This is a genomic window from Haladaptatus paucihalophilus DX253, assembly GCF_000376445.1.
In the GTDB taxonomy this organism is placed as follows: Archaea; Halobacteriota; Halobacteria; order Halobacteriales; family Haladaptataceae; genus Haladaptatus; species Haladaptatus paucihalophilus.
Genome location: NZ_AQXI01000001.1, coordinates 497,445 through 553,863, shown reverse-complemented (window position 1 = coordinate 553,863; position 56,419 = coordinate 497,445). Strand labels below are relative to the sequence as shown.

The 56,419-nt window shown below is 61.5% G+C and carries 55 protein-coding genes (2 of these 55 only partly in view); 33 read left to right on the top strand and 22 right to left on the bottom strand.

All coding sequences use genetic code 11. The features are described from left to right. Both pyrI and pyrB read right to left on the bottom strand, forming a co-directional pair. Positions 1 to 11, bottom strand: partial view of an aspartate carbamoyltransferase regulatory subunit gene (pyrI, locus tag B208_RS0103080; protein WP_007982879.1) — the 5' end (the start) only. 451 nt of this gene lie to the left of the window's left edge; only the first 11 of its 462 coding nucleotides appear in the window; it begins with the start codon at positions 9 to 11; its stop codon lies beyond the left edge, outside the window. Next, positions 8 to 919 (bottom strand): aspartate carbamoyltransferase, encoded by a 912-nt coding sequence (gene pyrB, locus B208_RS0103075; protein ID WP_007982880.1) that lies wholly within the window; start codon positions 917 to 919, stop codon positions 8 to 10. Before pyrB ends, pyrI begins: the two co-directional genes overlap by 4 nt. Before the next feature lie 82 nt (positions 920 to 1,001). Between pyrB and B208_RS0103070 the strand changes: the two genes are divergently transcribed. Continuing rightward, a complete protein-coding gene (locus tag B208_RS0103070) occupies positions 1,002 to 1,640 on the top strand; it encodes a nucleotide-binding protein (protein ID WP_007982881.1) in 639 nt (212 codons plus the stop codon). A 23-nt stretch (positions 1,641 to 1,663) separates the two neighbouring features. Further along, a complete protein-coding gene (locus B208_RS0103065; RefSeq protein WP_007982882.1) occupies positions 1,664 to 2,287 on the top strand; it encodes an RAD55 family ATPase in 624 nt (207 codons plus the stop codon). 33 nt (positions 2,288 to 2,320) lie between these two features. Here the strand turns inward: B208_RS0103065 and aglJ are convergent, their stop codons facing one another. Beyond that, positions 2,321 to 3,229 (bottom strand): S-layer glycoprotein N-glycosyltransferase AglJ, encoded by a 909-nt coding sequence (aglJ, locus tag B208_RS0103060; RefSeq protein ID WP_007982884.1) that lies wholly within the window; start codon positions 3,227 to 3,229, stop codon positions 2,321 to 2,323. Between the two features lie 139 nt (positions 3,230 to 3,368). Between aglJ and B208_RS0103055 the strand changes: the two genes are divergently transcribed. Further along, entirely contained in the window at positions 3,369 to 4,511 is a 1,143-nt protein-coding gene (locus B208_RS0103055; protein ID WP_007982885.1) for a glycosyltransferase, read from the top strand. Beyond that, on the top strand, positions 4,508 to 5,545 hold the full coding sequence (locus B208_RS23260) for a glycosyltransferase family 4 protein (protein WP_026177712.1): 1,038 nt from the start codon (positions 4,508 to 4,510) through the stop codon (positions 5,543 to 5,545). The genes B208_RS0103055 and B208_RS23260 overlap by 4 nt, the downstream gene beginning before the upstream one ends. 19 nt (positions 5,546 to 5,564) lie before the next feature. Here the strand turns inward: B208_RS23260 and B208_RS23255 are convergent, their stop codons facing one another. The 3 genes from B208_RS23255 to B208_RS23250 form a co-directional block, all read right to left on the bottom strand. Continuing rightward, positions 5,565 to 6,809: a sulfatase-like hydrolase/transferase gene (locus tag B208_RS23255; protein ID WP_073096518.1), complete on the bottom strand. Its 1,245-nt coding sequence runs from the start codon at positions 6,807 to 6,809 to the stop codon at positions 5,565 to 5,567. A gap of 75 nt (positions 6,810 to 6,884) precedes the next feature. Continuing rightward, positions 6,885 to 8,000 carry a glycosyltransferase family 4 protein gene (locus B208_RS0103040; protein ID WP_232423707.1) on the bottom strand — a complete coding sequence of 372 codons (1,116 nt, stop codon included), beginning with the start codon at positions 7,998 to 8,000 and terminating at the stop codon, positions 6,885 to 6,887. Between the two features lie 34 nt (positions 8,001 to 8,034). Beyond that, a complete protein-coding gene (locus tag B208_RS23250) occupies positions 8,035 to 9,144 on the bottom strand; it encodes a glycosyltransferase family 4 protein (RefSeq protein ID WP_157471277.1) in 1,110 nt (369 codons plus the stop codon). 285 nt (positions 9,145 to 9,429) lie between these two features. Between B208_RS23250 and B208_RS0103030 the strand changes: the two genes are divergently transcribed. After that, positions 9,430 to 10,905 (top strand): oligosaccharide flippase family protein, encoded by a 1,476-nt coding sequence (locus B208_RS0103030; protein ID WP_007982901.1) that lies wholly within the window; start codon positions 9,430 to 9,432, stop codon positions 10,903 to 10,905. A gap of 102 nt (positions 10,906 to 11,007) precedes the next feature. Next, entirely contained in the window at positions 11,008 to 11,712 is a 705-nt protein-coding gene (locus B208_RS0103025) for a xenobiotic acyltransferase family protein (protein WP_018128695.1), read from the top strand. 15 nt (positions 11,713 to 11,727) lie between these two features. On the opposite strand, the gene B208_RS0103020 is transcribed toward B208_RS0103025, so the two are convergent. After that, entirely contained in the window at positions 11,728 to 12,642 is a 915-nt protein-coding gene (locus tag B208_RS0103020) for an alkaline phosphatase family protein (RefSeq protein ID WP_018128694.1), read from the bottom strand. Positions 12,643 to 12,823: 181 nt separating this feature from the next. Here B208_RS0103020 and B208_RS0103015 point away from each other — a divergent pair, with 181 nt between their 5' ends. The 3 genes from B208_RS0103015 (at position 12,824) to B208_RS23705 (ending at position 17,175) form a co-directional block, all read left to right on the top strand. Continuing rightward, a complete protein-coding gene (locus B208_RS0103015) occupies positions 12,824 to 15,889 on the top strand; it encodes an oligosaccharyl transferase, archaeosortase A system-associated (protein ID WP_007982906.1) in 3,066 nt (1,021 codons plus the stop codon). Between the two features lie 177 nt (positions 15,890 to 16,066). Continuing rightward, positions 16,067 to 16,999, top strand: a complete 933-nt coding sequence (locus B208_RS0103010; RefSeq protein ID WP_007982907.1) for a DUF368 domain-containing protein — start codon at positions 16,067 to 16,069, stop codon at positions 16,997 to 16,999. Positions 17,000 to 17,058: 59 nt separating this feature from the next. Further along, positions 17,059 to 17,175: a rubrerythrin-like domain-containing protein gene (locus B208_RS23705; RefSeq protein WP_139025542.1), complete on the top strand. Its 117-nt coding sequence runs from the start codon at positions 17,059 to 17,061 to the stop codon at positions 17,173 to 17,175. Here the strand turns inward: B208_RS23705 and B208_RS0103005 are convergent. Continuing rightward, positions 17,156 to 17,467 carry an HVO_A0114 family putative DNA-binding protein gene (locus tag B208_RS0103005; RefSeq protein ID WP_007982908.1) on the bottom strand — a complete coding sequence of 104 codons (312 nt, stop codon included), beginning with the start codon at positions 17,465 to 17,467 and terminating at the stop codon, positions 17,156 to 17,158. The genes B208_RS23705 and B208_RS0103005 overlap by 20 nt on opposite strands. Positions 17,468 to 17,619: 152 nt before the next feature. Here B208_RS0103005 and B208_RS0103000 point away from each other — a divergent pair, with 152 nt between their 5' ends. Beyond that, positions 17,620 to 18,291, top strand: a complete 672-nt coding sequence (locus B208_RS0103000) for a hypothetical protein (RefSeq protein ID WP_007982909.1) — start codon at positions 17,620 to 17,622, stop codon at positions 18,289 to 18,291. Here the strand turns inward: B208_RS0103000 and B208_RS0102995 are convergent. Genes B208_RS0102995 through glpA form a run of 3 tightly spaced genes read right to left on the bottom strand, consistent with a single transcriptional unit; the run spans position 18,284 to position 22,546 of the window. Then, positions 18,284 to 19,612 (bottom strand): anaerobic glycerol-3-phosphate dehydrogenase subunit C, encoded by a 1,329-nt coding sequence (locus B208_RS0102995; protein ID WP_007982910.1) that lies wholly within the window; start codon positions 19,610 to 19,612, stop codon positions 18,284 to 18,286. The two genes, B208_RS0103000 and B208_RS0102995, sit on opposite strands and share 8 nt — an antisense overlap. Beyond that, the gene (gene glpB / locus B208_RS0102990) at positions 19,609 to 20,889 is read right to left on the bottom strand and encodes a glycerol-3-phosphate dehydrogenase subunit GlpB (protein WP_007982911.1); all 1,281 of its coding nucleotides are present in this window, start codon (positions 20,887 to 20,889) and stop codon (positions 19,609 to 19,611) included. Before glpB ends, B208_RS0102995 begins: the two co-directional genes overlap by 4 nt. Continuing rightward, positions 20,879 to 22,546, bottom strand: coding sequence for an anaerobic glycerol-3-phosphate dehydrogenase subunit GlpA (glpA, locus tag B208_RS0102985; protein WP_007982912.1), 1,668 nt, complete (start codon positions 22,544 to 22,546; stop codon positions 20,879 to 20,881). Before glpA ends, glpB begins: the two co-directional genes overlap by 11 nt. Before the next feature lie 183 nt (positions 22,547 to 22,729). Between glpA and B208_RS0102980 the strand changes: the two genes are divergently transcribed. The 10 genes from B208_RS0102980 to B208_RS24140 all read left to right on the top strand — a co-directional run bounded on the left by B208_RS0102980 (position 22,730) and on the right by B208_RS24140 (position 35,205). Beyond that, complete coding sequence (locus B208_RS0102980) at positions 22,730 to 23,869, top strand: Cdc6/Cdc18 family protein (protein ID WP_007982914.1); 1,140 nt, start codon at positions 22,730 to 22,732, stop codon at positions 23,867 to 23,869. 194 nt (positions 23,870 to 24,063) lie between these two features. Then, positions 24,064 to 25,608, top strand: a complete 1,545-nt coding sequence (gene glpK, locus B208_RS0102975; RefSeq protein WP_007982916.1) for a glycerol kinase GlpK — start codon at positions 24,064 to 24,066, stop codon at positions 25,606 to 25,608. Between the two features lies 1 nt (position 25,609). Then, positions 25,610 to 26,731, top strand: a complete 1,122-nt coding sequence (locus tag B208_RS0102970; protein WP_007982919.1) for a hypothetical protein — start codon at positions 25,610 to 25,612, stop codon at positions 26,729 to 26,731. 153 nt (positions 26,732 to 26,884) lie between these two features. After that, on the top strand, positions 26,885 to 27,565 hold the full coding sequence (locus B208_RS0102965; RefSeq protein WP_007982921.1) for a phosphoglycolate phosphatase: 681 nt from the start codon (positions 26,885 to 26,887) through the stop codon (positions 27,563 to 27,565). Between the two features lie 84 nt (positions 27,566 to 27,649). After that, positions 27,650 to 28,846, top strand: a complete 1,197-nt coding sequence (locus B208_RS0102960) for a hypothetical protein (RefSeq protein WP_007982923.1) — start codon at positions 27,650 to 27,652, stop codon at positions 28,844 to 28,846. 109 nt (positions 28,847 to 28,955) lie between these two features. Next, the gene (locus tag B208_RS0102955; protein WP_007982926.1) at positions 28,956 to 30,131 is read left to right on the top strand and encodes an ABC transporter substrate-binding protein; all 1,176 of its coding nucleotides are present in this window, start codon (positions 28,956 to 28,958) and stop codon (positions 30,129 to 30,131) included. A gap of 3 nt (positions 30,132 to 30,134) precedes the next feature. Next, a complete protein-coding gene (locus B208_RS0102950; protein ID WP_007982928.1) occupies positions 30,135 to 31,748 on the top strand; it encodes an ABC transporter permease in 1,614 nt (537 codons plus the stop codon). Beyond that, positions 31,738 to 32,871, top strand: a complete 1,134-nt coding sequence (locus tag B208_RS0102945; RefSeq protein ID WP_007982931.1) for an ABC transporter ATP-binding protein — start codon at positions 31,738 to 31,740, stop codon at positions 32,869 to 32,871. Before B208_RS0102950 ends, B208_RS0102945 begins: the two co-directional genes overlap by 11 nt. Before the next feature lies 1 nt (position 32,872). Continuing rightward, positions 32,873 to 34,927 carry an ArnT family glycosyltransferase gene (locus B208_RS0102940; protein ID WP_007982932.1) on the top strand — a complete coding sequence of 685 codons (2,055 nt, stop codon included), beginning with the start codon at positions 32,873 to 32,875 and terminating at the stop codon, positions 34,925 to 34,927. Positions 34,928 to 35,034: 107 nt separating this feature from the next. Then, complete coding sequence (locus tag B208_RS24140) at positions 35,035 to 35,205, top strand: hypothetical protein (RefSeq protein ID WP_007982933.1); 171 nt, start codon at positions 35,035 to 35,037, stop codon at positions 35,203 to 35,205. Here the strand turns inward: B208_RS24140 and B208_RS0102930 are convergent. After that, entirely contained in the window at positions 35,186 to 35,902 is a 717-nt protein-coding gene (locus B208_RS0102930; protein ID WP_007982934.1) for a dolichyl-phosphate hexose transferase, read from the bottom strand. The two genes, B208_RS24140 and B208_RS0102930, sit on opposite strands and share 20 nt — an antisense overlap. Positions 35,903 to 36,020: 118 nt before the next feature. Here B208_RS0102930 and B208_RS0102925 point away from each other — a divergent pair, with 118 nt between their 5' ends. Both B208_RS0102925 and B208_RS0102920 read left to right on the top strand, forming a co-directional pair. Further along, positions 36,021 to 36,581 carry a metal-dependent hydrolase gene (locus B208_RS0102925; RefSeq protein ID WP_007982935.1) on the top strand — a complete coding sequence of 187 codons (561 nt, stop codon included), beginning with the start codon at positions 36,021 to 36,023 and terminating at the stop codon, positions 36,579 to 36,581. A gap of 81 nt (positions 36,582 to 36,662) precedes the next feature. Further along, positions 36,663 to 37,256, top strand: coding sequence for a DJ-1/PfpI family protein (locus B208_RS0102920; RefSeq protein WP_007982936.1), 594 nt, complete (start codon positions 36,663 to 36,665; stop codon positions 37,254 to 37,256). 89 nt (positions 37,257 to 37,345) lie between these two features. Here the strand turns inward: B208_RS0102920 and B208_RS0102915 are convergent, their stop codons facing one another. Next, on the bottom strand, positions 37,346 to 37,843 hold the full coding sequence (locus B208_RS0102915) for a hypothetical protein (protein WP_007982938.1): 498 nt from the start codon (positions 37,841 to 37,843) through the stop codon (positions 37,346 to 37,348). A gap of 360 nt (positions 37,844 to 38,203) precedes the next feature. Here B208_RS0102915 and B208_RS0102910 point away from each other — a divergent pair, with 360 nt between their 5' ends. Genes B208_RS0102910 through B208_RS0102890 form a run of 5 tightly spaced genes read left to right on the top strand, consistent with a single transcriptional unit; the run spans position 38,204 to position 43,565 of the window. After that, the gene (locus B208_RS0102910) at positions 38,204 to 39,124 is read left to right on the top strand and encodes a 2Fe-2S iron-sulfur cluster-binding protein (protein WP_007982945.1); all 921 of its coding nucleotides are present in this window, start codon (positions 38,204 to 38,206) and stop codon (positions 39,122 to 39,124) included. Then, positions 39,117 to 41,465: a formate dehydrogenase subunit alpha gene (gene fdhF, locus B208_RS0102905; RefSeq protein ID WP_007982947.1), complete on the top strand. Its 2,349-nt coding sequence runs from the start codon at positions 39,117 to 39,119 to the stop codon at positions 41,463 to 41,465. Before B208_RS0102910 ends, fdhF begins: the two co-directional genes overlap by 8 nt. A 23-nt stretch (positions 41,466 to 41,488) precedes the next feature. Further along, entirely contained in the window at positions 41,489 to 41,599 is a 111-nt protein-coding gene (locus B208_RS24135; RefSeq protein ID WP_007982949.1) for a C2H2-type zinc finger protein, read from the top strand. After that, positions 41,596 to 41,865 carry an FmdB family zinc ribbon protein gene (locus B208_RS0102895; RefSeq protein WP_007982952.1) on the top strand — a complete coding sequence of 90 codons (270 nt, stop codon included), beginning with the start codon at positions 41,596 to 41,598 and terminating at the stop codon, positions 41,863 to 41,865. The genes B208_RS24135 and B208_RS0102895 overlap by 4 nt, the downstream gene beginning before the upstream one ends. Continuing rightward, a complete protein-coding gene (locus B208_RS0102890; RefSeq protein WP_007982954.1) occupies positions 41,862 to 43,565 on the top strand; it encodes a molybdopterin oxidoreductase family protein in 1,704 nt (567 codons plus the stop codon). The genes B208_RS0102895 and B208_RS0102890 overlap by 4 nt, the downstream gene beginning before the upstream one ends. 7 nt (positions 43,566 to 43,572) lie before the next feature. Here B208_RS0102890 and B208_RS0102885 read toward each other — a convergent pair whose 3' ends face one another. After that, positions 43,573 to 44,133 (bottom strand): GNAT family N-acetyltransferase, encoded by a 561-nt coding sequence (locus B208_RS0102885; RefSeq protein WP_007982956.1) that lies wholly within the window; start codon positions 44,131 to 44,133, stop codon positions 43,573 to 43,575. Between the two features lie 326 nt (positions 44,134 to 44,459). Here B208_RS0102885 and B208_RS0102880 point away from each other — a divergent pair, with 326 nt between their 5' ends. The 3 genes from B208_RS0102880 to B208_RS0102870 are packed head-to-tail and all read left to right on the top strand — an operon-like array spanning position 44,460 to position 47,234. Next, complete coding sequence (locus B208_RS0102880; protein WP_007982960.1) at positions 44,460 to 45,515, top strand: YeiH family protein; 1,056 nt, start codon at positions 44,460 to 44,462, stop codon at positions 45,513 to 45,515. A gap of 53 nt (positions 45,516 to 45,568) precedes the next feature. After that, positions 45,569 to 46,306, top strand: a complete 738-nt coding sequence (locus B208_RS0102875; RefSeq protein WP_007982961.1) for a helix-turn-helix domain-containing protein — start codon at positions 45,569 to 45,571, stop codon at positions 46,304 to 46,306. Between the two features lie 52 nt (positions 46,307 to 46,358). Continuing rightward, a complete protein-coding gene (locus B208_RS0102870; RefSeq protein WP_007982962.1) occupies positions 46,359 to 47,234 on the top strand; it encodes a sulfurtransferase in 876 nt (291 codons plus the stop codon). A 361-nt stretch (positions 47,235 to 47,595) separates the two neighbouring features. On the opposite strand, the gene B208_RS0102865 is transcribed toward B208_RS0102870, so the two are convergent. The 4 genes from B208_RS0102865 to B208_RS0102850 form a co-directional block, all read right to left on the bottom strand. Further along, a complete protein-coding gene (locus B208_RS0102865) occupies positions 47,596 to 48,654 on the bottom strand; it encodes a tyrosine-type recombinase/integrase (RefSeq protein WP_007982963.1) in 1,059 nt (352 codons plus the stop codon). Beyond that, on the bottom strand, positions 48,641 to 49,036 hold the full coding sequence (locus B208_RS0102860; RefSeq protein WP_007982964.1) for a DUF5805 domain-containing protein: 396 nt from the start codon (positions 49,034 to 49,036) through the stop codon (positions 48,641 to 48,643). Before B208_RS0102860 ends, B208_RS0102865 begins: the two co-directional genes overlap by 14 nt. A gap of 675 nt (positions 49,037 to 49,711) precedes the next feature. Then, complete coding sequence (locus tag B208_RS0102855; protein ID WP_026177710.1) at positions 49,712 to 50,233, bottom strand: HAD family hydrolase; 522 nt, start codon at positions 50,231 to 50,233, stop codon at positions 49,712 to 49,714. Between the two features lie 124 nt (positions 50,234 to 50,357). After that, positions 50,358 to 51,269 (bottom strand): alpha/beta hydrolase, encoded by a 912-nt coding sequence (locus B208_RS0102850; RefSeq protein ID WP_018128691.1) that lies wholly within the window; start codon positions 51,267 to 51,269, stop codon positions 50,358 to 50,360. 53 nt (positions 51,270 to 51,322) lie between these two features. Between B208_RS0102850 and B208_RS0102845 the strand changes: the two genes are divergently transcribed. From B208_RS0102845 to B208_RS0102835, 3 genes are all read left to right on the top strand, one after another. Continuing rightward, a complete protein-coding gene (locus B208_RS0102845; RefSeq protein WP_007978931.1) occupies positions 51,323 to 51,859 on the top strand; it encodes an NUDIX hydrolase in 537 nt (178 codons plus the stop codon). 132 nt (positions 51,860 to 51,991) lie between these two features. Next, a complete protein-coding gene (gene kynU / locus B208_RS0102840; protein ID WP_007978932.1) occupies positions 51,992 to 53,242 on the top strand; it encodes a kynureninase in 1,251 nt (416 codons plus the stop codon). 38 nt (positions 53,243 to 53,280) lie between these two features. Next, positions 53,281 to 53,943: a helix-turn-helix domain-containing protein gene (locus tag B208_RS0102835; protein ID WP_007978933.1), complete on the top strand. Its 663-nt coding sequence runs from the start codon at positions 53,281 to 53,283 to the stop codon at positions 53,941 to 53,943. Here the strand turns inward: B208_RS0102835 and B208_RS0102830 are convergent, their stop codons facing one another. From B208_RS0102830 to B208_RS0102815, 4 genes are all read right to left on the bottom strand, one after another. Next, positions 53,944 to 54,216, bottom strand: a complete 273-nt coding sequence (locus B208_RS0102830; RefSeq protein WP_007978934.1) for a DUF7835 family putative zinc beta-ribbon protein — start codon at positions 54,214 to 54,216, stop codon at positions 53,944 to 53,946. Further along, positions 54,213 to 54,440: a hypothetical protein gene (locus tag B208_RS0102825; protein WP_007978936.1), complete on the bottom strand. Its 228-nt coding sequence runs from the start codon at positions 54,438 to 54,440 to the stop codon at positions 54,213 to 54,215. The genes B208_RS0102830 and B208_RS0102825 overlap by 4 nt, the downstream gene beginning before the upstream one ends. A 109-nt stretch (positions 54,441 to 54,549) precedes the next feature. Then, complete coding sequence (locus B208_RS0102820) at positions 54,550 to 56,154, bottom strand: hypothetical protein (protein ID WP_007978938.1); 1,605 nt, start codon at positions 56,152 to 56,154, stop codon at positions 54,550 to 54,552. Positions 56,155 to 56,333: 179 nt separating this feature from the next. Next, on the bottom strand, positions 56,334 to 56,419 hold the 3' portion of the coding sequence (locus B208_RS0102815; RefSeq protein ID WP_007978940.1) for a VOC family protein. The gene runs 754 nt beyond the window's last position; 86 of the gene's 840 nt are visible here — the last part of the coding sequence; its start codon lies beyond the right edge, outside the window; it ends in the stop codon at positions 56,334 to 56,336.

Below are 56,419 nucleotides of genomic sequence, written 5' to 3'. Positions count from 1 at the left end.
TGGTCGCTCATTGGTCCTCCAGCATGGAGTCGAGCAGTGCCATACGCACTGGAATGCCGTTGTGTGCCTGTTCGAAGTACTTCGCGTGGTCCGTCTCGTCCACCTCGGGCGCGATTTCGTCGACGCGGGGAAGCGGATGCATGATGGTCAAATCATCCCGCGCGCCTTCGAGCGTTTCGAGGTCGATACGGTAGTCGCCCGCGACGGCGCGGTACTCGTTCTCGTCGGGGAAGCGCTCGCGCTGGATGCGCGTGACGTAGAGCACGTCCAGGTTCGGAAGCACGTCCTCGATGTCGGTGTGTTCGCGGACGTTCGCACCCGCTTCGTGGAGGTCGTAGCGAACGCTTCGCGGGAGTTTGAGGCTTCCGGGACTGATGAAGTGCTGGCGGGTGTCGAAGTTGGTCAACGCGTGGGCGAGCGAGTGGACCGTCCGTCCGTACTTCAGGTCGCCCATGATGCCGATGGTGAGGTCGTCCAGTCCCGCGTTCTCCCGAATCGTATAGAGGTCGAGGAGCGTCTGTGTCGGGTGATGGCCTGCCCCGTCCCCGGCGTTGAGGAGGGGGACATCGACGAACTCGCTCACCATCTTCGCCGCACCTTGGCTCGGGTGGCGCAACACGAGCGCGTCGGCGTAGCCCTCGATGACGCGAGTCGTGTCGGCGAGGCTCTCTCCCTTCTTCACGCTCGATGATTCGACGGAACCCATGTCCACGATGTCGCCGCCGAGACGTTTGATCGACGTCTCGAAGCTCATCTTCGTGCGCGTGCTCGGTTCGTAAAACAGCAACCCGAGGAGTTTTCCCGCGTGTCGGTCCCCGAACGCCGCCGGGTCGGCGTCGATTTCGGCGGCGCGGTCGAGGACGTCCTCGATATCCTGCCGCGAAAGTTGTTTCGTGTCGATGAGGTGGTCGTGCCGCATCGTTCGAAGAGGGGTTGTCACGCGCCTTGAAAGGCACGGGTCGCCCCCGAAGTTTAAATCGGATGACGGAACCACACCCGGCATGCTCGCCATCGCCGGTGGAAAAGGAGGCTGTGGAAAGACGACGACGACGCTCGGACTCGCTGGTGCGCTCGGCCGGATGCGCCGGTCAGTCCTCGCCGCGGACGCCGACGTGGACATGCCCGACCTCCATCACCTCGCCAACGTGGACGGGACGCCGAACCTCTCCGCCGTCGCAAACGGCGAGGCGGTCGAAATCGCCACGCACCCACCGCCGACGCTCTCCGGCGTCGAAGTAGTTCCCGCGCCACAATCGATGGGCGACTCCGTTCACCTCCCGAGCGCGCTCTCCCGTCTCGCCGACGCCGCCGACCACGTTCTCGTTGACTGCCCGGCGGGAGCGGGACCGGACGCGGCGACGCCGCTTCGCCTCGCGGACCACGTTCTGCTGGTGACGACGACCGACCCGGCCTGCCTCCGTGACACGGCCAAAACCGCCGCGATGGCCCGTGCACTCGGGACGACTATCGTCGGGGTCGCCCTCACCCGAACGGAGAACCCGCCAACAGGAATCGAGCGCCTCCTCGGCGGTCCCGTTCTTGCCTCGATTCCCGACGGCGGCGTCGCCGTCCTCTCGGACGAATCGGTTCGGCGGGCGTACGACTGTCTCGCGTCGGCACTCCTGACAAAACACTTATGAACGCTGTTGGAGTTGTCACAATTATGGTATCGCGGCTTTCGACCGGAATTCCGGTGCTCGACCGGAAACTCGACGGGGGTATCCCGCCCGGGAGCACCGTCGCGCTCTGTGCACCTCCGGCCAGTCAGGCAGAACTCCTGTTGACCGAGTTCACCGCCAGTCGCCCCACGTTGTACCTGACGACCGACCGCGACGAGGAGACGGTGAGTGCCGGATTTCGACGCGAATCCAGCCGTCGGACGCCGGAAGTCAGATACATACCGGGTGATGCACCGCTGGACCACGCGCGACGACTGTTCCAGCGGCTCCGGAGCGATTCGACGCTCATCATCGACCCGATGAACCTACTGGAGCGGGAGGACCCGACTCGGTATCGGAACTTCCTCCACGACCTGCAGTCCCACCTCCGCGGAACGGACAGCCTCGCAATCCTCCACTGTCTCGACGGACGGTGGGTTCCCGACCAGCGGGACATCACGGAACACGCCGTCGATGTGGTGTTTCAACTCAACACCGAAATTTCGGGCGACCGCGTCGAAAATCGACTCGCCGTGCCGAAGTTCCGCGGCGGACGGGCGCTTCCCGAAACCATCAAACTCGAACTCACAGAGTCGGTGGCAATCGACACCAGTCGGGATATCGCGTGAGAATTTCGGCACGTTGTGAACCCGTCTCTCGTCTCAGCGGCGTTCGTCGATTCGACGCATCTGTTCGCGGTGAAGCGTGACGATCAGATCCGAGAGGACGCCGAACATGAGCAACTGCAGGCCGAAGATGATGGAGATACCGGCGACGACCGCGATAACCTCGTGGGAGATGTGGCGCGTCACCCACTCGACGGCGACGTAAACCCCCAAGATAACCCCGATGAGACCGCTCAACATACCCATGCTCCCGAAGTAGAATAGCGGATTGTTCGTCTTCGCGAGTTGGTAGAGCGTCATGATGATGTCCCCCCCGTCCCAAAGCGGATGGAGGTTCGTCTCCGAGTCGTCCGGCCGCTCTTCGTACTGAATCGGCACGACGGCCGTCGGAACGCTGTGTTTGACGCATTCGACCGCCAGTTCGGTTTCGACGCCGAAGCCGTCCGAGGTGAGGTATGAACGCTCCGCGGATTTTCTCGTGAACGCCCGATAGCCGCTGAGAATGTCCTTGAAATCCGACCGATGGATGATCGAGAACGCTCGGTTGATAACGCGATTGCCGAAGTGGTTCAGCCGCGGCATCGACCCGTCGTTCATGCCCGCAAACCGGTTGCCGATGACGTGTTCGTAGCCGTCGTCGAGCGGTTCCAGCATCGTCTCGGCGTCCGACGGTTTGTACGTTCCGTCCCCGTCCAACATCAGCACGTACTCCGCTTCGATGTGTTCCAAGCCCTCGCGGACGGCTTGCCCCTTTCCGACGCCGCTCTGTTCGATGACGCGCGCGCCGTGCTCCGTCGCCACATCGCGCGTCCCGTCGTCGGAGTTACCGTCCACTACGAGGACGTTCGAGAAGCCCTGCTCGCGGAAGCCGTCGATGACTTCGCCAATCGTCTCAGCCTCGTTCAGCGTGGGGATGAGCACGCACACGTCCTCTCTGTCGGGCATTGTCGGGGAAATGGGTACCGGGGTCTAAAAGCCCAACCTTTTGAGTCTGTCAGTGTTGGGATAGGTGCTCGAACTGTCAGTGTCGAACAACTGCCTGGCAATCCATAGATGTTTAAAACAAAGCGACAAACGACCGGCTATGAACCGGCTCGCCAAGGCTGCCGCCGTCGTCATCGCCGTGGCCGCGATTCCGTATTTCTGTTTCCTCGCGCTGTACGGACTGATTCGCCCGGAGGGCTCACCGGCCCGAAAACGGGATGCGGAACCGACAGTTAGTATCGTTCTGCCGACGTACAACGAATCCGACATCATCGAGAAGAAACTGGACGACTTGCTCGAACTCGACTATCCGATGGAGAACATCGAACTCGTCGTCGTGGATTCGAGCGACGACGAGACGCCGGACCTGATCCGAGAATATTTCGCGGACCGAGAACATCCCTCGCTGAACCTCATCGAAGAGAAGGAACGGCGCGGACTCGCTCCCGCGCTCAACGACGCCTATGCGGCCGCCGAGAACGAGATGGTGGTCAAAACCGACTGCGACTCCTTCACCGCGAACGACGTGCTCCGGGTCGCCGCCGCGAACCTCGCCGACCCGGACGTCGCGGCAGTGACGGGGAAGAACACCGACGTTCTCGGAGGGAGCGAAGTCGAGGAAGGATATCGCGGCGTGCAGGCGCACATCCAGACGCTCGAATCGCACCTCGATTCCACCCTTATCTTCCACGGTCCGTTCTCCGCCTTCGAAAACGACGCCATCGTCCCCATCGACCCCGAGTCGCTCGCCGACGACACGGAACTCGCGTTGAAGATTCGCCGGAACGGAAAGCGAGTCATCTACGACCCCGAAATCCGCTACAGCGAGGCATCGCACTCCAATTTCGGAAAACGCCGTCTCCAAAAGGACCGGCGTGGAATGGGACTGATCCGCCTGCTCGTCCAGCACCGAGACGCACTCGGCCGACACGGGAAGTACGGCGGCGTCGTGTTGCCGTTCAACTGGTGGTTCATGATCGTCTCGCCGTGGTTGGTCGCGCTCGGAATCGGATTGCTGACTGGTGGTGCGTTGGTCGCGGCCGGGCCGTTCGGGTTGGTCGTTCCGGCGGGGCTTGGAGTGTTTATCAAACTCGGTGGGAGTGATTGTCTCGGACCACTGCAGCCGGTGTACGCCATCTTCGACACGCAAGTGTCGCTGTTCCGGGCGAGCGTGGAGTTGTTGCGTGGCGAAGGGGATGGAACGTGGGAGATAGATGAGGAACTGCGGGAGGCGTTCGAGTGAAAATAGTACAGGTAACGCCGCGGTATCCACCTCGCGTCGGTGGCGTCGAGACACATGTGAAGGAGATCAGCGAGCGTCTCGTCGAGCGGGGGCACGAAGTTACGGTAGTTACCGCCGATGCGGGTAAGGACGTTTCAAACCAGGACGTTCGAAATGGAGTTCGTGTTCGTCGATGTCGTGGATTTGCACCAGGGGGTGCGTTTCACATTGCGCCGGGGATTGTGCCGGTAGTCCGACGTAGCGATGGGGATATTATACATGCCCACAACTATCACTCGCTTCCGATGGTGCTTGGGTCACTCAGCGCTGATGCCCCACTTATCATCACACCACATTATCATGGAAAGAGTGCTAGTGGTATTCGTGACCATCTACTACGAGCCTACCGACCCGTGGGAAAGTGGTCGCTTCACCGTGCAACGGAAGTCGTCGCCGTAAGTGAGTGGGAGCATGATTTGTTACAAACGGATTTCGATATCGATTCAACGGTCGTACCAAACGGTCTGAATCTCGAACGATTTCGAGATGTAACCACGGAGAGCCAGCATCAACCCTATCTTTTGTATGTGGGCCGACTGGAAGAATATAAAGGGGTTCAACATATTATCCGTTCCTTGAAAAAGATAGACGCATACAATCTCATGATTGTCGGCAACGGACCCTATAGAGAAACACTAGAAGATGTCGCACACGATTGTGATGTCCGAGATCGCATTCAGTTCACAGGATACGTTTCAGATGATGATCTCACTCGGTTATACGTTGGCGCGGATGTCTTCATCACTTTATCTTCGTTCGAAGCCTATGGTATGACGGTTGGGGAGGCACTGTGCAGCAAAACCCCCTGTGTGGTTAAGGAATCGGGAGCGCTAACACAGTGGGTGCAGTACGAGGGGGTTATCGGAGTTACGAATATCGAACCGGATACCATCGCCACTGCGGTTGAAAAAGCGAGGCGAAACGAACCAGATACGGTGAATCTCATGGGGTGGGGTGCCGTTACTGATCAACTGGAAACACTCTATCTGAAGTGATCATTTGTCTGTCCGTCGGCTAGTCCACATATCCAAGTGCCTCCAGTCGTTTCTCGATCTCTTGATGGTTCGAATCTGGAACACCGGGGATAGTACCCGATGATTTCTCGATACTTGGGAATGATATTTCTTTCGTATACTCGATTTGAGATTGTGATGGACTGCCGTCGATATCCATCCTCCCGTCGCGGAAGTTCACCACGGAACCATCCGATGAAAGACAGCGGACGACTGCATTCGATTTCGAGACGACATAGCGGTGAGTATCGTCATAGAGGTTATATCGGTGATCTGCCGACGGAATATCGTCGGTTAAATGTCCAGCAAGGAATCTGAACAAATCCGAATGCTGTACCAGTTGGTCGTGTATTGTGGCTTCATTACTCGGCGTAGAAATAAGAAGGGGAATTTGGGTGAGTGCATCGAGTGGAAGCGCATCCCACGGGTGGTTCGTCATACCTGACTCACCGAACACCTCGCCGTGGTCCGCGGTTATCGCAACTACACCGTTTTCAAACCAACCCTGTTTATCTAGTTTCTCGAGCAACTTCGAGAGTTGGCGGTCGAGATATCGGATATTCTCATCGTACATCTCAACCAATTTCGAGAGGGAATCTGTGTCATCTAAAATATCACCGCTGATGTACTCGTCATTGAGAGTTCGTACATGTTCCGTGTCGAAATTATCACGTATCATCCCATCTGCAACGGATTCAATAGAAAAAGGGAAGTGGGGATCCTGAAAATGAGCCCAACAGAATGAAACGTCGTTAGATAGCGCGGAATCAACGCGCTGGACTTGTTCCATGGCCGAACGATATGGCTCTTTAAACTGTTCCTCGTTGACTGTCGCTACGATTTTGTTTATTGAATCGTATACCCATTTTATCACTTCTACTTGACCGAGGTGGTGGAAAACTCTCTGCTTTAACGTGTTCCCGGAATAACCACCAAGGTACGAAAATTCGTCAAACCCACGATCATATCCCCTGTCTGGTCGAAGGTGTGGGTTATTTGCGTATGCTACTGACTTCCCGGAGCACAGTTCTGCAAGCGTCGGTGTTCCCGGAAGTGTTCCATCATTTTTTGGAAGTTGTCCAGTGATAATTCCTGGGAAGGCAAACGGGGTTGCAACGCCATGGGAATATGCTTCGGTAAATCGGTCAAATTCTCGTTCTAAAATCGACCATGACTTTGGAAAATACTTCTCTGAACATCGGTCCGCACGAAGTGAGTCGATCGTTAACAACAGAACGTTCGTCATTATCGGAGAACACCACTGATTATGCAAATATGTATCGGGACATATGAACAACTACATTAGTGGTGTATTGCAGCACTATCCGTTGTTTTTACTACGCACGACTGCTGTTTGAACAGCCTCATCGAAACCGTCGAGCATCCGTTCGTAATCATACAATTTACTGTCTTTTTTCGCCTGTACTCCCATTTCCGACGCCATTGTTGGGTTTTCGAATATTTCTGCTAACCTATCTGCAAGTGCTGCCTCGTTCCGCTCTGGGACGACGAATCCGTTCTTTCCCTCGTCGATGATACACGATGCACCTACCTGTCCGGTCGTAATAACTGCTGTTCCGGAGCTCATCGCTTCGTTAATCACCAACCCCCACGGTTCTCGAAATTCGGCCGTGACAACGGATGGAAGAACGAAGACATCCGCAAGTGCATAGTATTCTGGAAGTGACTCATTGTTTATGTAACCAGTAAAGATTACATCGTGATCATCGTCCACTTGTTCTGTCAACTCTGTTCGTTGGTCACCATCACCAACGATAAGAAGATAGGTCGGCTTTTCAGACACTGCTCGTGCCGTTTTATAAGCATCGAGTAGGTATTTCACACCTTTTTCTTTGACTAATCTCCCAACAAACAAGGCGACAGAGGCGTCATCAGGGATACCCCACTCTTTGCGTAAGTCAGCTACACGGTCTTGATTAAAAGTAGAGAACTGGCCCGTGTCAACAGTATTCCAAGCGATGGATATTTTGTCCTCTTCCACACCGAGGTCGACGAGATAGTCCGAAATATGTGGACCATACACCGCGATAGCATCGCTTTCCATGTAGATTCGACGAATGAGTGGGAACGTCACAGTTCGGAGTGTTGTCAAAGGAAGATGCCATTCTCCCGTCCACAGGACAAACGGCGTATTAGTCGCTCGAGCATACAGGAATGAAGACTGTCCACCGAACCCCTCGACAGGAGCACCAACAATCACGTCTGGATCAAACCGGTAGAGGTGAGTAAATACCGTCGGCGTGATTTTATACCGATCTCTGAACAGATACCCGGACAGTTCTGAATAGTCGAAATCACCGTATGCTCTCCATGATTCTTTAGAATTGCAGAAAAATATCTTCACTTCATATTTATTTGCTAACATTTCATAGAATCCTGTCCGATATGGTGGACAGAACTCGGTGACGACTGCCACACGGAGTGTCATTGACCTGACTATGATAGGCCACTCACTTAGCCTTGGCCGTCTCGCTAAGTTGTTCGCAGAGTTTTGTATACTCGTTAACGAAGTCCGTGACGACGCTACTTTCATCGAAACCCTCAACCGTTACCCGTGCTTGCTCGCACATCTCACGCCGCTTTTCTTCGGAGCGGTCGAAGTAATCGATGAGTGTCTCACGTACTCCTGCGACAGTTGGTTCACAGACAAGGGTTTCAGAAACTTCTTCGACGACATCCTTAGCGCCAACCATATTGCTCACGATACACGGGCGGGCAGCACGCATTGGTTCAAGCGCTGCGACAGAGAAAGACTCCGACCGTCCAGGATGAGCAGACACCTCTCCGTGGGAGAAAAATTCGGCCAGATCAGCCACCCAACCATGGAGTACGACTCCTGCATGCTTTTCCCAAGCTTTCGGATGACCCTTGCCCGCGATATGTAACTCCGACTCGGGATGCACGTCTCGAATGTCCGGCATCGCTTCAACGAGTAGATCGAATCCGGTTGAGGAACCGCCGGTTCTGCGTGCATGATTTTTGCCGTAACCAACGACGACGATATTTTTCGACCCGACTGAGACAGGGATGGTTCCTAACCGTCGATACAACTCGTCTTTGATGCCTGGATAGACTGTCACACTTTGTACATCAAGATTAGCGCGTCGAGCATACATACCCGCGAAATCGCCGACGTTCACTAACCCATCGAGTGACCGAGAGCAAAGTTGGTGGACATATGCGTCCATCTTGCCGTAGTGTTCGACACCATCGATTACATTGATAAAGGTCTCATCAGCGTTAAGAAGGATTGTGTTCGCATTTCGATTTCGAAGAGTGAACAGAGCGGCCGGAATAAGTGACGTTCCACCTTCCAGCAGGTAGTTGTCATAGCCACTTGGTATTTCTCGGGCTTTGCGGACGTAGTGTCGTAGGCGTGCTTGCGTGCTCTCAGCCACAGAATCCCATTCTTCGTACTTTGGTCCAAAGAGCGAAAATACATCGGCTCCGATTGCCTCCGCGAATGCACAATGAATGTCGTGAAAAAAGGTCCCAACGAACAGCGTGTTTGTCGGATTCCCGTTAGGATTTGGATCCAACGTTCCAGGTGAAATACTCATGTTTGATGAAGTTGATGGAGAGAGTATATACTTCATGGTCGTACGATACTAAACGGTAATTTTTCTATACCTCAGTATGAAGGATGGGGTGAACGACCAGATGAAAGATGGATTTAAACGAGGGACAGGACGAACGAACCGGAGAGCTATGGCACAAAGGGGGGGTATCAGACGGGAAACAATAGCCATCAATAGCGTTCGGAGCAGTTGTGACCTCTTCTATCGTCAGGGCGCTTCTGTTGAATTCGAAATAAACAGTACAACCGTTCCGAAGCAAGGGTATCGATGACTGACGACGCATCCAATGTAAGCCTCGGCGGGGAAACAGTAAAGGGAAGCATCGCAAAAGCTTCGATGGCTGCTATCGGGTTCATTGGAACCGTAATATTTGCTCAAAAACTCGGGGCGACTCTCTTCGGGAAGTATCACCTGCTACTGTCACTCGTCTTGCTTACCGAACGACCGATCAGCGGAGGCTGGACAAGTGCTGCGACAAAGCGAGCGTCAGAAATCAAGTTTTCGAACCGAGAAGTCATCGGCGCACAACTCTTAGTCGGCATCGTCTGGATACTTGCGTTAGGCGGAATCGCTATCATCGCGGGAGATTGGTTACGACGATATACTGGTGTCGAAGCGGCCGTGCCATTGTTTCTCCTTCTACTCTCGGCAAAGGTGTTGTACTCATGTTTCGTACCGATTATACAGGCACAGGGCCATATCGGAACTGCGGTAGGAATAGACGCCCTTCGCTCGTATTTCACGTTCCCTCTTCAACTCATTTTAGTCATCGTTGGCTTTGGCGTCGCTGGAATGGTATCTGGGTTAGCAGGAGCAACACTACTTGTGATTCCGGTCGCACTATACTACCATCAGACACTCCCGACAAAACCATCGGTTGAACTACTCCGAAGCCTTTGGGAATATGCTCGATACAGTATCCCAACCAGTATGCTCTGGAAAACGTACGACCGATTCGATGTCCTGTTGTTGGGCGCGTTGATGACGCCTGCCGCAGTCGGTGATTACGAGGTTGCAGCTAAACTCACGTTCCCAGCGATGTTCGTTGCAGAAATTTCAGGCTCAGGACTAATGGTTCGGGTAAGTAACCTACGGAGTAAAGGAGAAAGCGCAGTCCGTGATATTTCGAACGTTATCTCGTTCTCCAGTATCCTATCGATCCCACTTTTTTTTGGTGCACTCGTAGTCGCCCGACCACTTGTAATCAAGTTATATGGCTCCGAGTACGCTAGCGCTTCGATACTACTCATTGGACTGTCACTATATCGCATTCTAACGACACAGACAGTTCCACTCTACAAAGCAATCAATGGTTTTGACATGCCCGATTCTAATTTCCGCATTTCTTCGATTACGCTGGTAGTGAATCTCATTTTGGGAGTGGTTCTGACGATAGAATTAGGCGCAGTCGGTGTTGTTATTGCCACCGTCGTCTCTGAAGCGGTTCGGTATCTCGGTCTTGCATTTCTAGTTCGATCAGAGATGTCGAGAGTCGTCTTGCTGCCACGGGAACTTCTCGAGCAATTTCTTGCTGGGGCAATTATGTTTGGCGTGGTTTCCTTTTCACGACCGATTCTCGGTACCGATTCTTGGATACGCCTCGGAACGCTTCTAATGACGGGTGTAGTTGTCTACGGTGTTTGTCTTTTGGTAATGAGTCGAAAACTTCGACTGACAATCGGAAGCGTCCTTCGAGGGTCACGTATCGAACAGATGGTACCAAAGTGGATGTTAAATTGGTGATGACATATGGTCGATAGCTAGTCATGCGAAAGCACCCTAGCAACCGTCTGACACAGTATCGGATGGAAACGTTATTACCACCCGTTCTATAGACTGACACACATGAATCATTCTAAGCTATATTCGTGGGGTCACACAGTGCTAGAATATACGACCTATTCCAAATATATCAGAGCATTACTGGATCTCGCGCCGGTAGAAACATCGATCCAAGCAGGAGAAAATGTTGACATCGGGAGAGGGTGTAAGATACAAGGAGACATCTCTCTAGGAGATGAAGTTCGGATCGGTTCAAACACAACGCTTGACGGGAAGGTAACGATAGAGGATGGGACGAATTTAGTCGACAGGAACGAGGTAATCGGCACCGTCCAAATTGGAAAATATTGCGCCATTGCACGGAGAGTCACATTCCAAGGACGCAACCACCTCATGCATAATCCGGGAATCCAAATGCGGTTTTATCGTGAGAAGCTTGATGATCGACTGGAGGAAGTGACAAACGGACCCATAGTCATCGGAAGCGATGTCTGGATTGGGACAGAATCGATCATCCTTTCGGATGTTGAAATCGGGAGTGGGGCCGTTATCGGAGCGGGCTCTATCGTGACAGACGATGTGGAACCGTATTCAGTCGTCGCCGGGGTTCCAGCACAACACAAGAAATGGAGATTTTCCGAACATATCAGAGAACAATTGCTAGAGGAGAAGTGGTGGGAGTGGAGCGAGCAGAAGATACAGCGCAACCGAGAGTTTTTTCAGACGGATTTACGGACGGTAGACGATCTCCAATCGTTAGTACGATAGCACCAATTCTACAGTTCACCTTTCGGCATACCCTAACGCGGAAAGCCTTTCATTCATCGATTGCTCGATTGCTTCCTCTTTTCCTTCTGGCTCGTACTCGCCGGAATCGGATGCTTCAGTGACGACCCATGGAACAGTTCGTAGACACTGAAGCGGTACACCACCAGGATGACCATAGATCCCGAACTTCCCGAAACTGTTTCCGTGGTCAGCAGAAACGATGACCCGTTCGGCGTCGAGATTCGTCAGAAGTAGTTCGAGATCGTCGAGAACATAGTGGAGATTCGCTTTATAAGCATCCCAGACGGTTCCCTTCGTGACAGCCCCGTCACGAAGTTGCTTCCACACGCTTGGTTCGGATTCGTCGGCTCGCATACCGGATCCGATATCCGGATTTGGAATGAATGGATAATGCGGTTGCATATAATGGACGATCAGCCGATCAAAGTCGCTATTTCGTCCGTGATGTATCGCTCGGTCAGTGACGGCACGCGCGGGTATTGTCCGTAGTTCTTCGTCCCATCCATATCGCCATACTTCGTCGAGTTCCGCGAACGCGTTTGGGTCGAGTTTCGATTCGGAGTAGAGATTTGAGGTCACATGAACCGTCTCGGACATTTCCCTGCCGTAGGTTTCGGTGAAATTCTTTTCCATCCACTCTTCCGAAGTCGAACCAACTGAGGTGATCGTTTCGAACGATTCGAGGAAAGTATAGTCCGAAATCGATTGTGCCATCAGATCTGCACGACAAGCATCGAGAATTATCAACACGTCCCAATCCCGCTCGTAAATCGGCGTTCCAGATGCGATCCAGTCAAGTCGACCTGCGGCACCGATATAGAATTTATAGCTACTTTCAGTAAGACCGGAAACGAGTCCGTCCCGAGCTATTCGGTTCTTGGATTCTACTACCCAGTCAATAACGCTCATATGTCTGCCACAGACACATCAGTCATTAATCAAGCGATATGCTGAACGGCTCTTTATATGGCTTCAATCGATACTGTTCTAATCAGGAACAAGCCGCTCTGTCGAAGCGAAACAGCGAGTATACGGTTCTCCCGCTATACTATCATAAGGCTTATCCCCACTTTGCCGAACCTTTCATTCGATGAGCCAAGGCACCGAACAGGTCGAGGACTCCTCCACTCCTACCGATTCAGTCCTCGACCAGATAGAAGATTGGTACCACGTCCCCGTACTCGCGGTGTTGCTGGGATTCATGTTGTGGGTTCGGTTGCAGTCCTACGACAACTTCGTCAGGAACGGCGAAGTGTTCTTCTCAGGTAACGACGCGTGGTATCACCTTAGACAGGTACAGTATACAGTCAGTCACTGGCCCGCGACGATGCCGTTCGACCCGTGGACGTACTATCCGTTCGGAACGAGCGTCGGACAATTCGGCACGCTCTACGACCAGATCGTCGCCACAGTGGCACTGATCGTCGGATTGGGCGATCCATCGCAAAAAACGGTCGCACTAACGCTGCTGGTCGCACCGGCGGTGTTCGGCACGCTCGTCGCCGTCCCGACCTACCTCATCGGGAAGCGGTTGAGCGGCCGACTCGGCGGTCTCTTCGGCGTTCTCGTGTTGGCACTCATTCCGGGCGTCTTCCTCAACCGAGGACTGGTCGGCTTCTCGGACCACAACATCGTCGAGCCGTTCTTCCAAGCGTTCGCCGTCTTGGCGATGATGGTCGCCGTCTCGGTCGCGGAACGGGAGCGTCCGGTCTTCGAACTGCTCGCGGACCGCGACTTCGCGGCGGTGAGACGGCCCCTCGGCTACGGCATTCTCGCGGGAATCGCAACCGCTCTCTATCTGTGGGTGTGGCCACCGGGCGTGCTCCTCATCGGTATCTTCGGCGTGTTCTTCCTGCTGAAGCTGACCGCGGATTACGTGCGCGGTGTCAGTCCAGATCACCTCGCGTTCGTCGCGTCGGTCAGCATGAGCGTCACGGGGCTTCTCCTTCTCGTGCCGTTCGGAACCGCCACATTCAGCGCGACGAAGTTCTCGCTCCTGCAACCGCTCATGGCGTTCGCCATCGCCGTCGGTTCGGGATTCATGGCGTGGCTGGCACGCGAATGGGACGACCGGGACCTCATGACGACCGGCTACCCGGTCGCCATCTTCGGCATTCTCGTGGTCGGCGCGCTCGGCGTCTACGTCGCCCTGCCGAACCTCTTTAACCTGATTCAGAACAATCTCGTTCGGTTCGTCGGATTCAATGCGGGCGCGGCACAGCGAACCATCGGCGAAGCGAAACCGTTCTTGAACGGTGGCCAATCGCTCACGGCGGCCGTCGTTCCGCAGTACGGCCTGATGTTCTTCACGGCGATCGTCGGCGCGTTGGTGATGGTCTGGCGCGCGCTATCGGCGGACGAACACGAGGGGGAGAAGTTCCTCGTGCTCGTCTGGTCGGCGTTCATCGTGGCCGCGGCGTTCACGCAGGTACGCTTCAACTACTACCTCGCGGTTCCGGTCGCGGTGCTGAACGCCTACCTGCTCGGGTGGGTACTCGGGTTCGTCGGTATCGGCGACTCGGCCAGCGAGACGATTCGGAACGTCGAGGCGTATCAGGTACTCGCGGTGGTCTTCGTCGTTATGCTCGTCGTCCCGGCGCTCGTCGTCCCCGTCCAAGTCAGCGGTACGCAGACGTACACCGCACAGACGGTCGGGAACAACACCGGCCCCGGTTCGGTCACCCAGTGGGAGGGTTCCCTGCAGTGGATGCAGGAGAACACCCCACAGGAAGGTAATTTGGGCGGTGCCGGAAACTCGATGAACTACTACGGCACGTACACCCAAGACGACGGCGACTTCGACTATCCTGACGGGTCGTACGGCGTCATGTCGTGGTGGGACTACGGTCACTGGATTACGGTAAACGGGGAGCGCATCCCCAACGCGAACCCGTTCCAGGAGGGTGCAACCACGGCCGCAAACTACCTCCTCGCACAGAACGAGTCGCAGGCGAACGCCGTCCTCGACTCGCTCGGCGACAAGAACGAGGAGACGCGCTACGTGATGGTCGATTGGAAGATGGTCGAAACGAAGGGCCGACAGGGCAACGTCAAGTTCTTCGCGCCGACGGTGTTCAACGAGAACGTCTCGCAATCGACGTTCATGGACTACATCCTGGTCGGCGGTCAGGGCAACTACGTCGTCCAGCACAAACAGGCGTACTACGAGACGCAGATGGTCCGTCTGTACAAGTACGGCGGTAGTTCAGTCGAACCGAAACCCATCGTCCTCGACTGGGACGTCGGCACCGGGACGCAGAACGGCCAGCAGATAACGTACAAGCAGAATCCGCAGGGTCCGAACGAAACCGTCGTTCGGACGTTCGACACGATGAAAGAGGCGCGTGAGTTCGTCGCAAAGGACGGAAGCTCGCAAATCGGCGGCATCGGCCCGTATCCGAGCGAGCGGATTCCGGCGCTCCAACACTACCGCGTCGTCAAGGAGAGCAAGTCGCAGTCCACGAGCGTCTACTCGCACTATCAGGTGCTGAGTCAGCGACTACAGTTGCTCCAGCAGGGCGGTGCCTCGGGACAGGACTTCCTGCGCACCTCGCCCGCGTGGGTGAAGACGTTCGAACGCGTCCCCGGCGCGACGGTGCAGGGAACCGGCCCGGCAGATACGACCATCACCGCCTCGGTGAAGATGAACTCCCCCGACGGTGGCACGTTCACCTACACCCAGCAGGCCAAAACCGACGATGACGGGACGTTCACGATGACGCTTCCGTACTCCACGACCGGCTACGAGAAGTGGGGCACGGAGAAAGGCTACACGAACGTCAGCGTTCGTGCGGTCGGTCCCTACGAGTTCTCGACGCCGAAGACGTTCGGCGACGACGGCATCACGTTCAAAAACGCGACGGCACAGGTCACGGAAGGCCAAGTCATCGGCGAGAACACGAACCCGGTGACCGTCTCCGTGGACCAACAGCAGACGCTTCCGGTCGGCGGCGCGAACAACTCCACCGGCAACTCCTCGTCAGGTCCGGCGAACGCCGGTAACTCGACGAGCGGGAATACGACGGCCGGAAACGGCACCGTCGGAGCCAACGACTCGACGAACAGCAGTTCGCTGCCGAGTCCCGCCGCACCGTCAACCCGCGCCGGTCTGGTCGGCACGTTCGCGGCCGCGATGGTCGTGGCGCGCCGCGACTGAAGCGCGTCGGTTGCGGTTTCGATTTCGTTTTTCCGTTCGCTTGATTCCACCCCGCCAGCCCACATTCTCATATTCGAGTGGCCCGTAGTGCCGGGCGTGACTGGTGACGAGCGAGAGCCTGCTGGCGTCGACCGCGGATGGGAATCGTTTTTTGATTCGACCGGAAACCCGGGTGCAATGCGTGGCCTGCTGACTGTCTACCTGAAAGGCGTCTGCATGGGGTCCGCCGATGCGGTCCCCGGCGTCTCCGGCGGGACGATAGCCCTCATTACGGGCATCTACGAACGACTCATCTCGGCCGTCGCGTCGTTCGACCCGCGAATCGTGCTGAACATCCTCCGAGCGTACGACCCCGACGAACGCGCGAACGCCCGCCGAATCCTTTCCGAGATGGACATCCCGTTTCTGCTCGCACTCGGTGCGGGAATCGCAACGGCGGTCGTGGCGGTGACGGGACTGGTCACGTGGGGAAGTGAACAGCATCCCGTCCTGCTGTACGGCTTCTTCTTCGGACTCATCGCCGCGTCGGCCATCGTCCTCTACGACGAGGTGTCGGTGAGCACGCCGGGGCAGGTCGGTGCCGCCATCGCTGGCTTCGCCGTCGCCTTCCTGATAGCCGGTGCGACCGAATCGGCGACCGGTGCGACGCCCCTCCCGCTCGTCTTCGTGACCGGGATGGTCGCCATCAGTGCGATGATCCTCCCGGGCGTGTCCGGGGCGCTCATCCTCATGCTCCTCGGTCAGTACAACTACCTCTCGGAAAGTCTGCACGGAGTCAAGGACGCGCTCGTCGGACTCGCTGACGGCGGGTCCGTCGCGGCCGTCGTCACGCCGGGAATCGTCGTCGTGACGTTCATGGTCGGTGCCCTCGTCGGGCTGTTGACTATTTCGAAGGTCGTCGCGTGGGCACTGGAGCACTACCGAGCGGCGACGTTGACCTTCCTCGTCAGCCTGATGGTCGGAGCGCTTCGCTTCCCCGTCGAGAAGACGGTCGCGGCGTCGACGTTCGCGTGGACGCCGACGGTCATCGGCGGGGCGCTCGTCGCCATCCTCGTCGGCGGCGGCGCGGTGCTGTTGCTCGACCACACCACCGACGATTTGGACTACTGACCGTTCGATTTTCCGACAATAACTACTGTTAACTTACTGCATGGCATAGGGTCTCCGAGATGACTGCAACGTACGAATGTGAGAACTGCGGCAAGCGGGTGAGCGCGCTTCAGCACCCCGGGGAGTGTCCGGACTGCGATTCGGAGATGCGGAACGTCAGCGTTCCGCGCGAGTAGGCACCGTCGATCGAGAGGGGAGCGCGTCGATGCGTGCCGTCATGTCGTCGATATCGTCGTCTAGCCCGGCGAGAAACGTCTGGGCTTCGGGGTTTTTCGTCGCTCCGTCGGGCGTCGATTCGACGTACCCCTCCTCTTCGAGGAGTTTGAGGGCGGCGCGGATTTCGTGGTGTTCTCGTTCGGTGATACGCGACAGGCGCCGAATCCCGATAGGTCCGTGTTCGGAGACGAGCAGGAGGGTCCCGAGCGCCCGCTCTATCAGTTCGAGTTCGCTGTGGAGAGTATCGAACACGCCTGAACACAACAACCCGCCGGGCTAAAGCGTTCCTTCGAAGCGCTACTGTGAGGGACAGTGACATCGATAGAGCCCGCGAATCATCGATTCGATTCCGGTCGGATACGAAACTATTCAATCGGCGAGAACGTAATCCGGTCACGAAAAGAATGGACGACACGATAGGGGACGTGAGCACGTTCCTCTGGTGGCTCGGGTGGCGGTTCGAAATGGGCGTCGCGCTCGCTGTCGTACTCTCGATTCTCTTCGGCGCGACGACCGGAACGGGCATCGGCTACCTCGTCGGACTCACCAGCGGACTCGGCCTCTGGTATCTCGGGACGAAGGAGATAGACCGGTCGTACTGGACCCTGCTCGACCCCTACGCGGAGTACACGAAGCAGGTGCGTCGAACCGTGGCGGGAACGACGCCCCACGAATCGACGTACACGCTGAACTACAGTTCCGGCGCGTCCCTGTTCGTGACGCCCGACGAACGCTACTTCACCACGACCGTCTTCGTCGGCGACGAGGCGGTCACGTTCCACGAGGGCGTCGGCGTCGATATGGTGGCACGAGTTCCGTATTCGAAGGACGAAGCGACCGAGATACGCTACGAGTGGCTCTCTTCGATACAGTACGAGAAACCGTACGTGCGCCTCGAACTGACGAGCGGAGAATCGATTCGATACTACGCGAACGACCGTCCCGACGAGTTGCTGGCCGAGGTGGGTGAGCACATCGAACGCCGTTCACGGGACATCGCGGAAGAAACGGCTGCCACGGGGGAGACGACCGACGCGGGAAAAATGGCCGAACGAGTTCAGCGCGAATTCAACTGACCAGCGCCGCGTCCAGCACTTCGAGCGGGTGGCGGATATCGTAGCCCGTCCCGTGATTCATCTGCATCGCGCAGGTCGGACACTCGGTCATGCCCGTCTCGCCCTCCGTGTCCTCCATGTGTTCGAACATCTCCTCGCCGATTTTCATCGACGTGTCGTACTTCTCCTCCTTCCAGCCGTAGGTGCCGCTGATGCCGGAACAGGAGTCGCCGACGTCCACCGGGTCGGTGCCGTCGAGCGCCGACAGCAGTTCGACGGCCTGCCCGTCGAGTCCCTGATTTCTGGCGTGGCAGGGCGCGTGGTAGGCGAGCGAGCCGAACTCGGATTCCGGGACGGAGGCGTCCGCGAGCGCGCCGTCCAAGTCCTCGTTGATGCGGAGGAATTCGAGGGCCTCGTAGGTGTTCGCGGCGACCTTCGCGGTGCCGTCGAACGAGTAGAGTTCGGGGTACTCCTGCCGGAGCGCCATCGAACAGGAGGTACACGAGCAGATGACGTCGTACCCTTGTTCGACCAGCGCGGCGAACGTCTCGATGTTGAACTTCGCGGCGCGCTTCGCATCGTCCAGCATGCCGTTGGCGAACATCGGCGTCCCCGAACAGCGCTGTTCGGGCACGACGACTTCGTAGCCGAACTCCTCGTACACGCGGACCATCGACTTTGCGACCTCTGGCGTATTGAAGTTCGAGTAGTCGCCGTGGAAGTAGGCGACGCGCTTGTCGTCCGACTCTTCTTCGCCCCGGTTGCGCTCCGCTCGCTTTTTCGAGGCGGCGTTGCCGCCTCGCTCCTCCCACCAGTCGGTGAACGTCTGCTCGGCGAAGGCGGGGAACTCGCGTTCTCCCGCGATGCCGAGGAGTTTCTCGTAGACCGTCTTCGTCACCGAGAGACCCATCACGAAGTTGGCGAGGCGGGGGAACTTCGCGCCGAGCGGCGCGAGTCGGCCGTAGTTCGCCAGAATTCGGTTGCGGATGTACTCCCGCGAGAACTTCGACATCTCTTCTTCCACGTACTCCCCGCGAGCCGTGTTGTGCATCCCGGAGAGCGGCACGTCGGAGGGACAGACGCTATCACAGCGCATGCAGTTCGAACACGACATGATGGAGTCGTCGATGTCCTGGTCCTCCTTGCGCTTGAGTCGCCACTGCTCGGGACCTTGGAACTTCGGTCCGGGGAAGTCGTCGTCCACTTCGGCGACGGGACACTCCGTGTCGCACGTCGAGCATTTATAGCAGTCGTCGGACCCCGGTCTGAGGTCGAGCGGTTCGCCTGTAAACACGTCTCGGAGTTCTGCCGCGTCTCGTCGGTCTGCTTGCTTCTCACTCATGGATTCACATTCACCTGTTCGCTCGCAATCCGTCCCGCCACGACGCCGGTCGAGAGCGAGACGCCGCTACCTGACTTCTCCGCCGCGAAATCGTAGCCGCCGAGAACGCCACCGGCGGCGCGAAGGTTGTCGAATTCCGGTTCGCCGTCCGCGTCGAGCACCCGCAGTTCGTCGTCGGTTTCCACCCCGAATCGGGCGAAGGAGTGCTCGCCGAACGCCTCGGGGTCCGACCAGTCGTACCGGTCCTCGGGCGCGGGGACGTGACAGTCGAAAATTGGCTCGGACACGCGCTCGCGCGTCGAATCGATTCCCTTGCCGACCAAGCCGCCCGTCGCCAGCACGAACTGGTCGCCGTAAAACGGGATTTCCGCGCCGTTTCGCTCCACGACGACGGCTTCGAGTTCGTCGCCCCCTTCGAAATCCACGACGGGATTCCCGGACGTGGTTCGCACGCCTTCGTCTTTGAGGGCGTCGTGGAACGCGGTTTCGAGGCGCATGCCGGGAAGGCTCGGCGGACCCATCGGCACCTCGAACACGTCCGCCCCCAGTTCGGCTTCCAGTGACGCTATCACCTCGCCGGGTCGTTCCTCGCCGAGCATCGCGGGGAACCCGACGCGTTCCGCGTCGCCGAGGTGGGGTTTAACCCGTTCGGCGAGTGCGGTTCGGGCGGGCAGGGACGTCGAAATCCCGTTTCGCGTCCGTTCGATTCGCTCGTTTTCGTCCAGCGCGTGAGCGAGTCGGGTGATTCGGGCGTCGGTCCGAAAGTCGCCGAGGAACGCGACGGTGACGCCGCGCGCGTCGAACGGCACGTCCGCCGACAGTCGCTCGGCCGCCAACGGCGCGTCGAAATCGACCACCGTCTCGAAGCCGACCAACAGGGAGTCCCGGTCGTCGCTCGCCAGTCCGCTGGCGCTGGTTTTGGGATACCGCGCCGTCGGTTTGATTCGCCCGCCGAACGTCGGCACGAGGGCGTTCCTGTCGGTGTGGCCGCCCGCGTAGTCGGTCACGGAATCGAGGAGGTCGAGACCGTCTCGGATTCCCTCCTCGCCGACGGTTCGGTAGGGGTGCTCTTCGGGAAGCCCGGAGATGGCCTCGAACGGGTCCGCCACCAGTCCGTCGGCGTACCCCAGCACGTCGATGAGACCGCTCGCGTGCCGGAGGGTACTCTCCTTGTGCGAGAGGAGTCTGACCTGCGCGCCCTCGCGGGCGGCGGAAAGCGCGGTCGCCATCCCGGCGATGCCGCCGCCGACGACCACAACGTCGTCCTCAATCGCCACGGTTACCCCCGTCGAACGCCGCGAAATCGATGTTTTCGGTGTCCCCGTCGCGGTTCATGGTGGTCGCGTGAAGCGCGTAGTTCAGCGCGGCCTGCGAGAGCTGTTCGCCCCAGAGACCGTGCCGTTCGCCCTTCCAGCGCTCCTGAAACAGTTCGTCCAGCGCGTCGCGGGCGGTTGGTTCGTCGTACTCCGGGTGGAGTTCGCTCGCCATGCGCTGACAGCAGATGCCGCCCTGACAGTTGCCCATCGAGGCACGGGTGCGGATGCGAACCGAGTTCAAATCGGTTCCCGCACCCTCTATCGCGTCCTGAATCTCCGCGCGGGTGACGGCCTCGCACTCGCAGATGACGGGGTTCGGGTCGGTGCTCGTGAGCACGCCTTCGGCCCGACTGCCGAGTCGCTGGACGCTCCGCCGTCCGATGGGGGACCGAAGCCCGAATTCCTCCATGTAGTCGTGCAGGAGGGTAAAATCGTGGCTTCCGGGGAGCGGTTCGTCTGCGGTGTGGCAGGTCGCCCTGACGCCGAGTTTGTCGCACACGTGGTCCGAAATCTGCTCGGCCATCATCCGGTACGTGGTGAACTTGCCGCCGACGATGCTCGCCATGCCGCCGAGGTCGTCGCGCTCCTCGTGGTCCAGCAGGAAGAAGTCGCGGGTGATGTCCGTCGGGTCGGTCGTCCCCGTCCCCGGCGGTTCGTAGAGCGGCCGGACGCCCCAGAACGAGCGAATCGTTCGGGAGTCCCGAAGGATGGGGACGAGGTTCGACAACTCGTCTATCATCATATCGACTTCCCAGCCTTCCTCGGGGTAGTTCTCCGGGTCGTCTACCTCCTCGTCCGTGGTCCCGAGAATCGCCGTCGTCTCGTGGGGAACGATGATGTCGGCGTCGCCTTTCGGACGGCAGTGGTTGATGACGGTATCCACCTGTCGGCAGTTCATCACCACCATCGCACCCTTCGACGGACGGACTTCGACGTCGACGCCCGCCATGTCGCCGAGTTGTCCGGCCCACGCGCCCGTCGCGTTGACGACGTATTCGGCGCGAATCTCCTCGGTCGTTCCGGGTTTCGCGTGGTCCCGCTTGCCCGGCCCGCTCGCGTGGCGCACTTCGACGCCGGTCACGTCGCTTCCCTCGACCAGCACGTCCGTCACTTCAGCGTGCGTCTCGATTCGCGCCCCGTGCATCTCGGCGTCGGCCGCGTTGGCGACGCAAAGCCGGAACGGGTCGATGGCCCCGTCGGGGACAGAAATGGCGCGCTTTACGTCCTCGGTGAGGTAGGGTTCCTGTTCGCGGGCCTCCCGCGCGGTCAACTCCTCGGCCGGGATGCCACAGTCCCGACAGCCCTCTAACTTCTCCTCGAAGTAGTCGTCGGAATCGCCCTCCAACTGGACGAACTGCCCGCCGGTCATCTCGACGCAGTGACTGGCGATGTCCCGAAGGACGCGATTCTCCTCGATACACTCCTCGGCGCTGGCTTGGTCGGAGACGGCGTATCGGCCGCCGCTGTGGAGCAGGCCGTGCATTCGGCCCGTCGTCCCGTGGGTGAGATTTCCCTTCTCGACCAACGTCACGTCGAGTCCCCGCATTGCGAGGTCCCGGGCGATGCCCGTGCCCGTCGAACCACCCCCGACGACGAGCACATCGGCGTCAGTTGCCATGGATGTGGGTTAGTTGGAACGCACTTTAGTTTACCGCCAAGGAGGGTAGTATAGATAAAATACGGAACGGCCGTTGACAGCGGGGATAGTGGCCGGATACGCACGAAGCGGTCCGGTCGAAGCCCCCCAACGCTACAGCGGAGAGACAACTGTTATCTATATCCGACCGGTTAGACCGCGATAATGGACATTGGTGAGCGCATCGAGCGACGACGGGCGACACCGCCCGCCGCCAACCTCGTCGTCGAGTGGAGTGCACTCAGTCCGGTGACACACGTCTCGAATCCGGTCGGACGCGGTTCGACCTTGGAGCGATTGCTCGACGCGCTCGACCCCCTCTTCTCCGGGCATCTTCCGCCGAACGTTCATCTCTACGGCCCGCCCGGAGCCGGAAAATCCGCGCTCGTCTCCGCGCTGTTCAGTCAACTCGCAACGCAACTGTCCCCCGAACGCGGGACGATACTGACAACCACGCGGGCCGTCGACGAAGACGGCTTCGACTTCGTGTACATCGACGCACGGACGGCGAGTACGGCGTTCCGACTGTATCGCACCGTTCTCGACTCGCTCACCGACGACCACGTGCCCGAGCGTGGCGTCGGCACCGGCGTCCTGCAACGGAAGTTGGCGACGGCCGTGAGTCGTTCGAACAAGGTCGTCGTCGCGGTGGACCACGTGGGCGAGGACGAAACGCTCGCCGCCGAAGAGGTGACCGCGCTGTTCGAGGACATGAGCGGGTCGCTCTCCGTGCTCACCGTCGGGAGAACCCGCGGCAGGGAAGAACACGCGCTCGAAATACCGGCCTACAGCACGCACGAACTCACCGACGTCGTTACGGAGCGTGCGTCGCGCGGATTGCGACAGGGCATCCTCGACCACGCGCGAGTGAAGACCATCGCGGAGTGGGCCGAGGGCGACGCCCACGACGCCCTCGCGGCGCTGTTCGGCGCGGTGACGCTCGCGGTCGATGCCGACGCCGACAGGATTCTGGACGAGTATCTGGAGGCGGCGATGGACGCGGTTCCGCGCGACGGGGTTTCGCTCGGTATCGTCCTTTCCCTCCCCGAGAACCGTCGTCGCGTCCTCGCCGAACTGCTCGAACTCGACACCGACGCGCGAACGTCGGTCGAATCCAGCGCCGCCGCCATCGCCACCGAGACGGACCTCTCCCCCGGCACCGTCACCCGTTACCTCTACGAACTGGCGGAAGCGGGCGTTCTCGAACGGATCACGACCAGAAACGGGCGGCGGAGCGGACGACAACCGAGCAGACTCGAACCACGGTTTCCGACGCTCGTGTTCCGCGCACTCCACGAAGATTGACGAGTTTTAGAGCGTCTCGACGGGAACGTTGGCGAGGATTTCCGCTTTCGACCCCGATGAGTCATCGTTGAAGGGGGAACTTTTATAATGAAAGTGTTTGATGTTTACAGCCAATGGCCCTGAACCAGTAAAAATGGGCGGGCCACACTGAATGGTACCGGTCATTCAGCAGCAATCGCACGGAGGCTACCCCAATGAAAACGAACGAAACCTACGTCGGCTCTATCGACCAAGGAACGACAGGCACTCGATTCATGGTGTTCGACCACGCCGGGACGGTGGTCGCGAACGCCTACGAAAAACACGAACAGATATACCCGGAACCCGGATGGGTGGAACACGACCCGCTCGAAATCTGGGAGAACACGCAGTCGGTCATCGAATCCGCGCTCGCGGAGGCGGGCATCGAAGCCGACCAACTCGCCGCGCTCGGCGTCACCAACCAGCGCGAGACGACCCTGCTGTGGGACGCGGAGACCGGCAAACCGGTCCACAACGCCATCGTCTGGCAGGACCGCCGAACGACCGACCGCATCGAACGACTGGAGGAGGACGGCAAAGCCGACGCGGTTCGAGCCAAGACGGGACTCCAACCGGACGCGTACTTCGCGGCGACGAAAGCCGAATGGCTGCTCGACAACGCCGAACCCATCAAGACCCAGCGCGCTCGCCCGGCGGACTTGCGCGACCGCGCCGAGACCGGCGAAATCCTGTTCGGAACCATCGACTCGTGGTTGATATACAACCTGACGGGCGAGCACATCACGGACGTGACGAACGCCTCGCGGACGATGCTGTTCGACATCCACGAGATGGACTGGGACGGCGGCCTCTGCGAGGAGTTCCGGGTCCCGCGCGAGATGTTGCCCGAGGTCCGTCCGTCGAGCGACGACGAGACCTACGGTTCGACCGACCCGGAGGGCTTTTTGGGTGCCGAAATCCCCGTCGCGGGAGCGCTCGGCGACCAGCAGGCGGCGCTGTTCGGCCAGACCTGCTTCGACGCCGGGGACGCCAAGAACACCTACGGGACGGGCAGTTTCTTCCTCCTCAACACGGGTAACGAGGCCGTCGAGAGCGAACACGGCCTCCTCACGACGGTCGGCTTCCAGCGCTCGGGCGAACCCGTACAGTACGCACTCGAAGGCTCCATCTTCGTCACCGGCGCGGCTATCGAATGGCTCGTGGACATGGACCTCATCGACGACGCGGCGAAGACCGAGAACCTCGCCAGAAGCGTCGATTCGACGGACGGCGTGTACATGGTTCCGGCGTTCACCGGCCTCGGCGCGCCCCACTGGAACCAGCGCGCTCGCGGCACCCTCGTCGGGATGACCCGCGGAACGCGGAAGGAACACGTCGTTCGGGCGACGCTCGAATCCATCGCCTACCAGACCCGCGACGTGGCCGAGGCGATGGAGGCCGACAGCGGCATCGAAGTCGAATCCCTCCGCGTTGACGGCGGCGCGGTGAAGAACAACTTCCTCTGTCAGTTGCAGTCCGACATTCTAGGGACGGACATCGTTCGCCCCGTGGTGGACGAGACGACGGCGCTCGGGTCTGCCTACGCCGCCGGACTCGCCGTCGGGTACTGGGAAACGGTGGACGAACTCCGGAACAACTGGCAGGTTGACCGCGAGTTCGAGGTGAACATGGCGAGCGACGAAGCCGACGAGAAGTACGGCCGCTGGCAGGACGCGGTCGAGCGGTCGCTCGACTGGGCGAGCGAAGGTGGTGCCTGAGATGGCGAACCTCGAATCACTCTGGGCCCTCGAGATGCTCATCGCCGCCTTCGCTGGCGGCGCGTTCGGCGCGGCGGTCGGCGCGCTCCCGGCGTTCATCTTCACCGGCTTCATGGTCATCGCCGGGGAAGCGGCGAACGTCGTTGGACGCTACGTCGCCGCCGCCGGTCCGGGGAAAGCGAGCGAACTCGGCGCGTTGGGAATCACGGGGACCATCGCATTCGGTCCCGTCTTCTCGCCCGCCATCAGTTTCGCGGCTGGTGCGGCCGCGGCCGCCTACGCCGCGAAGCGCGGCTACATGGACACCGGCTTCGACTTCCACGAGGCGAAGAACATCTCGTTCTCGCTGGGGACGAAACCCGACGTGCTCGTGGTCGGCGGCGTCTTCGGTATCTTCGGCTACTGGTTCACCCAGCTGTCCTCGATTTACGGGATGCCCTACGACCCCATCGCGATGGGCGTCGTCCTCTCGGCCGTGCTCCACCGACTCGCGTTCGGCTACAGCATCATCGGCAACGCCAAACAGGGCCTTCTGAACATGTCCCCGTTCGAGTCCGAGGAACGCCGCGTCATCGGCGACGCGGCGACGGCGGACGGCGGGTCCGCGAAAGCCGACGGCGGGACGGCGAGCGGCCGGTTCCTCGTCGAACCGTGGCTTCCCCACCAGTACAAGTGGGTCAACGTGGCGACGCTCGGCATCGTCGTCGGGATACTCGGCGCGTACACGGCCTACGAGACGGGTAGTCCGTTCCTCGCGTTCGGAATCAGCGCGGCCAGCCTCGTCTTCCTGAACTGCGGCGTCGAGAAGATGCCCGTCACCCACCACATGAGTCTGCCCGCGAGCACCGCCGCGCTGGCGCTCGCCCCGGCGAGCATGAACATCTTGACGGCTTCCCCGGCCGCGATTCAGGCCGAGATTCCGCTCCTGACCGCGCTCGCCGTGGGTGCCGTCTTCGGCCTCGTCTGCGCCCTATTCGGCGAGGCGTTCCAGCGCGTGTTCTACTCCCACGCCGACACGCACATGGACCCCCCGGCCGCGTCCATCGTCTTCGGCACGTTCCTCGTCGCGGTGTGCGCCATGCTCGGCGTCTTCCCGCAGAGCGCGTGGGTCCCGGCGCTGTAATCCGGGAGCCCGTTTTTCCGAGTTACCGTTTTCGACACCGATTCTTTTCATCGAATTCCGACGACGAGCGACGCCACCGGAGCGCCTTCGCGTGCGTCCGAGACGGCGAAAGTGCAACGCCGAAACTAAGTGCCGAACCGACGAATCCCCGGCATGGTTCCGCCCCTCGTTCTCGACATCGACGGCACGATGACCCGCCCGGACGACTCCATCGACCCGCGATTCTTCGACCTCCTCCCCCGGTGGGACGCCCCGGTCGTCATCGCCACCGGGAAGGCGTTTCCCTATCCCGTCTCCCTCTGTCACTTCCTGCAGATTCCCGAACTCGTCATCGCCGAGAACGGCGGCATCGTCCTCGTGGACGACGACATCACGCGAAACGGCGACGGCGACGCCGCACGGCGCGTCGCAAACGCGTACGAGGAGGCGGGCTACGAACTCGGGTGGGGGAAAAGCGACCTGACCAACCGCTGGCGCGAGACCGAAATCGCCGTCCGACGCGACCAACCGCTCGGCCCGCTCTCCGAACTCGCCAGCGAGTACGGTCAGGAGGTCGTGGACACGGGGTTCGCCTACCACGTCAAATCCTCGGGCGTCAGCAAAGGCATGGGCATCAAATCCGTCGCCGAACTGCTCGGCCGCGACCCGGAGGAGTTTGTCGCCGTCGGCGATTCGGAAAACGACGTCTCCACCTTCGGCGTCGTCGGCGAGAGCTACGCGGTGGCGAACGCCGACGAGAAGGCCAAACGCGCCGCCGGAACGGTCGTCGAAGAGTCGTACTCGACGGGCACGATTTCGATTCTGGAGGAGATACGCGAGCGGTCCGACGAGTGAGCCGTCGGAATCGGTCGGAACGTCGCCACGGACGAGATAGACAACCTTTTAGGCATGCCTAAACCATTCAGGACAAGAGGCACAATGACCGAAGCCGACATCTGCGTCGTCGTCCCGACGATTCGGGAGTACGAGTGTATGCGGGCGTACTTCGAGAACGCTCGGGAGCACGGCTTCGACCTCGACCGACTGCACGTCGTGCTCGTCACGGAGGATTTCTGTGACACCGACGCGATGGCGGCGATGCTCGATTCGGCGGGCGTCTCCGGCGAGGTCTTCGACGGCGCGCGACGCGAGGCGTGGTTCGAAGCGCACGGAATCACCGAGTTCGGTCACCTGATTCCCGACGCCAGCCACGCCCAGACGAGTTTCGGCCTGCTCTACCTCTGGGCGGGCGAATTCGACTACGGATTTTTCATCGACGACGACACGCTCCCGCACCCCGATGACGACTTCTTCGGTCGGCACCTCCGAAACCTCCGGTTCGACGGCGAAATCGAGGAAATCTCGTCCGACGAGCGATGGGTGAACGTCCTCTATCAGAGCGCCGACGAGCACGGACTGTACCCGCGCGGCTACCCCTATTCCGCGATGGACGAGGAAATCGAGACGACGGAAACCACCGTCTCGAACGTCGTCGCCTCGCAAGGACTCTGGACGAACGTCCCCGACTTGGACGCGGTTCGAATCTTGATGGACGGCGACTTACAGGGACAGGCCCGGACCCGCACGACCGCGGCGGATTTCGAGGATGACTTCGTGGCCGCACCCGGCGACTACCTCACGGTCTGCTCGATGAACCTCGCGTTCCGCCGGGAGGTCGTCCCGGCGTTCTACCAACTGCCCATGGACGACAACCCGTGGGACGTCGGACGGTTCGACGACATCTGGAGCGGCGTCTTCCTCAAACGCGCCTGTGACCTCCTCGGCGCGCGGATATACAACGGCGGCCCGCTCTGTGAGCACAACAAAGCACCGCGCTCGACGTTCGGCGACCTACAGAACGAGGTCGCCGGGTTGGAACTGAACGAACACCTGTGGAAGATAATCGACGACGCCGTGCCCGAAAACTGGGAGACGGGTGACGCGGCGGGACGGTGGAACGACGCGGACGCCTACGCCGCCGTCTTCGAGTCGATGGCCGACGAACTCGTCGCGGGCGACTGGTCCGAATACGAAAACGGCGAGTTTTTAACCTTCGTCGGTAAATACATGCACGATTGGTTGGACTGCCTCGACGCGCTCGAATCCGTCCGGGCGCCCGTCCCGGCGGACGACTGACACGACGTCCCGTTCGTCGGGTCATCCGTCGTTTTTTCCACCCGCGTTCGTCGAGGAACCGCCCCTGAACCGGCAGGTATAAACGTTTTAGGCGAGCCTAATTCTAGTTATGAGCGACAACGGTGCCGATAGTGCCGACCGAAGGGGGGTCGGTCGGCGTTCGGTTCTGGCCTCGACGGCGGCAGCGACCGTTTTCGGACTCGCGGGATGCACGTCGCTGCCGGGGACCGGTGGGAACGGTAACGATACGGCGGACGTGAACGAGAGCGACATCATGGGGTCCGGTCCCCTCGTCGAGGACCGCCCGAAACCCGGTGGCACGTCGATGGACGACATGCCCGACCTCTCGGGGAAACTCACCCTCTACCTCGGCGGCGGCGAGGGCGGACTGTACCAGCGTCTCATCGACTACATCGACGGTCGGTATCCCGACCTCGACATCCTCGTCAAGACGGACAGTTCCGCCTCCCTCGCCAACACCATCATCGAGGAGAACAAGGGAAGCGGAAGCAGGGCCGACCTGTTTCTCTCCATCGACGCCGGGTCCCTCGGCGTCGTCGCCGACAGCGGCGCGACGACCGCCCTCCCCCAGAACGTGCTGACGAAGGTTCCCGAACACTACCGCGGTCCCAAGGACAGTTGGGTCGGCATCGAGGGCCGCGCCCGAACGATTCCGTACAACACGGACAAGTTCTCGAAGTCGGACATCCCTGACAGCATCTTCGCGCTCCCCGACCAACAGCAGTTCAAGAACGTGATGGGCTGGGCACCGAGTTACGGCGCGTTCCAGTCCTTCGTCACCGCCATGCGCGTGCTCGACGGCGAGAAGAAGACGAAAGCGTGGCTGAAGGGGATGCAAAAACAGGGCGTCACGGAGTACAAGGACGAGTTCCTCGTCTCGAACGCCGTCGCCGACGGCGAAATCGGAGCCGGGTTCGCCAACCACTACTACGCGCTCCGCGTGCAGTCCCAACGGCCCGACGCCCCCATCGACCTCGCGTTCACGAAGAACGACGCGGGCGCGCTGGTGAACGTCTCCGGCGCGGAGATAATCCAAGGAACGGATCAAAAGGAACTCGCTGGCAACTTCGCCCTTCACCTGCTCTCCTCGGAGGCGCAGGAGTTCTTCGCCACGGTCACGCTCGGCTATCCCATGATTTCGGGCGTGAAACCGGTCGGCGGACTGCCCCCCATCGAAGAGCTTCAGCCGCCGGAAATAGACCTCTCGAAGCTCTCGAACGTGCAACCGACGCTGAAGCTGATGCGCGAGGTGGGAGTGTTATAATCGATGGCGACGCGCGACCGACTCCGACGACTGGCCGACTCGGGCGGGGACGACGAGTCGACACCGGTCGGATTGACCCTCGTCAGTGGAGCCGTCGCCGCCGCCGTTCTCTTTCCCGTCCTCTGGCTGGTCGTCCGCGTCTTCGGAATGGACGCGAACCGAATCGTCTCGATGCTGACCCGCGGCGCGACGCTGACGGTGCTGGGGAACAGCGTCGCCCTCATCGTCGCCGTCACGGCCGGGTCGATTCTCATCGGCGTCCCGCTCGCCGTGTTGACCGTCCAGACGGACCTGCCGTTCCGGCGGTTCTGGACCGTCGTCGGCGCGCTCCCGCTCGTCGTCCCCAGCTACATCGGCGCGTTCGCGTTCGTCTCGGCGTTCGGACCGCAAGGTGAACTCGCCGACGCCCTCGCGCCGCTCGGCGTCGAGTCGATTCCGTCGATGTACGGCTTCTTCGGGGCTGCGCTCGTCCTGACGCTGTTCACCTATCCCTACGTCTTCCTGACGACGCGGGCCTCGCTGCTCTCGTTCGACGACACGCTGGTCGAGGCGGCCCGCACCCTCAACCACTCGCGGTGGGAGGCGTTCAAGCGCGTCACCATCCCCCAGATTCTTCCCGGTATCGCCGCCGGGTCCCTCCTCGTCGCGCTGTACGCGCTCTCCGACTTCGGAACGCCGACCATCATGCACTTCGAGGTGTTCACCCAGCAGATTTACGTTCAGTACAACGCGTGGGGTCGGGACTTCGCATCGCTGCTCTCGTTGCAACTCGTCGCCGTCACCGTCGTCATCCTCGCGCTGGAATCGCGCATCAACGCCGGAACCAACGGCGGCAGTCGCGGTTCGAACCGCTCGGCGGTCATCGAACTCGGCGCGTGGCGCTACCCGGCGCTGTTGTTCAGCAGCGCCGTCGCGGTCCTCTGTCTGGTCGTCCCGCTGGGCATGCTCGTCTTCTGGATGCTCCGGGCCGACCCGACCTACGGGTCAAGTTCCTTCGCGTTCCACTGGGAGTACGCGTGGAACTCCGTCGGCGTCTCCGGCATGGCCGCCATCTTCGGCGTGCTCGCCGCGATTCCGGTCGCGTACCTCTCGGCCCGCCACCGCTCGACCGTGGCGACCGTCCTCGACCGGGCGACCTACGTCGGCTACGCCGTGCCCGGAATCGTCTTGGGGCTGGCCCTCGTCTCGTTCGGGTCGGCGTACGCACCGGCGCTCTACCAGACGATTCCGCTGCTCGTCTTCGCCTACATCGTCCGGTTCCTGCCCCAAGCGGTCGGCACCGTCCGCTCGTCCGTGTTGCAGGTGAACCCGAAACTGACGGAGGCGGCCCAGACGCTCGGCTACTCGCCCGGCGCGGCGTTCCGCAAGGTGACGCTCCCGCTCATCGCGCCCGGCGTCGCGGCGGGCGCGGCGCTGGTGTTCCTGACGACGATGAAGGAACTCCCGGCGACGCTCCTGCTCCGCCCGCCGGAGTTCGAGACGTTCGTCACCTACATCTGGAAGGTGCAGGGTGCGGGCCACTACGGAAAGGCTGCGATTCCCGCGCTCATACTGGTCGGGATCTCCGGCCTCTCGCTGCTCATCATCATCAAACAGGAGGACTACGATGTCAAATAGCACGCTCCGCTCGCCATCGACCGACGACGAATCGCCCACGACGACCGACGAAACCGGCGCGGAACCGGACGCGGTGCTCGAACTCGATACCGTCGTCAAGGAGTACGGCCACGAAACCGCGGTCGAAAGCCTCTCGCTCGACGTTCGTGAGGGCGAACTGCTCACCATGCTCGGCCCGTCCGGGTGTGGCAAGACGACCACGCTCCGGATGATGGCCGGACTCGAACGCCCCGATGACGGCGAGATTCGACTCCGCGGGGAGCGAATCTCCGGCGACGAGTTCGTCGAACCCGAGAACCGCGACGTTGGCATCGTCTTTCAGGACTTCGCCCTCTTTCCCCACCTCACGGTCGCGGAGAACATCGCCTTCGGCCTGACCGAGGCGGACGAAATGGAAACCGAGGAGCGCGTGTCCGAACTGCTCGAACTCGTCGGACTGGAGAGTCACCGCGACCGCACCCCCGACCAGCTTTCGGGCGGGCAACAACAGCGGGTCGCGCTCGCGCGCTCGCTCGCCCCCGAACCGGAAATCCTCCTGCTGGACGAACCGTTCTCGAACCTCGACGTGAAGCTCCGGGTTGAGATGCGCGAGGAGGTCCGCGCCATCCTCAAGGAAGCGGGCGTCACGGCCGTCTCCGTCACCCACGACCAGGAGGAGGCGCTCTCCATCAGCGACCGCGTGGCCGTGATGAACGGCGGGCAGATAGAACAGGTCGGTCGGCCCGAGATGGTCTTCGAACACCCCGAATCGCGGTTCGTCGCCAGCTTCCTCGGACAGGCGGGATTCGTCTCGGGGCGACTGGGCGACGGCCGGGTGGACACGGCGCTCAGGACGTTCGACGCCGACCAACTCGAAGGCCTGACCGAGGAGTACGACGGCGCGGTCGTGGACGTACTCGTCCGTCCCGACGACCTCCGGGCACGGGCGACCGAGGGCGACGCCGCGGACGGCCACATCGTCCACCGCCAGTACACCGGCCCGTCGTTCGTCTACCACGTCGAACTCGGCTCGGGCGAACTCGTCTACTGCCAGCACAACCACGTCAAGGACTTCGAAATCGGGCAACCCGTGGACGTCGAACTGATGGCCGACCACACGCTCGCGTGGTACCCGTCCGAGTGAGATGACGGCGCGACGGCGCACGCGAGACGGCATCGTCGCCCTGTCGATACTCGCCGCCGTCGTCACGTTTCTCGTCGCCACGAAACTCTTTCCGTACCACTCCCTCAATCACGACGAGGGCGTCTACCTCCAGCAGGCCGCGATGTTGCTGGACGGCAAACTCTTCTTGCACCCGCCCGTCCCCGACGCGTTCCGTCCGTGGTTCTTCGTCCGCGACGCGAGCGGCCTGTATCCCAAGTACGCGCCCGTCCCGGCGGCCATGTTCGCGCTCGGAGGGGCACTCGGGGACGCCCGACTCTCGTTGGGGCTCGTCGCCGCCGGAAACGTCGCGCTCGTCGCGCTCGTCGCCACCCAAGCGTTCGACCGCCGGACGGGACTCCTCGCCGCCGTCCTATTTTTCGCCTCCCCGCTGTTCCTCGTGGACTCCGCCGTCTTCCTGCCCTACGCGCCGACGACGTTCTGGAACCTGCTGTTCGCCTTCGCGTACTTCCGCTCCGCTCGAACGAAGCGAAACTCGTACGCCGTGCTCGCGGGGGTGGCCGTCGGCATCGCGTTCTTCTCCCGTCCCTACACCGCGCTCCTCTTCGCCCTGCCGTTCGTCGCTCACGCCCTCTATTCGCTTCGCTCGACGTGGTTCGACCGCCCGACCGTCGTGCGACTGGGAACCGTGGCGGCGGTCGGGTCCCTCGGCGTGGTCGTCGCGCTCGGCTACAACGCCGTGGTCACCGGGTCCCCGCTCGTCTTCCCCTACGAAGCCTTCGCACCGCTCGACGGCCTCGGGTTCGGCCATCGGAAACTGCTCGGATACGAACAGCGGTACACGGTTAGGCTCGCGTTACGGTCGAATTTCGCCGTCGTTTCGGACCTGTTCGTCAACTGGGTCGCGGGCGGTCCACTCGGAACCGCGCTGGCGCTCGTCGGGGTCCTCGCGGGCGTCCGTTGGACTCGGCCGAGCGACTGGGAAGCGGAGTTCTCGCAACACCAAGCGCGTGCGGTGCTCGCCGGACTGATTCCGTCCGTCGTGCTGGGCAACGTCTACTTCTGGGGCAACCGCAACATCGTGGGCACGATTTCAGATCCGGGCGACGGGCTGATTCACTTCTTCGGTCCGTACTACCACTTCGACCTGCTCCTGCCGACGGCCGCCTTCGGCGCGTTCGGGGCCGTCGTCGCGGCGCGTTGGCTCCGCGGGCGGGTCGAATCCTCCCTGTCGCCAAGCCGGGCGAAACCCGCCGTCGTCGCCCTGCTCGTCCTCTCGACGGTCGTCTTCGGGGGCGTCACCGCGGCGGTGGCGACGTCGCCGTACCGGGCGAACGCGACCGTCACCGACCAGTATCGCGCGGCGTACTCGCCCGTCGAGAACCGGTCGTTCGACGACGCGCTCGTCTTCGTGCCGACGACGTACGGAGACTGGCTGAACCACCCGTTTCAGGCGTTCCGCAACCACCCGGATTTCGACGGCCGCGTCGTCTACGCGCTCGACGGTCCGAACCGCTTCGACGTCGTGGACGCCTACTCGAACCGCACGCTGTACCGGTACGTCTATCGCGGAGAGTGGGCACCCGACGGAGGCGAGCCGGTCGAACCGCGACTCCAACGAGTCCGGGAGGTGCGCGGGGAGTCGGTGTCGCTGACGACGACCGCCGGACTTCCGCGGTCGGTCGAGTCGGCGTCGATTCGCCTCGCGTCCGACTCGGGAAGCGGCTACTACGTCGTCGAGGGCGACCGCTCGGCCCGCTTCCGACTCGTCGTTTCGGACGGACGAGCACGGCTGGTCGGGTCGAACGTCAGCGCCGTCGGCGACGGTGCGGCGGTTCCGGTCAACGAAACCGATACCGTCGCGGTCGAGATGTACGTGGAGAACGCCGAAGGAACCGGGTTCTCCTATCTCCTTCGACTGCCGGTCGAACGACGCGACGGGTCGGTTCGGGCGTTGACGCCGTACGAAGGAATCTGTCGCGTGGCACGAACCTGCGACGGCGAGGGGACCGCATACCTCCCGAACGAGACGGCACCCGGCGTCTCGCTCGAAACGCGGTTGCAGGGGTCGGAATAACGGACCTCAAGGCACGTCGAAATCGCACCGTTCGAACCGATTTTCCCATTTATTTCGATTCCCATCCGGAAAGTTATAGGACGAATAGGAACGTACGTTCGACAGAGATGGAGTTCGCACCGAAAGTCACCGTTCTAGCGGTCATCCTCGCGCTCGTCGTCGCCATCATCGCCGACGAGGCCACCCACAGCGTGCCGCTTGCGATGCTCGTTTTGCTCGCGGTCGGGTTCTTCCTCCCGCTTTTCGTCGCCGGGCGTCTCAAACGGGGCGGGGGATGAGCGACCGCTCGTCCAGACACACTTTGACGATGGATTTCGCTATCTCCGCGCCGCCCGATAACGGGTCGAGTTTCGTTTCACCCAATCGCTCGTCGTAGTCGATGGGGAGTTCGCGGACGCGATAGCCGCGCATCAGCGGACGAATGAGCAGTTCGGCGGAGAGTCCCGTGTTTTCGGTCCACTCGATTTCTTCTATCACGTCGCGCCGGTAGGCGCGCATCCCCGTCGTCGTGTCGTGAACGCGCCTGCCCATCAGAACCGAAGCGAGCGCCGCGAACGCGCGGTTCCCCCAGCGGTTCACCGTCGGCATCTCCGCCGCGCCGTGGTAGAGTCGGTCGCCGCTCACCACGTCGTAGCCCTCGTTGATAAGGGTGAGAAATTCCGGCAGTTGCTCCATGGGATAGGTGCCGTCACAGTCGGTCGTGACGACGACCGGCCGGTCCGGGGCGAGCAGGGCGGCCGTCACCGCGACGCCGTATCCTCGCGGTCGCTGTCGAATGACGCGAGCGCCGTGCTCCTCGGCGATCTCCGGCGTTCGGTCGGACGACCCATCGACGCATACGACCTCCGCCTTCCCGTCCGTCACGCGCTCGATGTCGGAAAGCACCGACCCGACGGCGGCCTCCTCGTTGTACGTCCCCATGACGACGCTCACGTCCTCGAAAGTGAAGCCGTCGTCCCGCGATTCGCGTTGCATCTACGTCCCGCTAAACGGGGGTCGAACTTGAGTTTTTAGGTTTGCCAAAATATCGCCCCTCGTTCGGACGTCCAGTTCGGCGAAAACGTATAAATCTCGATGTCCCGGTTGTGCGCGTATGGTCGACGTCAGCGGTCACTTGGCGATGGCACTGTTGTTCGCCGCCCCCGCGTGGCTTCTCTGGGGTCGGCGGGGGAGTCTCACGTTCGCCGGGTTTACGCTCGTGACCGCGATGCTCCCCGACACCGACCTCGTGCTTCGGCGCGTGTTCCCGACCGTGCACCACCACGGGGTGACGCACACGATACTCTTCGTCACCGTCGCCAGCGTCGTCGCCGGTGCGCTCGCGGCACGGCTACTCACCGGCCACTTCGAAGCCAATCGATGGGTGCGAAGCGACGCCATCCGGGAGGAAACCGTGTTCGTGTTCACGACCGCCGGGTTTCTGACGGGCGGGACGAGCCACATCTTCGCCGACCTCCTCTCGGCACCGGACATCGCCCCGCCGCTAACGCCGCTCTGGCCGCTGTACGCCAAGCCGATTATCATCGACGTCATCTACTACGACTCGGTGGTGTGGAACTTCGGACTGCTGGCGGTCGCGCTCGCCGTCCACTTCGCGCTGTTCCGCTCCGAGCGCTCGCCAATCGAGACGGCCTACAGAATCGGCGACACGTGAGGAGGAGACGGGCGAATTCCGTTGACCGAGGGCGGGGGCACCCGCACGATTATGTCCCTCGCTACCGTCTCTCCTCGTGGCATGGATGGCAAGAAACTGCTGATGATAGTCGGCGATTTCGGCGAGGATTACGAGATAATGGTACCGTTTCAAGCCCTGCAGGCGGTCGGCCACGAGGTCGATGCGGTGTGTCCCGAAAAGGAAGAGGGGGACACAGTGAAGACGGCCGTTCACGACTTCCGCGGCGACCAGACCTACATGGAGAGTCGCGGCCACAACTTCGCGCTCACGGCGTCGTTCGACGACATCGACCCGACGGAGTACGACGGACTCGTCCTACCGGGCGGTCGAGCGCCGGAGTACCTCAGGACGCACGACGAGGTTCTCGAAGCGGTTCGACACTTCACCGACGAGGACAAGCCCATCGCCGCAATCTGCCACGCGGCCCAGATTCTCGCGGCGGCGGACGTCATCGAGGGGCGGACGTGCGCCGCGTACTCCGCGCTGGAAGCCGACGTCGAGGGCGCGGGTGGCGAGTACTACGACGGCGTGACGACCGACGGCAACCTCGTTTCCGGGCGCGACTGGGGCGACCACGTAGAATGGTTGTCACAGTTCCTCGACGTCCTCGGAACGAACGTCGAGCACAGCGAACCGGTCACAGCCGACGACTGAAGTCACGACTGGCGATTTTTACAAAAATTCGACGAGCGGTCGATTTCTGAAACGCTCGTACTGAAAATGACGATTCGTGGGAGAGGAGCTTATGACGACGAGTTGCCGCCGCTGGTCGTCGTCGTTCCTCCACCGCCACTACCTCCGATGTCGGTGCTGAGCAGGTTGAGCGTGCTGCTGAAGACCGATGCGCCACCGGTGAGGCGTCGCGTGTCCCCCTGACTCAGTGAGAGCCCATCTCCGAAGAGGAAGGTGGTAATCTGCGCGTCGCTTCCGCCGTTCTGCCCGAGCAGGTAGCGGATGATGTAGCCGTTGTAGTTGTCCGGCTGACTGATTTCCGGCACGTTGCCGCCACCGGGGCGTTGGAGCAACCGAACCGTCGTGGCCTTCTCCAGCGAGTTCTCGACCCGGAACTCGACGTTCGGGTGATAGTCGTAAGTGTAGACCAACACGTTCTGATTCTGTGCCGCGGCGGTCCCGGCACTCCCCAATCCCAGTGCGAGCGCACCTGTCGCGAGTGCGCCTTTCTTCATGAACGAGCGTCGGTCTTCCGATTCGACGTGTTCTTGTGTGTCACTTTCGGTCATCTCTACCTCGCATCCTGTCTATGCCGGACTTGCTGATAAAGGGCAGAGACGTTTCAGTTTACCAATCATATCCTACCGGCCACCGTCCGGGGAGATTCTACGTTATCGGAGCGATAGTGTAGGTTACGGGGCGTTTGGGGGGGCCTGAATCGAGTCTCGCTCGGTGGCGACCGGTGAAACGTGGCGGGAAAGGGAGAAATTCGGACGTCGAACGCTCGGGCCGTCGCGGTCGCGTCGATTTACGAAGCCAGCAGGCCTAAGTGAAATCTCGTGATACGCGTATGGGGTGTGTTATTCAATGTGTCGTCGCACGATTCGACATAAGGAAACGGCCGGAGAGGGCTACAGTTCGGGGGACGTATGAGCACCGACCCGATTTGGGAGAACTCACGCGACGAGGGGGGACCTGACCTCCCGCTGAACGAGTACATCGAGACGGGGACGGCGAACGACCCGGACGTCGGTTCGACCGACCGCGCCGCCATCACCGTCGACGGCGAGACGGTGACGGTCGAGGAAGGGACGACGCTGCTCGATGCGGTCGAAAAGGCCGAGACGGACGGCTACGTCCCGGCGCTCTGTTCCTACGACGAAGACGAACGGATAGGACCCCGAAGCGAGTGCCGAACGTGCGTCGTCGAGACGGACGAACACGGCGTCGTCCCGTCCTGTAGCTTCCCCGCGGAGGACGGCCTGACGGTGCGGACCGACGCCGAGGACGCGGCGAACGCCCGCGACGTCAACCTCGATTTGGTGCTCTCGGACCACAATCTCCGCTGTACGACCTGCGGGAAGAACGGTCGCTGTGACCTGCAAGACGTCTCCATCGAAAACGACGTGGTGGAGCCCCGTTACGGCGTGTTCGACGACCGCGACGAGTACGAACCCATCGACGAATCCTCGCCGTTCATCCAGATAGACCGGAACAAGTGCATCCTCTGTAATCGCTGTGTCGAGGCCTGCAACGACGTGCAGGTCGAGGGCGTCCTCCGCATGGAGGGAAACGCGGGCGAGACGCGAATCGGCTTCCAGAACGGGGCCGAGACGATGATGGAATCCACGTGCGTCTCCTGTGGCCATTGTGCGACCGTCTGCCCGACGGGAGCGCTCGTCGAACAGGACATGACCGACATCGCCACGATTCCGGTGCCCGGATTCAACCAGCACAACAGCATCGGCAAGAGCGTCGGCGAGGACTACGAGCACCAACCTCGGCAGATGACGCCGATGAAGGAGGAACGAAAGGGCCGCAAAGGAGGTGCGGAATCCGACGATGACTGACGAAACACCGGGAACGAAAGGCGCGGAGGACGACACCGAAAAGGAAGGCGTCGCGGGCTTCATGGCCCGAGCGAAGGAACAGGCCCAAACCGCGGGGAAGAAGATGGGTGAAAGCGGCGCGTTCGAACCGCTCGAACACGTCGCCGAGAGTTTCGCCGCGAACACCATGTCGGAGGGGCGGCTGTTCGACATGGCCGACGCGTTGAGCGACTACCGCCTGAACGAGGTGGACGTCACCGACACGACGTGTGGCTACTGCGCCGTCGGCTGTCGGTTCGACATCTACTCGAAGGACGGAGAAGTGCTCGGCGTGCGTCCGAACCCCGAGAAAGCGCCGATAAACGGCATCTCGACGTGCGTGAAGGGCAAGTTCGGATACAAGTACGCCGACAGCGAGGACAGGCTGACGCAACCCCTCGTGAAAGAGGACGGCGAGTTCCGCGAGGCGTCGTGGGAGGAAGCGCTCGACCGGGTGGCGGACGGACTGAAGGAGATTCAGGACGAGTACGGGCGAAACGGACTGAGCCTCGTCTCCTCATCCAAAACGACGAACGAGGCGAACTACCTGATGCAGAAGTTCGCCCGGCAGGTGCTCCGGACGAACAACATCGACAACTGCAACCGGCTCTGTCACTCGCCGACCGTCGCCGGACTGTCCCAGACGGTCGGATTCGGTGCCGGGTCGGTCGGCACCGACGCCCTCGAAAACACCGATTGCTATCTCATCACCGGGTCGAACACGACGGAGGCCCACCCCGTGTTGGCGACGCGAATCAAGCAGAACGTCAAGGACGACGACGCGGACATGTTCGTCTTCGACCCGCGCAAAATCCAGATGGCGCAGTTCGCCACGCAGTACACCCGAATCAAACCGGGCTACGATACCGTCTGGATAAACGGGCTGATCCGACACGTCATCGAGAACGACCTCCACGACGAGGAATTCGTCGAGGAGCGTACCGTCGGGTTCGAGGAGGTAAAGGAGGGCGTCGAGAAGTTCACGCCCGAGTACGTCGAGGAGAAGGCGGGCGTCCCGCCCGAGGAACTGAAGCGCGCGGCCGAAACCATCGCCGAGGCGGACTCGTGTACGTTCTGCTGGACGCTCGGCCTGACCGAGCACAGCCACGGCACGGAGAACATCGTCTCGATGGCGAACCTCGCACTCGTGACGGGGCACGTCGGCACCGAAAAGTCCGGCCTCGCGCCGTTCCGCGGGCAGAACAACGTGCAGGGCGGCGGCGGCGACATGGGACCGATTCCGGGGAACTTCCCCGGCTACCAGAAGGTGACGAACGACGACGCGCGCGAGAAGTTCGAGGAAGCCTACGGCGTGGACCACCTCCCGGACGACGAAGGATACACCATCACCGAACAGTTCCTCGCCGCCGATCGCGGCGAGATTCGGGGGATGTTCATCCAAGGCGAGAACGTGGTGTACTCGGAACCGAACGTCAGCCACGCCGGGGAAATCCTCGACGACTTGGAGTTCCTCGCGGTACAGGACATCTTCCTCACGGACTCCGCGAAACACGCGGACGTCGTGTTGCCCGCGAACGCCCCCGTCGAGACGAACGGGACGTACACGAGTTCGACGCGCCACGTCCAACTCGTCAAGCGGGCCATCGACCCGCCCGGAAACGCGAAACCCGACTGGGTTATCACGCAGGAACTCGCCGAGCGGTTCGGCTACGAGTGGGGCTTTCGCAACCCGAGCGAAATAATGGACGAAATCAACGACCTGACGCCGATTTACGGCGGCATCACCCACGAGCGCCTCGAAACCGAGGGGAGCATCCCGTGGCCGTGCTGGGACGAGGACCATCCGGGGACGCCACACCTCTACACGGAGGAGTTCAACACCGACGACGGGAAGGCCCACATGTTCCCGACCGACGTTTCCGGCCCCGTCGAGGCGGACATGGAGGACGAGGCGTTCCCGCTGGCGATGACGACCGGCCGCGTCCTCTACCAGTATCACACCGGGACGATGACCAACCGGGAACCCGGAATCCGGTCGTACACCGACGAGTTGTTCGTCGAAATCAACCCCGACACCGCGGCCGACCTCGGCGTCTCGGACGGACAGGTGGTCGAAATCACCTCCCGGAAGGGGTCGATAACCGCCCTCGCACAGGTCACGGAACGAACCGGCGGCGACGTCGTTTTCGTTCCGATGCACTACTTCGGCAGGGGCGACGTCGCGAACGAACTCACCGACGAGGAGCACCTCGACCCGCAAGCCCACGTGCCGGAGTACAAAGTCACCGACGTTCGAGTAGCCCCGACGGGCGAGGGTGAACGAACGGAGGCACAGAAAGCCGGGGCGGAAGGGGACGACTGACCGAAACGACGACATCCAACACCATGCCAGACAATCCAACCGCGAGCGACCACGAGTGCCAGTTTTGTCACGAATCGTTCGACAGCGAGGACGACCTCCGCGAACACATCCAGGAACACCATTCCACGGCATGAAACGCACGTACACCGTCAAACGGCTGCTCGGCATCGACAACGGCCTCGTCGGGGTCGAAAACGACCGCGAACGCGACGTTCACGAGTGTACCGTCTGCGGAGCGCGGTTCGAGACGACTGCGCTCAGGTGTCCGGAGTGTGGCAGTCACCTCTTCCGGACAAAAACAGTCGTTCCGAACGCGCTGGTCACCCTGCTCGTCATCGTGGCGCTCGCCGGGGTGGGTGCCGCGTACAACGTCCTCGAAGGCGACGTCCCGAAGGGATGAACGGAACGGACCCCGACGAGACGGTCGAAAGCGTCTGCCCGTGCTGTTCGGTCGGCTGTCGCGTCCGATACAGCGACCGGCGGGACGGTGCTGTGGGGTGTGACGGCGCACCCGTCAACGAGGAGGGGCGGCTCTGTCGAAACGGAATCGACGCCTTCGACGGACTGAACGCCGCCGACCGACTCACCGACCCGCTGATTCGAGAGGAAGGGAACCTCGTATCCGTGACGTGGGAGAAGGCGTTCGACCGAATCGAAGCCGAGTTCGAAACCGTTCTCGACGACCGCGGACCGGACGCGCTCGCGTTCTTCGGCGCGCCGCGCTGTACCAACGAGGAGAACTACCTCCTCCAGAAACTCGCTCGCGTCCTCGGGACGAACAACGTCGATAACAGGGCGCGAATCTGCCACGGGTCGGTGGTCGCGGCGATGGTCGAGCGGTTGGGGTCGCCGGGCATGACCAACACGCTCTCGGATTTGACCGAGGCGGACCTGTTCCTCGTCGTCGGCGCGAACCCGGCCGCCCAGCAACCCATCGCCTTCAACTCGTATCTTCGCCCGGCAATCAACGACGGCGCGACGTTGATTCACGTCGAACCGGACGCCAACGAGACGACGCGACTCGCCGACGCGCACGTCGCGCCGACCCCCGGCACCGACGCGCTGTTCGTGAACGCCGTCACCGCCGAACTCCTCGACCGGGAATTGCAAGACGAGGCGTTCATCGCCGAGCGGACGACGAACTTCGAGTCGTTCGCCGAATCGCTGGCGTCCCTCTCCCTCGACGAGTGCGCCGAGCGAACCGGCGTCGATGCAGAGCGGATTCGCCACATCGCAGAGCGGTTCGGCCGCGCCGACCGCGCCGCCGTCATCGTCGGAACGGGAGCGGAGGAAGACGACCACGAGGGAACCGCGACGGCGGATGCGCTCATCGACCTCCTCCTCGTGACGGGTAACATCGGCAGGCGCGGGACGGGGATGAACCTCCTGCGCGGTCTCACCAACGAACAGGGGGCGAACGACGTCGGCTGTCGTCCCTCGACGCTTCCGGGCTTTCGTCCCGTGGCCGACGCCGACGCGCGGTCGGCGGTGGCCGAGGAGTGGGGCGCGGCCCCACCCTCGCGTCCCGGCCGCTCGGAACTCGACGCGGTTCGCGCGTTCGGCGACGCGATTCGCGGCGCGTACGTCGTCGGCGAGAACCCCGCCGTGAGCAAACGGGCCACGCAGTCGGTCGCCCGGTCGCTCGAATCGCTCGACTTCCTGCTCGTGCAGGAGGCGTTCCCGACCGAGACGGTCGAACACGCGGACGTGGTGCTTCCGGCGAGCCTCTGGGCCGAGAAGGGCGGAACGGTGACGAACCTCGACCGGCAGGTACAGCGGATGCGCCCGATGACCCCGCCGCCGGATGGCGTTCGACGCGACCTCGACATCCTCCTCGAAATCGGGAGACGACTGACCGACGCTCGGTTCGAGTACGACGACAGAGAAGAAGTGTTCGACGAACTCACGCGCGTCAATCCGCTGTACGCGGGGATGTCGTACGACGGAATCGGTCACGGAAGTCAGCGCTGGCCGTTACCGGACGATGCGGAGGAGGGGACCGGGATTCTGCACGAGGAGCGGTTTCGAACGGGCGAGCGGCGAACGGCGTTCGAGCCGGTCGAAGACGTCCCGACTCGCGTCTCCGCGCACCACGACTGACGACCGGTCACGCCCGTTTTCGTTCCCGCCACTCCTCGCGGAGGAGGCCGTACTGAACGATGTCGCGGTGCTCGCCGTCGACGAATATGTACTTGCGCTGGCGGCCCTCCTCGGTGAATCCGAGCGATTCCAACAAACCGCGGGAGGCGTCGTTGAAAGGGAACGCACCCGCACCGATGGCGGGGGTGGCGTAGGTCCGAAACACGTAGTCGATGACCAACGAGACGGCCGCTTTGCCGTAGCCGTTGCCGTGCGCCTCGGGGACGAGCCAGTAGACGAGTTCCGGGCGTTTCCAGTCGGCGTCCTCCACGCCCACGCACCCGATTCGTCGGACCGCTCCTTCCTCGGGGGTCCCCGGACCCGCGTCGTCACCGTCGAGGCAGACGAGAAACCGGTCGGCGTGCTCCTCTTCCAGATGCGCTTCGACTTCCGCGCGGGTCCTGAGCGGTTTCCCCATCGGATAGCGGATTTCGGGGTTCGTTGCCTCGCGCTGGACGAACGGAACGTCCTCTTCTTCGACCGTCCTGAGCGTGATTCGCTCGTCGCCGTCGATGCGTGCGCCGGGCATTGAACCAGTGTTTTCGAAGCGAGGTAATATGTTTTCCGCGACGAACGTTCGAAGTGGACGAATTCCATCGGAGAAGGAGTTGATTCCTCACCTTCGAATCACTCGCGGTGAATCGAGATTCGGGTAAGGAGTTGTCGTACGACAACCTTGTCGTGCGACAACCGAATTCGTATTTCACTCCCGTTCGGAGTATCGACCACAGTGAGCGATTCCGTTTCCCCCTCCGAACACCTGTGGCGTTGGTGGACGAGTCTCGAAAACGACTGGCAGGCGGTTTGTCTCGGACTTCTACTACTGGTCGCCGTCTCTCTCGGCGTTTCGATTCCATGGTGACGATTCGACGAACCGTTCCGGGATTGGCGGTCCTCCTCGCGGTCGGCCTCCTCGCCCGTCTCGTCGCGTCGGCCGTTCCCGGTCTCAACTACCTCATCGTGACGATACTCCTCGGCCTGCTCGTCGGTAATCTCTACGGAATCCCCGACTGGGCGCGCCCCGGCGTCCGAACCCACAAAGTCTGGCTCGAAGCCGGAATCGTCGTCATGGGCGCGAGCGTCGCGCTCGACCGGGTCATCGCTGCAGGGCCGACGATACTGTTCCTCGTCGTCGCCACCGTCACGACCACGATTCTGGTGGTCGAACTGCTCGCCCGGACGGTCTTCTCGATTCACGAGGAGACGGGTTCCTTGCTGGCCGCCGGGTCGGGCATCTGCGGCGTGTCTGCCGTCGTCGCCATCGCCGAGAGCATCGACGTGGACGAGACGCGAATCGCGTACGCGGCGGCGACGGTTCTCCTGTTCGACTCGACGACTCTCTTCGTCTACCCGGTCGTCGGCCACGCGCTCGGGCTTTCGAGCACCGTCTTCGGAATCTGGGCCGGGCTGACCATGTTCAGCACCGGTCCCGTGACGGCCGCCGGGTTCGCGTTCTCGGAGACCGCCGGACAGTGGGCGCTCCTCGTGAAGCTCACTCGGAACTCGATGATAGGCCTCGCCGCCATCGCGTACGCGGTGTACTATGCTCGCCGTACCGACGGCGACGCCCACCGCGACGGCGACAGCCACCACACCGACGGCGATTCGGACTACGAATCCGCCGACGGCGTGCCCGGCGGGTGGCGGTTCCTCTGGAACACGTTTCCGAAGTTCGTGTTCGGGTTTCTGGTCGTCCTCCTCGTCGCCAATCTCGGATTCCTCTCTGAGGCGCAGATCACCTCCCTCTCGAACGCCTCCGATTGGGCGTTCCTCCTCGCGTTCGCCGGGTTGGGACTCGAAACGCGACTCGACGAACTCCGCTCGACGGGATACAAGCCGATACTCGTCGTCCTCCTCGCCCTGCTCGTCGTCGCCACGGCGATGCTGGCCGTCGTGCAGGCGCTGTTCTGACCCGCTTCGCCAATGAGAGTCTTTTTCCCCGCCCGACGACCTCATCGAGGTGAATGCGGGAGTTCACGTTTGCCATCGAGTACGAGGTCGGTTCGGACCCCATCATGGACGTCTTCATCGACCATCCGTCCGTCGTGGCCCACTCGCTCGATGGGTTCGTGACCGAAGACCGGTTCTGGCGAATCGAACGAATTTCGGGGCCGCGGTCCGCGCTCGACCGCATCGAGGAGATTCGGTTCGACGATACGTGTTGCGGCGAGTCGGTCACCGAGCGGGATTGCGATGCAACCCGATTTCACGACGTGCTCGAACGCTCCTCGAACGAACTCGTCCTGTACACGTATCTGACCGACATTCGCGGCTGTGAATCCGTCCACACCCTCGCCGGAAAGCACCTCCCGAGGGGATTGATATTCGAAACCCGCCGCCGCGAATCGACCCACTGGTGGCGAATTCTGATGCGCTCGGACGAGAAAGTCGGCGTCTTCTACGACGCCCTCGGCGCGCGACTCGCCGCGGGTCTCACGTTTCGAATGGGCCACCTCCGCGACGCGAGCGGATGGCGACAGGATTCGCTGGCGACCGTCGCAATGCCGGAAGAGCAGGAAGTCGCGCTCCGCGCCGCGCTCGAAGCGGGGTACTACGAGACGCCGCGCGAGACGACGCTGGACGAAATCGCCGCGGAACTCTCGATTCCTCGTTCGACGCTTTCCTATCGGCTTCGACAGGCAGAAGCCCAACTCGCCCGGCGCTACGCGGGCGGCGACGAGGGCAACCGATGGCTCGAATGAGCCTACCGCGGACGGCGGGGTATTAATGCGACTCCCGCCACAAGGTTCAGCAATGACCAGCGATACCACCGACGCACTGGTTTCCGTCGGCTGGGTGGTCGACCGACTCGACGAGTTCCAACGCGACGACCCCTCGTTTCGGCTGTTGGAGGTCGATATCGACCCGAGCAACTACGACGAAGCGCACGTTCCGGGCGCGACGAAAGTGGACTGGCGGACCGAACTGCAGGACTCGACGACGTTCGACGTGCCGACGAAGGGCGATTTCGAGGCGTTACTCGGCGGACACGGCATCACGGAGGATTCGACGGTCGTGCTGTACGGCGACATGATGAACTGGTTCGCCGCCTACGCCTACTGGCTTCTCACGTACTACGGCCACTCCGATGTGCGGTTGCTGAACGGCGGCCGCGACAGTTGGTTGGGCCGCGACGCGCCGGTCACGGACGAGGTACCGGAGTTCACGGCGCGCTCGTACAGTGCGGCGGAACCGAACGCCGACGTTCGCGCCGATCAACCGGACGTGCTGGACGCGATACCGCGGGAGACCTCGCTCATCGACGTTCGAACGCCGGAGGAGTACCGCGGCGAAATCCTCGCACCGCCGGGATGGAACGAGGGCGTCCAGCGCGGCGGCCACATCCCCGGCGCGGTCAACATCCCGTGGAGTCAAGTCGTCGATGGCGAAGGCCGTTTCAAATCCGAGGACGAACTTCGAGCCATCTACGAGGCGGCGGGCATCGACGAAACGACCGAAATCATCACTTACTGTCGTATCGGGGAACGCTCCGCCCTGACGTGGTTCGTCCTCCACGAACTGCTGGATTTCGAGGACGTGCGAAACTACTACGGGTCGTGGGTGGAGTGGGGCAACACGGTCGGCGCGCCGATAGAGAAGGGCCAACGCGCGGAAATACGACGGCAGTGACGCGATAGCCGAAATCGAAGCGCGGAGTCGAGGGAATTTCTGCAGAAGACGGGAAAATCGTTCTAGCCGTGGCACCGAACCCTCCAACAATTTGATATAGCGAAATAAGATTTATGGCGTCGAAACGAGACGCCCATGCCATGGATAAATAAAATACATTTGTCATTCTCTGGCGGCTCAAACCACTCACATCCGACTCACGCATCGGTCTGCGAAGGAGAGGGAAAGAGACGGCCGAAGGCTTCTCGAAGAAGTCACGACCCTCTCAACTCACAGCGGTCAGTATCGTTCCGCCGAGTCCGACTCGAATTCGTCCCGACGACAGGTTCCCCCGTATCTCTCCACGAAACGAGAAACCAACTTACAACAGCGAGTAGATGTTCGCCTCGTACACTTCGCGCACCCTGTCTCCCCAGTTGTGCGTGTAGGTGTCGATGATGTCGCTCGCCACGTCGCCGCGGAGGTACTTCACGATACCGCGGTCTCCGGTTCGGTCGCGGAGATGCGTGGTGAAAAAGTGCCGGAAGTAGTGGGGCGTGACGTTTTCTTCCGCGCCGCCGCCGGTTCGGTGCCACCCCGCATCGCGGGCGTGGCGTTCGACCACGTTCCGGATCATCTTCGGCGTGAGCCGTTGACCCCAGTCACCGCTCGTGCTGACGAACAGCGGTTCCGCGGGCGACGGTGAGTCCGGCCGAATCGCCAGCCACCGGACGAGCACCCGACGAAGTTCGTCGTCCACGGGGACGATGGTGTCGCGCTTTCGCTTGTTCGAGGCGGTGCGCTCCTCGCCGTTGACGACTTGCCCGCGAACCGCGTCGGTGCCGACGAAAATCGAGTCGGGACGGCCGTCGAGTCGCGGACGCGCCCCGAGGGAGTACGCCGACCGAACGTCCTCGTCGGCGAGATTCACGTCCCGCAAATCGAGGTTGCTCACTTCGCCGACACGCATCCCCGTCTTCAACAGCGTGCAGACGACGGCGCGCTCCAACGGATGGCCGATTTCCCCGACGAATTCGCGCATCGCTTCGACGGAAATCTCACGGCGGGTCGGGTCCTTGTCGATGGATTCGTGCATCTCCTCGACTACGAGCGCCATCGGGTTGGATTCGAACGCGCCGACTTGCGTCATGTAGGCGTAAAACCGGTGGAGGTAGGACGCGTAGGTTGCTATCGTACTTTCGGCGTTGTCCCCGCGAAGCGTGTGAATCCACGCCATGCAGTCCCGTTGGGTCGCCTCCCCCGGTGCAATGGTTCTCCTCGACGGGTTTCGGTCGGGGTCGGAAAGAAATCCCTCGAACCGCCGCAACACGCGTTCGTAGGCGTCGCGAGTGCGCTCGCTCTTTCCATGATAGAGCAGGTCCTGGAGGAAGTACCCCACCGGGTCGTCCGGGTTCGGATTGGCGGGGCTACTCGTCGCCATCGACACCCCCGACGAGGACGTACCCGCCGTGGCGCCCGCTGTACTGGACGCGGTTTTTCGCCTGTAGTTCGTTCAACACCTCGTCGAGCCGGTCCTCGAAGTTACCGGCGAGCCGTTCGACCAGTTCGTCCCACGACATGTTGTCCTCCCTGGCGAGCGATTCGAGCACCCGTGTTTCGAGGTCGCTACCCCTGGGGTTCGACCCCCCAGAATGGTCCTCCACGGGATTCATCTCGAACCCCCGTCGTCCGGCCTGCACCATGGACCTGACGAACTCGCTCTGGCTCATATCGAGTTCGTCGGCGTGCGCCTGCCACTCCTCTTTCTGATATTTCGGAATGTACGTCTTTACGACAGTCCGTTCCGTCCCGTCATCGGCCATGGTTTCCCATCTCACCACGAGTACATTAAGCTGTCCCACGGAGAGTGATAAGCGAACTTATCTGTGAATATAGCACCCCAAATTAGGGTCAAATAATAAAATATCTCGCTAGATAGTCCTGCCCTAGCACCCTTTCTAGGTACACAAATAACGATATTATTTTGAGCGCCAGCTACGGAGGAGTTATTGGTCCTCCGAAATATTCCAATGGCGCGAGCAGAATACACAGTAATATGTTCAGAACGATTGCTATTATCGTCGTCTCGTAGCCATTTCCCACTATAGACGAAGACAACTTCCGATGGAAATCGTGGTGGTTTCAGAGGGAGTTTTCATCTCGAAGGAAGCAAAAAAAGAGAGATTATTCACAGTTTGTGTTCGGTGGCGTGGTCGAAAAACACCCTCCAATTTCGCAACTTCGACATCCATTCGATGCCCCTCGAACATCGTTCCGAAAGAAATTGCATCGGTTCCCGTCCCGATTTTTGTGAAGAGTCACGATACCTGGCTGATGACGTACTCGTTTGTCTGTATGGGTTCAACGTCGGCGACGCTCGTGTTGACTAACACACCGATAAACCGTATGCCACGATATTATCTCGGGAGATACAGCATGGCACGGAGGGGGAAAACACGGGAATCGAAGCGATGTGCCGGTTCCTCACGTCGTCGATATCAGACCCGTCGAAACGCGGTTCCAGCCCTCCGGGCCGTCTCCGCGTCGCTGTCCGAGTCGCCGACGAACAGGGTACGTTCCGGCGTCGCACCGAGTTTCTGCATGGCCGTGAGCAACGGTTGGGGATGGGGTTTCCGTTCCGGGACGGAATCCCTGCCGACGATGACGTCGGTCGCGTTCGGGACGCCGTGGGCGTCCAGCGCGAGACGACACGCGGCCTCGCAGTTGAGCGAACAGATGCCGACCGGACCGTCGGCGGCGGCCAACTCGTCCAACAGCGGAAGCCGCTCCGAGTCACGGGCACCCGCACGTTCGGCCGCCGCGAGGTGCGGTTCGACCTCCTCGGCGAGGCCCATCGATTCCGCCACCGGTAACAAATCGAGTGCGTCATCCGCGTCCGCGTCAGCGCCGTGCTCCCGGAGAATCGGCTTGATGGGTTCCGCGGCGGCGGCCCAATCCACGGCGAGTCGAACGAGCGTTCCGTCGAGGTCGTACACGACCGCATCGTAGTCGTCGGTCACTTCGTACGATGCAACGTTCGGGGAGATAAACGCTCGCCCTCGGTGGGAGACGAACGTGACCGTCCTCGTCGCCGACGTGCTCGTCTCGTCGTTCAACCGTCGCCCGCCGTGTTACCGTCGTGACTCACATCGAACCGAGGGACGACGCGACCGCATCCATCGCTTCGTCCGCCGCAGTCACGTCGCCGGTGAGGCTCAGAAAGCCGTGAGCCATACCGGGATAGTGGTCGTGTTCGACCGAAACCCCCGCGTCGGCGAGTCGGTCGGCGTACGCGATGCCCTCGTCCCGAAGCGGGTCGTGACCGCACGTGACGACGGTCGCTGGCGGGAGGTCTGAGAGGTCGCGCGCGCGAAGCGGCGACGCGAAAGGATTCCGGCCATCGACCGGACTCCGGAGGTAATGGCTCCAGAACCACTCCATGTCGGCGCGGGTGAGCAGCGGTCCGTCACCGTTCTCCTCGTAGGAATCCGTATCGAAGGCGTGATTCGTGATGGGATAGAGGAGGCTCTGGTGGGAGAGCGTCGGCCCGCCAAAGTCGCGGGCGTAGAGCGCGGTCGCGGCGGCGAGGTTGCCCCCCGCGCTCGTGCCAGCGACGCCGAGACGGGCGGGGTCGCCGCCGAACGCGGTCGCGTGGTCGGCCGCCCATTCGAGCGCGGCAACGGCGTCGTCCACCCCCGCCGGAAACGGGTGTTCCGGTGCGAGTCGGTAGTCCACGGAGACGACGACGCATTCGGCGCGGTTCGCCAGCTCTCGGCACACGCCGTCGATGGAGTCGAGCGTCCCGAGCGTCCACCCGCCCCCGTGATAGAACACGACGACTGGGGCGTCCTGCACGTCGGGGCGGTAGACGCGAATCGGAATCTCTCCGCGAGGGCCGGGAATCGAGAGGTTGCGAACGAACGCGACCTGCGCGCGGTTATCCGCGGTGAACACGTCGTCCTCGACGCGTCGCGCGCTCTCGACGGACAGGGCGTGCCACGGCGGAACACCCATCGCCTCGATTCGCGCCACCGCATCGGCCATTTCGTCATCCATACCGACTTCACCGTGGCAGGAAAGTTAAAGTCTCATCCCATCAACTTCGAATCATGTCACTCGAAGCGCGAACCCGCGACGCCACGACGGAGAGCCTCCGTCGGCTTCGAAACGCATACGGGATGTTTCCCGTCCACGACGAGCGGGTCGGGAACGACGCCGACTACTTCGAACACGGACGACGAAAAGCAGCGGACGGATGGCTCGGCGACGCCGCCGTCTGGGTGACCGACGCGAAGGACCGGGTAGCGATGATTCGCCATCCGAACGCGGCGAACGAGTGGGGTGTCCCCGGGGGCGGTCACGAACCCGGTGAAACCCTCTCCGAGACGGCCCGGCGCGAGGTGCGTGAGGAGACGGGACTCCGCTGTCGCCTGACGGACGTCCTCAACGTTCGGCGGAAGGAGATATTTCTCGAAACGGACCCGAGCGAGCGACTATTCGCACTCTCGGTACTCTTTTCGGGCGTCCGCGTCGGCGGCGAGTTGACGGTGGGAGACGACGTTCTCGACGCCCGGTGGTTCGACTCGCCGCCGGAGCGCGTCCTCGATTTTATCGAGCCACAGGTCGAACGCTGGCGCGATGGATGAGGTGGTCGGCGGAGACGTGTCACGCGGTGTCGAGATAGGGACAAGCTGACGACCCGCGAAACGGAAGTCGGGGACTCACGACCGACTGTCCGGGGCGCGTACAGTGAAGTAGCCGTGCCCGAAAGGATACGCATGGATACGGGGGCGGACGACGCGAAACGACGTGACGAGGCCGACCCGCTCGCTTCCGTTCGGGACCGGTTTTCGATTCCGGAGGGCGAACTGTACATGGACGGCAACTCGCTCGGCGTACACTCGTCGGACGCGGAGCGGGCGCTCTCGAACGCGGTCGAGGAGTGGAAAGAACTGGGAATCCGAGGCTGGACGGACGCCGACCCGGACTGGTTCCACTACGGGGAGCGCCTCGGCGACCGACTCGCGCCGCTCGTCGGCGCGGACGAGGCGGAGGTCGTCGTCGGAAACTCCACGACGGTCAACATCCACGCGCTCTTCTCGACGTTCTACGACGGCGGGGAGGTCGTCGTCAACGAACTCGACTTCCCGACGGACCACTACGCCATCCGCGCACAGATGCGACGGCTTGGTCTCGACCCGGACGACCACCTCGTCGTCGTCGAAAGCCGCGACGGGCGCACCATCGAAGAAGAGGACGTCATCGACGCGTTGACCCCCGAGACGTCGATTCTGTTCATGCCGTCCGTCCTCTACCGGAGCGGACAGTTGCTCGACCTGAAGCGACTGACGGACGCGGCACACGCCCGCGGCGCGCTGGCCGGGTTCGACCTCGCCCACTCGGTCGGCGCGGTACCCCATCGACTCTCCGAGTGGGGTGTAGATTTCGCCGTCTGGTGTAGCTACAAGTACCTGAACGCCGGACCGGGCGCAGTTGCGGGCCTGTACGTCAACGAACGCCACTTCGGCACCGAACCCGGACTCGCCGGATGGTGGGGACACGACAAGGAAACCCAATTCGAGATGGAGACGACGTTCACGCCCGCCGCGAACGCCGGAGCGTGGCAAATCGGCACGGTACCCGTCTTCAGCGCCGCCCCGCTCTTGGGGTCGCTCGAACCGTTCGAGGAGGTTGGAATCGACCCGGTGCGGGAGAAATCGCTGTCGCTCACCGACTTTCTCATCGAGATAGTGGACGAGTTGCCGGAGTATCGGGTCGGCACCCCGCGTGACCCCGAACGCCGGGGCGGACACGTCGCCGTCGAACACGAAGAAGCGTACCGCATCGGCGAGGCGCTGAAAGAGAGAGGCGTCGTCGTGGACTTCCGGCCGCCGAACGTCGTCCGGGTCTGTCCGGCACCCCTGTACGTCGGCTTTCACGACGTGTGGCGTGTCGGAGAGCACCTGCGCGAAATCGTCGAGACGCGAGAGTACGAGTCGCTCGACCGTCGCGGTGGCGGAGTGACGTAGCCGTAGCACGTATTACAGTCGCTGGCATTCGTTGTCGTATGAGTACCATCGCCGAAATAGAACTCCCGGCGAAGGAGTTTGCGCTCAGAACCGCCTTGGAGCGTGCGCCGAACGCCGAGTTCGATGTCGTTCGCGTGGCGGCACACGACGCGAATCACGTCATGCCCTACCTCTGGGTGACGGCGGACGACCTGGAGAAGTTGGATTCCGCCCTTCGTGCGGACAACAGCATCGATAAATTGAATCTCATCGAGGACCTCGGCGACGAGCGACTGTACCGGATGCACTGGGTGGACCAGATACACGTCGTCATTCACATCCTCGTCGAGGAGGAAGCGACCATCCTGAACCTCCACGGCAAGGAGGACCGCTGGCGGCTTCGCATCCTCTTTCCCGACCGCGACTCGCTGTCGGCGACGTACGACTTCTGTCAGGACACCGGCCTCTCGCTCGACGTGCGCAACATCTACGAGATAAGCGACACGCGCCACGGCCTGTACGGACTGACCGAAGAACAGCACGAAACGCTGATGATGGCGCTCGAAGCCGGATACTACGACGTCCCGCGAGACTCGACGGCGGACGACCTCGCTGGGGACCTCAGCATCTCCCATCAGGCGGTGTCCGAACGACTTCGACGCGGGCATCGGAGTCTCGTGAAAAACGCGCTCGCGCTCTCCCCGAGCGACGGCCGCGAGTGATCAGGCGTCGTTCATCCGCCGAACCGTCTCCTCGCCGCATTCGACACAGACGCTGACTCGGTACGGTTCGCGGGAAAACGAACTGTGCTTCGCCTGTTCGTTTTCCGTTCGAATCTCGATAGTGACGCGGTGTGGCGTCTCCGCCACACAGGTCGGACACTCCTCCGTCCTGTCCGCCTGCTGTTCATCGTTTTCGCTCCGTGTCGCTTTCGCGTTCTCGTTTTCGTTCCGCGCGTTTCCATCGTCCGGCGTTCGTGGTGGTTTTGCTTTCACTGGGAACCATCCTCGCATTGGACGCTCTTTCTGAAGGCGAAACAGTCGAGCCAGAACCGCTCGACGTCGCTCCTCGGCGGTTCCCCCTCGTGTTGCGGCGTCCCGTACAACCGCTCGGGGTTGTCGTCAACGGTAACCTCGTGTTGTGGGTCGCCGTACAGACGACGTTCATCGTCCGAGCCGTCCGCTTGGTCCGGCGCGTGACCCACTTGTATCGTGCTCATAGGTTTCCCCCTCTAACAAAACGAAGCGTCTCCGGCGTCAGGTGACTCGTGCCTGCACCCGCAAGTGGATGAAAAGGAGTGGTTTCCGTTCGTTGTAGGACGTCGAAGGTCAGTTCCCGCCGAAGACCGAGCCGAGTTGATCGCGCCACTCGTGGAGTTCCTTCAGTTCGCTCTCGATGTCCCCGATGTCGGAACGGAGCGTGTCGATCTTTTCGTCCATGCGCGTCTCGGTCGCCTCGACGGAATCCGAGAGGTCGGAGACGTCCTCGGAAAGCACCTCGATTTTTCCTTCGAGCGAATCGACCGTCTCGAAGTCGTCTCGGAGGTCTTCGAGTTCGTCGTCCAACGCGGACGCCTCTTGGGTGTTCGTCGCAACGAGGTCCTCCAAGTCGTCGAGCTGAGACGTGAGTCCGTCGAGGTTGGAGTCCAGTTCGCCCAACTCGTCGAGGTCGTCTTCGAGGTCGGCGAGGTCGCTTTCGAGTCCCGATTCGAGGCTGTCGATACTCGTTTCGAGACCGTCGAGGTTCGTTTCGAGGTCGGCGACGCGGGCGCGCGCCTGTGCACCCTCGTCCTTCGCGTTCTCTATCTCCGAACCCATCTCGTCGAGGTCGGCGCGAACCGATTCGACTTCGGATTCGAAGCCGTCGATGAGGGTTTTCGCCGTCCCGTTCTCGTCGATGAACTCCTCTAACGCCTCGGTGTAGGCCGCGAGGTCGTCCACCCGGGACTGGAGGTGGCGGATGCGGACGTTCGTGCTCTCGGGCGTGTCCAAATCGAGTTCCTGCTGGATGCGTTTGAGGTCGTCGTCGTTCACCTCCCCGGCGCGAATCTCGTCGGCGAGAGCGGCGGCGACGCTTCCGGGCCGCGGGGGTGACGCCGGGGGTTCGTCGGCGGTTTCGACGGGCGCTTCGAGGCTGTCGTCGTTCGACTCGTCCGCGTCGTCGCCCCCGTCGATGGAGTCGTCGCCCGGCTCGTCCGCGTCGATGATGTCGTCCTCCGAGCCAGCGAACGGACCATCTTCGGTATCCGAACCGGCAGGGTCCGATTCGTCGGGTGCGGAGTCCTCACCCGTCGAGTCAGCCGACGCGCTCGCCGCGTCCGCGAGCGGGTCCGTGGCACCGTCGTCCGCGTCGGCACTCGACCCGAGCGGGTCGGAGAGGGGGTCGTTTCCGACGTCGGCGAGCGGGTCAGCGGGGTCGTCGCCCGTTTCGGCGTCCTCGTCCAGTCCCGGCAGTCCGCTGTCGCCCGCGATGACGTCGCGGACGACCTGACTGCTGTCCTCGGAAACGATGTCGGTGATGGTGTGTTCCTCCATGCGCTCCTCGCCCTGCCCGCCGTCGTCCGTGACCGGCGTGACCTCTTCGAGTTCCGGTTCGATGAGGAACTTCTCGGCGTCGGACCAGTCCGACAGTCGAATCCCGTACACCGTCGTCAGCGACTCGTTCGGTTCGAGCGTCCGCTCGAACTGCACGCGGTGGTCCTTGTAAGCCGTCCAGTTCTCGTTCTCGTATTCGGGGTGGAATCCCACGTTGTCCATCGGAAAGTCGTCGGGAATTCGGTCCGTGATGCGGACCGTCACCGCGTCGTCGTGGTCCGACCGGAGTTCGAACCGAATCGCCGGGACCGCGAACGCCTCCCCATCGAACGATTTTTCGATCGTAACCCCGCTCTCCGAACTCGAAATCACTTCGTTCCCGCTACTGAAATCACTCATACTGTGCACATCCGAGAATGGATATATAAATCATGCGCCGATAGGATTATCGAACAACAGCTATTACGAAGAATATTTCCGTTCGTCGTAACGTTCGGGCTACCTAGAAGCCTCGATTTAGAGCCTCTTGGAGAGTATCCGAACACCGAATCCCAATACCCCACCTTTTATATCTACAATCAATCATTCACTGTGATTCGGAGGTTTATAGTATCGGAATCAGACACGTCGAATCCGTTCTCCCTCGAAGTCGTCTCGACGCCGC

Bases quoted from the DNA above. Each gene is read 5' to 3' on its own strand.
- pyrB (WP_007982880.1), bottom strand. From the start codon at position 919: ATGCGGCACGACCACCTCATCGACACGAAACAACTTTCGCGGCAGGAT.
- B208_RS0103070 (WP_007982881.1), top strand. From the start codon at position 1,002: ATGCTCGCCATCGCCGGTGGAAAAGGAGGCTGTGGAAAGACGACGACG.
- B208_RS0103065 (WP_007982882.1), top strand. From the start codon at position 1,664: ATGGTATCGCGGCTTTCGACCGGAATTCCGGTGCTCGACCGGAAACTC.
- aglJ (WP_007982884.1), bottom strand. From the start codon at position 3,229: ATGCCCGACAGAGAGGACGTGTGCGTGCTCATCCCCACGCTGAACGAG.
- B208_RS0103055 (WP_007982885.1), top strand. From the start codon at position 3,369: ATGAACCGGCTCGCCAAGGCTGCCGCCGTCGTCATCGCCGTGGCCGCG.
- B208_RS23255 (WP_073096518.1), bottom strand. From the start codon at position 6,809: ATGACGAACGTTCTGTTGTTAACGATCGACTCACTTCGTGCGGACCGA.
- B208_RS23250 (WP_157471277.1), bottom strand. From the start codon at position 9,144: ATGAGTATTTCACCTGGAACGTTGGATCCAAATCCTAACGGGAATCCG.
- B208_RS0103030 (WP_007982901.1), top strand. From the start codon at position 9,430: ATGACTGACGACGCATCCAATGTAAGCCTCGGCGGGGAAACAGTAAAG.
- B208_RS0103025 (WP_018128695.1), top strand. From the start codon at position 11,008: ATGAATCATTCTAAGCTATATTCGTGGGGTCACACAGTGCTAGAATAT.
- B208_RS0103020 (WP_018128694.1), bottom strand. From the start codon at position 12,642: ATGAGCGTTATTGACTGGGTAGTAGAATCCAAGAACCGAATAGCTCGG.
- B208_RS0103015 (WP_007982906.1), top strand. From the start codon at position 12,824: ATGAGCCAAGGCACCGAACAGGTCGAGGACTCCTCCACTCCTACCGAT.
- B208_RS0103010 (WP_007982907.1), top strand. From the start codon at position 16,067: ATGCGTGGCCTGCTGACTGTCTACCTGAAAGGCGTCTGCATGGGGTCC.
- B208_RS23705 (WP_139025542.1), top strand. From the start codon at position 17,059: ATGACTGCAACGTACGAATGTGAGAACTGCGGCAAGCGGGTGAGCGCG.
- B208_RS0103000 (WP_007982909.1), top strand. From the start codon at position 17,620: ATGGACGACACGATAGGGGACGTGAGCACGTTCCTCTGGTGGCTCGGG.
- B208_RS0102995 (WP_007982910.1), bottom strand. From the start codon at position 19,612: ATGAGTGAGAAGCAAGCAGACCGACGAGACGCGGCAGAACTCCGAGAC.
- glpA (WP_007982912.1), bottom strand. From the start codon at position 22,546: ATGGCAACTGACGCCGATGTGCTCGTCGTCGGGGGTGGTTCGACGGGC.
- B208_RS0102980 (WP_007982914.1), top strand. From the start codon at position 22,730: ATGGACATTGGTGAGCGCATCGAGCGACGACGGGCGACACCGCCCGCC.
- glpK (WP_007982916.1), top strand. From the start codon at position 24,064: ATGAAAACGAACGAAACCTACGTCGGCTCTATCGACCAAGGAACGACA.
- B208_RS0102970 (WP_007982919.1), top strand. From the start codon at position 25,610: ATGGCGAACCTCGAATCACTCTGGGCCCTCGAGATGCTCATCGCCGCC.
- B208_RS0102965 (WP_007982921.1), top strand. From the start codon at position 26,885: ATGGTTCCGCCCCTCGTTCTCGACATCGACGGCACGATGACCCGCCCG.
- B208_RS0102960 (WP_007982923.1), top strand. From the start codon at position 27,650: ATGACCGAAGCCGACATCTGCGTCGTCGTCCCGACGATTCGGGAGTAC.
- B208_RS0102955 (WP_007982926.1), top strand. From the start codon at position 28,956: ATGAGCGACAACGGTGCCGATAGTGCCGACCGAAGGGGGGTCGGTCGG.
- B208_RS0102950 (WP_007982928.1), top strand. From the start codon at position 30,135: ATGGCGACGCGCGACCGACTCCGACGACTGGCCGACTCGGGCGGGGAC.
- B208_RS0102945 (WP_007982931.1), top strand. From the start codon at position 31,738: ATGTCAAATAGCACGCTCCGCTCGCCATCGACCGACGACGAATCGCCC.
- B208_RS0102940 (WP_007982932.1), top strand. From the start codon at position 32,873: ATGACGGCGCGACGGCGCACGCGAGACGGCATCGTCGCCCTGTCGATA.
- B208_RS24140 (WP_007982933.1), top strand. From the start codon at position 35,035: ATGGAGTTCGCACCGAAAGTCACCGTTCTAGCGGTCATCCTCGCGCTC.
- B208_RS0102930 (WP_007982934.1), bottom strand. From the start codon at position 35,902: ATGCAACGCGAATCGCGGGACGACGGCTTCACTTTCGAGGACGTGAGC.
- B208_RS0102925 (WP_007982935.1), top strand. From the start codon at position 36,021: ATGGTCGACGTCAGCGGTCACTTGGCGATGGCACTGTTGTTCGCCGCC.
- B208_RS0102920 (WP_007982936.1), top strand. From the start codon at position 36,663: ATGGATGGCAAGAAACTGCTGATGATAGTCGGCGATTTCGGCGAGGAT.
- B208_RS0102915 (WP_007982938.1), bottom strand. From the start codon at position 37,843: ATGACCGAAAGTGACACACAAGAACACGTCGAATCGGAAGACCGACGC.
- B208_RS0102910 (WP_007982945.1), top strand. From the start codon at position 38,204: ATGAGCACCGACCCGATTTGGGAGAACTCACGCGACGAGGGGGGACCT.
- fdhF (WP_007982947.1), top strand. From the start codon at position 39,117: ATGACTGACGAAACACCGGGAACGAAAGGCGCGGAGGACGACACCGAA.
- B208_RS24135 (WP_007982949.1), top strand. From the start codon at position 41,489: ATGCCAGACAATCCAACCGCGAGCGACCACGAGTGCCAGTTTTGTCAC.
- B208_RS0102895 (WP_007982952.1), top strand. From the start codon at position 41,596: ATGAAACGCACGTACACCGTCAAACGGCTGCTCGGCATCGACAACGGC.
- B208_RS0102890 (WP_007982954.1), top strand. From the start codon at position 41,862: ATGAACGGAACGGACCCCGACGAGACGGTCGAAAGCGTCTGCCCGTGC.
- B208_RS0102885 (WP_007982956.1), bottom strand. From the start codon at position 44,133: ATGCCCGGCGCACGCATCGACGGCGACGAGCGAATCACGCTCAGGACG.
- B208_RS0102880 (WP_007982960.1), top strand. From the start codon at position 44,460: ATGGTGACGATTCGACGAACCGTTCCGGGATTGGCGGTCCTCCTCGCG.
- B208_RS0102875 (WP_007982961.1), top strand. From the start codon at position 45,569: ATGCGGGAGTTCACGTTTGCCATCGAGTACGAGGTCGGTTCGGACCCC.
- B208_RS0102870 (WP_007982962.1), top strand. From the start codon at position 46,359: ATGACCAGCGATACCACCGACGCACTGGTTTCCGTCGGCTGGGTGGTC.
- B208_RS0102865 (WP_007982963.1), bottom strand. From the start codon at position 48,654: ATGGCGACGAGTAGCCCCGCCAATCCGAACCCGGACGACCCGGTGGGG.
- B208_RS0102860 (WP_007982964.1), bottom strand. From the start codon at position 49,036: ATGGCCGATGACGGGACGGAACGGACTGTCGTAAAGACGTACATTCCG.
- B208_RS0102850 (WP_018128691.1), bottom strand. From the start codon at position 51,269: ATGGATGACGAAATGGCCGATGCGGTGGCGCGAATCGAGGCGATGGGT.
- B208_RS0102845 (WP_007978931.1), top strand. From the start codon at position 51,323: ATGTCACTCGAAGCGCGAACCCGCGACGCCACGACGGAGAGCCTCCGT.
- kynU (WP_007978932.1), top strand. From the start codon at position 51,992: ATGGATACGGGGGCGGACGACGCGAAACGACGTGACGAGGCCGACCCG.
- B208_RS0102835 (WP_007978933.1), top strand. From the start codon at position 53,281: ATGAGTACCATCGCCGAAATAGAACTCCCGGCGAAGGAGTTTGCGCTC.
- B208_RS0102825 (WP_007978936.1), bottom strand. From the start codon at position 54,440: ATGAGCACGATACAAGTGGGTCACGCGCCGGACCAAGCGGACGGCTCG.
- B208_RS0102820 (WP_007978938.1), bottom strand. From the start codon at position 56,154: ATGAGTGATTTCAGTAGCGGGAACGAAGTGATTTCGAGTTCGGAGAGC.